The organism is Neptuniibacter sp. CAU 1671, from assembly GCF_029222905.1.
In the GTDB taxonomy this organism is placed as follows: Bacteria; Pseudomonadota; Gammaproteobacteria; order Pseudomonadales; family Balneatricaceae; genus Neptuniibacter.
Genome location: NZ_JARHUE010000002.1, coordinates 1 through 57,671 on the forward strand (window position 1 = coordinate 1; position 57,671 = coordinate 57,671).

General features: G+C 52.7%; 54 protein-coding genes, 2 tRNA genes and 1 rRNA gene (1 of these 57 running past the window's edge). 33 read left to right on the top strand and 24 right to left on the bottom strand.

The annotated features are described in order from the left end of the window. Together rrf and P2G53_RS03925 are read left to right on the top strand one after the other, a co-directional pair. Positions 1–116, top strand: a 5S ribosomal RNA gene (rrf, locus tag P2G53_RS03920). Between the two features lie 454 nt (positions 117–570). Next, entirely contained in the window at positions 571–984 is a 414-nt protein-coding gene (locus P2G53_RS03925; RefSeq protein ID WP_275814106.1) for a thioesterase family protein, read from the top strand. Between the two features lie 5 nt (positions 985–989). On the opposite strand, the gene P2G53_RS03930 is transcribed toward P2G53_RS03925, so the two are convergent. Then, on the bottom strand, positions 990–2,960 hold the full coding sequence (locus P2G53_RS03930) for a methyl-accepting chemotaxis protein (protein WP_275814109.1): 1,971 nt from the start codon (positions 2,958–2,960) through the stop codon (positions 990–992). A gap of 260 nt (positions 2,961–3,220) precedes the next feature. Between P2G53_RS03930 and carA the strand changes: the two genes are divergently transcribed. From carA to greA, 3 genes are all read left to right on the top strand, one after another. Continuing rightward, the gene (gene carA, locus P2G53_RS03935; RefSeq protein WP_275814112.1) at positions 3,221–4,357 is read left to right on the top strand and encodes a glutamine-hydrolyzing carbamoyl-phosphate synthase small subunit; all 1,137 of its coding nucleotides are present in this window, start codon (positions 3,221–3,223) and stop codon (positions 4,355–4,357) included. 78 nt (positions 4,358–4,435) lie between these two features. Next, positions 4,436–7,645 (top strand): carbamoyl-phosphate synthase large subunit, encoded by a 3,210-nt coding sequence (carB, locus tag P2G53_RS03940; protein WP_275814115.1) that lies wholly within the window; start codon positions 4,436–4,438, stop codon positions 7,643–7,645. A 1-nt stretch (position 7,646) separates the two neighbouring features. After that, a complete protein-coding gene (gene greA / locus P2G53_RS03945) occupies positions 7,647–8,123 on the top strand; it encodes a transcription elongation factor GreA (RefSeq protein ID WP_275814117.1) in 477 nt (158 codons plus the stop codon). A 54-nt stretch (positions 8,124–8,177) separates the two neighbouring features. Here greA and P2G53_RS03950 read toward each other — a convergent pair whose 3' ends face one another. Further along, positions 8,178–8,486 carry a YhbY family RNA-binding protein gene (locus tag P2G53_RS03950; RefSeq protein ID WP_275814119.1) on the bottom strand — a complete coding sequence of 103 codons (309 nt, stop codon included), beginning with the start codon at positions 8,484–8,486 and terminating at the stop codon, positions 8,178–8,180. 115 nt (positions 8,487–8,601) lie between these two features. On the opposite strand from P2G53_RS03950, the gene rlmE reads away from it, so the two are divergent. The 15 genes from rlmE (at position 8,602) to pnp (ending at position 23,762) form a co-directional block, all read left to right on the top strand. After that, positions 8,602–9,222 carry a 23S rRNA (uridine(2552)-2'-O)-methyltransferase RlmE gene (gene rlmE / locus P2G53_RS03955; protein WP_275814122.1) on the top strand — a complete coding sequence of 207 codons (621 nt, stop codon included), beginning with the start codon at positions 8,602–8,604 and terminating at the stop codon, positions 9,220–9,222. Positions 9,223–9,322: 100 nt separating this feature from the next. Beyond that, on the top strand, positions 9,323–11,269 hold the full coding sequence (gene ftsH, locus P2G53_RS03960; RefSeq protein ID WP_275814125.1) for an ATP-dependent zinc metalloprotease FtsH: 1,947 nt from the start codon (positions 9,323–9,325) through the stop codon (positions 11,267–11,269). Between the two features lie 123 nt (positions 11,270–11,392). Further along, positions 11,393–12,202, top strand: coding sequence for a dihydropteroate synthase (gene folP / locus P2G53_RS03965; RefSeq protein ID WP_275814128.1), 810 nt, complete (start codon positions 11,393–11,395; stop codon positions 12,200–12,202). Further along, on the top strand, positions 12,199–13,548 hold the full coding sequence (glmM, locus tag P2G53_RS03970; protein WP_275814131.1) for a phosphoglucosamine mutase: 1,350 nt from the start codon (positions 12,199–12,201) through the stop codon (positions 13,546–13,548). Before folP ends, glmM begins: the two co-directional genes overlap by 4 nt. Before the next feature lie 41 nt (positions 13,549–13,589). Then, complete coding sequence (gene tpiA, locus P2G53_RS03975; protein WP_275814134.1) at positions 13,590–14,354, top strand: triose-phosphate isomerase; 765 nt, start codon at positions 13,590–13,592, stop codon at positions 14,352–14,354. A 1-nt stretch (position 14,355) separates the two neighbouring features. Beyond that, entirely contained in the window at positions 14,356–14,745 is a 390-nt protein-coding gene (gene secG / locus P2G53_RS03980) for a preprotein translocase subunit SecG (protein WP_275814138.1), read from the top strand. A gap of 13 nt (positions 14,746–14,758) precedes the next feature. Further along, positions 14,759–14,844 (top strand) — tRNA-Leu (locus tag P2G53_RS03985). A 75-nt stretch (positions 14,845–14,919) separates the two neighbouring features. Further along, positions 14,920–14,996 (top strand) — tRNA-Met (locus P2G53_RS03990). A 144-nt stretch (positions 14,997–15,140) separates the two neighbouring features. Further along, on the top strand, positions 15,141–15,599 hold the full coding sequence (rimP, locus tag P2G53_RS03995; RefSeq protein WP_275814141.1) for a ribosome maturation factor RimP: 459 nt from the start codon (positions 15,141–15,143) through the stop codon (positions 15,597–15,599). Positions 15,600–15,630: 31 nt separating this feature from the next. Further along, entirely contained in the window at positions 15,631–17,118 is a 1,488-nt protein-coding gene (gene nusA / locus P2G53_RS04000; RefSeq protein WP_275814144.1) for a transcription termination factor NusA, read from the top strand. A 25-nt stretch (positions 17,119–17,143) separates the two neighbouring features. After that, positions 17,144–19,708, top strand: coding sequence for a translation initiation factor IF-2 (gene infB, locus P2G53_RS04005; RefSeq protein WP_275814148.1), 2,565 nt, complete (start codon positions 17,144–17,146; stop codon positions 19,706–19,708). Positions 19,709–19,726: 18 nt separating this feature from the next. Then, a complete protein-coding gene (rbfA, locus tag P2G53_RS04010; protein WP_275814151.1) occupies positions 19,727–20,122 on the top strand; it encodes a 30S ribosome-binding factor RbfA in 396 nt (131 codons plus the stop codon). A gap of 3 nt (positions 20,123–20,125) precedes the next feature. Further along, positions 20,126–21,106, top strand: a complete 981-nt coding sequence (gene truB, locus P2G53_RS04015; RefSeq protein WP_275814154.1) for a tRNA pseudouridine(55) synthase TruB — start codon at positions 20,126–20,128, stop codon at positions 21,104–21,106. Positions 21,107–21,193: 87 nt separating this feature from the next. Continuing rightward, positions 21,194–21,463 carry a 30S ribosomal protein S15 gene (gene rpsO / locus P2G53_RS04020; protein WP_275814157.1) on the top strand — a complete coding sequence of 90 codons (270 nt, stop codon included), beginning with the start codon at positions 21,194–21,196 and terminating at the stop codon, positions 21,461–21,463. Positions 21,464–21,683: 220 nt separating this feature from the next. Continuing rightward, positions 21,684–23,762 (top strand): polyribonucleotide nucleotidyltransferase, encoded by a 2,079-nt coding sequence (gene pnp, locus P2G53_RS04025; RefSeq protein WP_275815238.1) that lies wholly within the window; start codon positions 21,684–21,686, stop codon positions 23,760–23,762. Between the two features lie 58 nt (positions 23,763–23,820). On the opposite strand, the gene bfr (P2G53_RS04030) is transcribed toward pnp, so the two are convergent. Next, positions 23,821–24,291, bottom strand: a complete 471-nt coding sequence (bfr, locus tag P2G53_RS04030) for a bacterioferritin (protein ID WP_275814160.1) — start codon at positions 24,289–24,291, stop codon at positions 23,821–23,823. 10 nt (positions 24,292–24,301) lie between these two features. After that, positions 24,302–24,766, bottom strand: coding sequence for a bacterioferritin (gene bfr, locus P2G53_RS04035; RefSeq protein ID WP_275814165.1), 465 nt, complete (start codon positions 24,764–24,766; stop codon positions 24,302–24,304). 221 nt (positions 24,767–24,987) lie between these two features. Between bfr (P2G53_RS04035) and P2G53_RS04040 the strand changes: the two genes are divergently transcribed. After that, complete coding sequence (locus tag P2G53_RS04040) at positions 24,988–25,182, top strand: (2Fe-2S)-binding protein (protein ID WP_275814168.1); 195 nt, start codon at positions 24,988–24,990, stop codon at positions 25,180–25,182. A 70-nt stretch (positions 25,183–25,252) separates the two neighbouring features. Here the strand turns inward: P2G53_RS04040 and P2G53_RS04045 are convergent, their stop codons facing one another. From P2G53_RS04045 to P2G53_RS04070, 6 genes are all read right to left on the bottom strand, one after another. Then, positions 25,253–25,969 carry a hypothetical protein gene (locus P2G53_RS04045; RefSeq protein WP_275814171.1) on the bottom strand — a complete coding sequence of 239 codons (717 nt, stop codon included), beginning with the start codon at positions 25,967–25,969 and terminating at the stop codon, positions 25,253–25,255. Positions 25,970–25,971: 2 nt separating this feature from the next. After that, positions 25,972–26,487: a hypothetical protein gene (locus P2G53_RS04050; protein WP_275814174.1), complete on the bottom strand. Its 516-nt coding sequence runs from the start codon at positions 26,485–26,487 to the stop codon at positions 25,972–25,974. Continuing rightward, positions 26,484–27,092: a hypothetical protein gene (locus tag P2G53_RS04055; RefSeq protein WP_275814176.1), complete on the bottom strand. Its 609-nt coding sequence runs from the start codon at positions 27,090–27,092 to the stop codon at positions 26,484–26,486. Before P2G53_RS04055 ends, P2G53_RS04050 begins: the two co-directional genes overlap by 4 nt. A 4-nt stretch (positions 27,093–27,096) precedes the next feature. Further along, positions 27,097–27,801 carry a MotA/TolQ/ExbB proton channel family protein gene (locus P2G53_RS04060; protein ID WP_275814179.1) on the bottom strand — a complete coding sequence of 235 codons (705 nt, stop codon included), beginning with the start codon at positions 27,799–27,801 and terminating at the stop codon, positions 27,097–27,099. 99 nt (positions 27,802–27,900) lie between these two features. Further along, complete coding sequence (locus tag P2G53_RS04065) at positions 27,901–29,661, bottom strand: PQQ-binding-like beta-propeller repeat protein (RefSeq protein WP_275814182.1); 1,761 nt, start codon at positions 29,659–29,661, stop codon at positions 27,901–27,903. A gap of 27 nt (positions 29,662–29,688) precedes the next feature. Continuing rightward, positions 29,689–30,150: a hypothetical protein gene (locus P2G53_RS04070; RefSeq protein WP_275814185.1), complete on the bottom strand. Its 462-nt coding sequence runs from the start codon at positions 30,148–30,150 to the stop codon at positions 29,689–29,691. Positions 30,151–30,324: 174 nt separating this feature from the next. On the opposite strand from P2G53_RS04070, the gene P2G53_RS04075 reads away from it, so the two are divergent. Beyond that, entirely contained in the window at positions 30,325–31,689 is a 1,365-nt protein-coding gene (locus P2G53_RS04075; RefSeq protein WP_275814188.1) for a sensor histidine kinase, read from the top strand. After that, on the top strand, positions 31,686–32,336 hold the full coding sequence (locus P2G53_RS04080; protein ID WP_275814191.1) for a response regulator transcription factor: 651 nt from the start codon (positions 31,686–31,688) through the stop codon (positions 32,334–32,336). The genes P2G53_RS04075 and P2G53_RS04080 overlap by 4 nt, the downstream gene beginning before the upstream one ends. Positions 32,337–32,338: 2 nt before the next feature. Here the strand turns inward: P2G53_RS04080 and P2G53_RS04085 are convergent, their stop codons facing one another. Both P2G53_RS04085 and P2G53_RS04090 read right to left on the bottom strand, forming a co-directional pair. Then, entirely contained in the window at positions 32,339–33,166 is an 828-nt protein-coding gene (locus P2G53_RS04085; RefSeq protein ID WP_275814194.1) for an NAD-dependent protein deacetylase, read from the bottom strand. A gap of 20 nt (positions 33,167–33,186) precedes the next feature. Continuing rightward, positions 33,187–33,741, bottom strand: coding sequence for an MOSC domain-containing protein (locus tag P2G53_RS04090; RefSeq protein ID WP_275814197.1), 555 nt, complete (start codon positions 33,739–33,741; stop codon positions 33,187–33,189). 153 nt (positions 33,742–33,894) lie between these two features. On the opposite strand from P2G53_RS04090, the gene P2G53_RS04095 reads away from it, so the two are divergent. After that, a complete protein-coding gene (locus tag P2G53_RS04095; RefSeq protein ID WP_275814200.1) occupies positions 33,895–35,163 on the top strand; it encodes a GGDEF domain-containing protein in 1,269 nt (422 codons plus the stop codon). Between the two features lie 11 nt (positions 35,164–35,174). Here the strand turns inward: P2G53_RS04095 and P2G53_RS04100 are convergent, their stop codons facing one another. Both P2G53_RS04100 and P2G53_RS04105 read right to left on the bottom strand, forming a co-directional pair. Next, positions 35,175–35,642, bottom strand: coding sequence for an SRPBCC family protein (locus P2G53_RS04100; RefSeq protein ID WP_275814203.1), 468 nt, complete (start codon positions 35,640–35,642; stop codon positions 35,175–35,177). A gap of 169 nt (positions 35,643–35,811) precedes the next feature. Further along, positions 35,812–37,989 carry a malate synthase G gene (locus tag P2G53_RS04105; protein WP_275814206.1) on the bottom strand — a complete coding sequence of 726 codons (2,178 nt, stop codon included), beginning with the start codon at positions 37,987–37,989 and terminating at the stop codon, positions 35,812–35,814. Positions 37,990–38,326: 337 nt separating this feature from the next. Between P2G53_RS04105 and P2G53_RS04110 the strand changes: the two genes are divergently transcribed. Further along, the gene (locus P2G53_RS04110; RefSeq protein ID WP_275814209.1) at positions 38,327–39,280 is read left to right on the top strand and encodes an alpha/beta hydrolase; all 954 of its coding nucleotides are present in this window, start codon (positions 38,327–38,329) and stop codon (positions 39,278–39,280) included. On the opposite strand, the gene P2G53_RS04115 is transcribed toward P2G53_RS04110, so the two are convergent. The 3 genes from P2G53_RS04115 to P2G53_RS04125 form a co-directional block, all read right to left on the bottom strand. Next, a complete protein-coding gene (locus tag P2G53_RS04115; protein WP_275814211.1) occupies positions 39,263–39,640 on the bottom strand; it encodes a hypothetical protein in 378 nt (125 codons plus the stop codon). The genes P2G53_RS04110 and P2G53_RS04115 overlap by 18 nt on opposite strands. 914 nt (positions 39,641–40,554) lie before the next feature. Beyond that, complete coding sequence (locus P2G53_RS04120; protein WP_275814214.1) at positions 40,555–40,881, bottom strand: hypothetical protein; 327 nt, start codon at positions 40,879–40,881, stop codon at positions 40,555–40,557. Further along, positions 40,835–41,515 (bottom strand): acyltransferase family protein, encoded by a 681-nt coding sequence (locus P2G53_RS04125; protein WP_275814217.1) that lies wholly within the window; start codon positions 41,513–41,515, stop codon positions 40,835–40,837. Before P2G53_RS04125 ends, P2G53_RS04120 begins: the two co-directional genes overlap by 47 nt. Positions 41,516–41,905: 390 nt before the next feature. On the opposite strand from P2G53_RS04125, the gene P2G53_RS04130 reads away from it, so the two are divergent. Both P2G53_RS04130 and P2G53_RS04135 read left to right on the top strand, forming a co-directional pair. Beyond that, complete coding sequence (locus P2G53_RS04130) at positions 41,906–42,544, top strand: DUF3800 domain-containing protein (protein WP_275814219.1); 639 nt, start codon at positions 41,906–41,908, stop codon at positions 42,542–42,544. A gap of 199 nt (positions 42,545–42,743) precedes the next feature. Further along, positions 42,744–43,352, top strand: coding sequence for a MarC family protein (locus P2G53_RS04135; protein ID WP_275814222.1), 609 nt, complete (start codon positions 42,744–42,746; stop codon positions 43,350–43,352). A 22-nt stretch (positions 43,353–43,374) separates the two neighbouring features. Here the strand turns inward: P2G53_RS04135 and P2G53_RS04140 are convergent, their stop codons facing one another. From P2G53_RS04140 to P2G53_RS04150, 3 genes are all read right to left on the bottom strand, one after another. After that, positions 43,375–43,767: a response regulator gene (locus tag P2G53_RS04140; RefSeq protein WP_275814225.1), complete on the bottom strand. Its 393-nt coding sequence runs from the start codon at positions 43,765–43,767 to the stop codon at positions 43,375–43,377. Positions 43,768–43,944: 177 nt separating this feature from the next. Next, entirely contained in the window at positions 43,945–45,426 is a 1,482-nt protein-coding gene (locus P2G53_RS04145; RefSeq protein WP_275814228.1) for an aldehyde dehydrogenase family protein, read from the bottom strand. 252 nt (positions 45,427–45,678) lie between these two features. Next, positions 45,679–46,554: an AraC family transcriptional regulator gene (locus tag P2G53_RS04150; RefSeq protein WP_275814231.1), complete on the bottom strand. Its 876-nt coding sequence runs from the start codon at positions 46,552–46,554 to the stop codon at positions 45,679–45,681. 157 nt (positions 46,555–46,711) lie between these two features. On the opposite strand from P2G53_RS04150, the gene P2G53_RS04155 reads away from it, so the two are divergent. Beyond that, positions 46,712–47,590: a hypothetical protein gene (locus tag P2G53_RS04155; RefSeq protein ID WP_275814234.1), complete on the top strand. Its 879-nt coding sequence runs from the start codon at positions 46,712–46,714 to the stop codon at positions 47,588–47,590. Between the two features lie 47 nt (positions 47,591–47,637). On the opposite strand, the gene P2G53_RS04160 is transcribed toward P2G53_RS04155, so the two are convergent. From P2G53_RS04160 to P2G53_RS04170, 3 genes are read right to left on the bottom strand one after another with little or no spacing between them, the layout of a single operon-like run. Further along, entirely contained in the window at positions 47,638–48,516 is an 879-nt protein-coding gene (locus tag P2G53_RS04160) for a hypothetical protein (RefSeq protein ID WP_275814237.1), read from the bottom strand. Between the two features lie 4 nt (positions 48,517–48,520). Continuing rightward, positions 48,521–49,000, bottom strand: a complete 480-nt coding sequence (locus P2G53_RS04165) for a hypothetical protein (protein ID WP_275814240.1) — start codon at positions 48,998–49,000, stop codon at positions 48,521–48,523. Between the two features lie 25 nt (positions 49,001–49,025). Then, a complete protein-coding gene (locus P2G53_RS04170) occupies positions 49,026–49,928 on the bottom strand; it encodes a hypothetical protein (RefSeq protein ID WP_275814243.1) in 903 nt (300 codons plus the stop codon). A 511-nt stretch (positions 49,929–50,439) separates the two neighbouring features. Here P2G53_RS04170 and P2G53_RS04175 point away from each other — a divergent pair. The 5 genes from P2G53_RS04175 (at position 50,440) to P2G53_RS04195 (ending at position 56,111) form a co-directional block, all read left to right on the top strand. Beyond that, entirely contained in the window at positions 50,440–51,003 is a 564-nt protein-coding gene (locus tag P2G53_RS04175; protein ID WP_275814246.1) for a Rieske (2Fe-2S) protein, read from the top strand. 68 nt (positions 51,004–51,071) lie between these two features. Further along, complete coding sequence (locus tag P2G53_RS04180; protein ID WP_275814249.1) at positions 51,072–52,862, top strand: PQQ-dependent dehydrogenase, methanol/ethanol family; 1,791 nt, start codon at positions 51,072–51,074, stop codon at positions 52,860–52,862. Positions 52,863–52,933: 71 nt separating this feature from the next. Beyond that, positions 52,934–54,373, top strand: coding sequence for an aldehyde dehydrogenase (gene aldA, locus P2G53_RS04185; RefSeq protein ID WP_275814252.1), 1,440 nt, complete (start codon positions 52,934–52,936; stop codon positions 54,371–54,373). A gap of 77 nt (positions 54,374–54,450) precedes the next feature. Next, positions 54,451–55,314: a hypothetical protein gene (locus tag P2G53_RS04190; RefSeq protein WP_275814255.1), complete on the top strand. Its 864-nt coding sequence runs from the start codon at positions 54,451–54,453 to the stop codon at positions 55,312–55,314. Positions 55,315–55,589: 275 nt separating this feature from the next. Beyond that, the gene (locus P2G53_RS04195; RefSeq protein ID WP_275814258.1) at positions 55,590–56,111 is read left to right on the top strand and encodes a DUF1097 family protein; all 522 of its coding nucleotides are present in this window, start codon (positions 55,590–55,592) and stop codon (positions 56,109–56,111) included. A 511-nt stretch (positions 56,112–56,622) separates the two neighbouring features. Here P2G53_RS04195 and P2G53_RS04200 read toward each other — a convergent pair. Further along, positions 56,623–57,671, bottom strand: the 3' portion of a protein-coding gene (locus tag P2G53_RS04200) for a hypothetical protein (RefSeq protein WP_275814261.1). It continues 166 nt past the right edge of the window; 1,049 of the gene's 1,215 nt are visible here — the last part of the coding sequence; the start codon falls outside the window, past its right edge; its stop codon occupies positions 56,623–56,625.

Genomic DNA, 57,671 nt, shown 5'->3' on the forward strand with positions numbered 1-57,671 from the left:
CTTGGCGACCATAGAGTTGTGGAACCACCTGAATCCATCCCGAACTCAGACGTGAAACGCAACATCGCCGATGGTAGTGTGGGGCTTCCCCATGTGAGAGTAGGTCATCGCCAAGCACCTAATATAAAAGAAAGGGTCATCCTAAGGGATGGCCCTTTTTTTATATTCGGCGTGATGATCTGCTGTTACTGCAAAGGGTCATGTGACCACGCCTGCACCGTAGGTGCGGCAGGGGAGGGGCCGCAGGGCTCCCGAAGGGACTGAAAGCGCTGCTTTCAGCCTATTGTAGGTCATCGCCATACCCATAGGGCATAAATACCCATAGGGCATAAATACCCATAGGGCATAAATACCCATAGGGCATAAATACCCATAGGGCACCTAGAGCACTAATAGTAAAAAACCCCACTCGCTCACGCGGTTGGGGTTTTTTATTGCCCGCTCATTAGCTTTTCTCTGTCTTTTTGCTGTAACTGTGTCTTGATTGGCTAATTATTTGACCTCAAGCGCTATTCACACATGTGCATATGACGCCTATTGTTTTAACGATATTGAATAGGCGAGTTGATTATGACGAGTGAAAAAGGAAAGCTGGTATATTCCTGTGAGCTAGCTGTGCGCTGGGGTGATATGGATGCCTATGGTCATGTAAATAACGCGCTTTATATGCGTTATCTTGAGGAGGCCCGGGTGCAGTTGATTGCCGCGATGGGTGTGGCCATGGACCCGGAAGGATTGGCGCCGGTTGTGATCAATGTTGGCTGTACTTTCCTTAAGGCAATTGTGTATCCGGATACGCTAAGGATTGACTGCTATGTGGAAGAACCCGGGCGTTCAAGCTTTATGACACGCTATAAGGTGTTCAGTAGCAAAGATAAAGTGGAACCGGTGGCTGAAGGGTACGCCAAAGTTGTCTGGATCGATCATCGAACTGAAAAATCGGTCCCTCTGCCGGATAAGGTGCGAGCCTTTATTTTGGCGTAGTTGCTTTAATGTAATTGTTTTATAAGGTCAGTTAAACGATCACTGGATACTGCCAGCTGGTTCGCATGACTTTGGTTAGTTGTTGCGGCTGTTGTAATTTGTTCAGTTCCGCTGAGGTTGTATTCAATCGCCTTTGAGATGTCCGCAGTCACCATCGCTTGTTCTTCTGTTGAACTGGCGATCAGCGTATTCATATCATTTACTTCACTGACAGCTTTTTTAATCTCTTCAATTGTTGTCATCGCCTGTTGTGCAAGTTCTGCACTCTGCCCGGCGCTCTTTTCCTGTTGTTGCATGGTCTTCATCGCCGTAGTTGTTGTCGCTGCAAGACTGCGGATGATCTGTTGAATTTCAGTGGCTGAATGGGTAGTTTTTGCTGCCAGATTACGTACTTCATCTGCAACAACAGCAAAACCTCTGCCGCTTTCACCGGCGCGGGCTGCTTCGATGGCGGCATTGAGTGCAAGCAGATTGGTTTGTTCGGCAAATTCCTGAATAATTTCAAGCACATTCTGTATTGCGTTTGAATCATGTTGAAGTGCCGTCATGGCCTGGCCAGTGGCGCCAATTTCATGATTCAGGGTATGTAATGCGTCACTGGTCGAAACCACGCAATCGAATCCCTGCTGGGCAAGTCTTAGTACATTTTCTGTCGCAATATGCGTGTCTGCGGCGCGGGCAGCCACTTCTTTAAAGGAAGCCGTTAACTGCACAATCTGGGTTGCAGTCGACGTGCTGAATTGTTCCTGTCGGGTGGCGTTTTCTGCCAGCGCGTTGGCTTCTTTTAAGCTGCTTTCTCTTAGTTCCGATAGGTGGGCTGTTTCGGTATTTATTTCAGCCAACAGGTTTGCGAAGAATGTCTGTAACTGGTCGATGGATGCATTCAGCTGGATGACTTCTTCAATGCTGGAGTTCAACTGCGGTTTTTCACTGAAATGGCCAGTGGCAAGGCGGTGAATAAATGCGCTGGTATCCATCAGAATGCGGGCGAGTTTTTGCTGCACTGCATTGACTGAAAGGCAGATAATAAGCACCAGGATCAGACATCCTGCCAGTTGATAGTAGATTGTATGTACTGTGTCCTGATAATGCTGCGAGATCATCTCAGACACGATGCTGATTGCCTGATGGATCTCTGCAACAGCAGTTTGCGTATTGGAACGGGTTTCGTTTTGTTGCTGGATAAGCTGACTGGCATTGCTCAGCTCTTTGGGGTAACGGTGGGCAAGACTGAGCATTTCGCTGATCAGATTATCGCCCTGTTCAGTTTGCTGTGTGGGTTGAGCATTTTCGCTGTCAAAACCTAATAGATCGGCCAGATCATTATCATCCTGATTTTTCAGGTAAATACTCAGTCGTGGCAGTGTGTTTAATGTCTGAATATGTACTTCCTGCGCCTTAAGCAGCGCCTGAATATCATCCAGCAGCGTAGGGTTCTGGGTCAGGAAATAGTCCTGGCGCTGGTGTGCAATCTGTAACTGAACCGCAAGAGCTTCGGAAATTGCCTGATTGTAATTGTTGAATAGCTCTACTCTGTCTGGCAGTGCGGCTTCCGTATATTCGCTCAGACTACGGAATAACGTATTCAGCTCCTTCTCGTTCTGAATCAGTAGCTGCTGTGGATTGGTCAGTTTGCCCACCGCTCTCAGTTTGGGTAGAAGTTCGCTCTGGAAGGCGGTGAGTAGTTCGGTTGTCTGTTGTATGGCTTTGTCGGGTAATGTCGTTGCCGTGAGCGCTTTCAGCCGTTGAATGTTCTGCTCCAGCGTAAGGAGTAAAGAGGCATCACCAGTTAGCAGATACTCGGCAACCGGATCAGAGAGCTGCTTTTCAACCTGGAGCAGGTAGTCATCATAGGCATCACGCAATTTGAAAGACTGATCAATTGTCTTTAATGAACTCACCAAGGCAATTGCAAGGATAAGGATAAGCAGAATAAAAGCGCCGGAGGTGAGTCGACTGATAGTGGTGATTTTCATGTACGGTCTGGCCTGCTGGAACTGATCAGATAATGGGATATTCCACTACAAAACAGTTACAGTTATGTTTCACTGATTATTGCGGATGCGTAATGGACAATAGAGGGCCATTAGCATAGAATGCAGCCGGTTTGTCTGCGGCAAATCAAAAGACAGAATTCTTAGACGAAAGAGCGAGGTGGAATCCCGGTTTTGCCTCGCTTTTTTGCACATATCGTACCGTAAAAATTAGTCGATTCGCGCACGCGGGGGAGGTTCAATTGACGAGGCCAGCCATTCTTGTACTTGAAGATGGCAGTATTTTCAGAGGCACTTCTATCGGTGCAGATGGTCTGTCCAGTGGCGAAGTGGTGTTTAACACCTCGATGACCGGTTATCAGGAAATTCTGACCGATCCTTCTTACTGCCAGCAGATTGTGACTCTGACATATCCGCACATCGGAAATGTAGGTACTAATAGTGAAGATGAAGAATCTTCCCGTACCTGGGTTGCCGGCTTGGTAATTCGAGACTTGCCCCTGACGGCAAGTAATTTCCGAAACGAGCAAAACCTCGATCAATACCTCAAAGCCAACAACATTGTCGGCATTGCTGATATCGATACCCGTAAACTGACCCGTATTCTGCGTGAAAAAGGTGCTCAGAACGGTTGTATCATGGCGGGTGAGATTGACGAAGCAAAAGCACTGGCTGCTGCTAAGGCGTTTCCGGGTCTGAAGGGTATGGACCTGGCGAAGGAAGTGACTACAGCTGAATCCTATAGCTGGAATTCCAGCACCTGGGAGTTGGGTGTCGGTCATGTTGACCTGGATGAAGCGGCTCAGCCATACCATGTTGTGGCCTATGACTTTGGCGTTAAACGCAACATTCTGCGGATGCTGGTTGAGCGCGGTTGTCGTCTTACCGTTGTGCCTGCACAGACGCCTGCTGCCGAGGTTCTTGCCCTTAATCCTGACGGTGTTTTCCTGTCTAACGGTCCTGGTGATCCAGAGCCTTGCGACTATGCGATTAACGCTATCCAGGAGATCTGCAACACTTCCGTTCCGGTATTTGGAATCTGCCTGGGGCATCAGCTGCTGGCACTGGCCTCTGGTGCGCAGACTGTGAAGATGAAGTTTGGTCACCACGGTGCCAACCATCCGGTTCAGGATCTGGACGGTAAGCAAGTCATGATTACCAGCCAGAACCACGGTTTTGCGGTGGATGAGTCTTCTCTGCCTGGAAATCTGAGAGCAACTCACAAATCCCTGTTTGATGGTTCATTGCAGGGTATTGAGCGCACTGACCGCGCGGCATTCAGCTTCCAGGGACACCCTGAAGCAAGCCCGGGCCCGCGTGATGTTGCCCCGCTGTTTGATCGCTTTATTCGCGATATGGCAGCCGCTAAGCGCGCGTAACTGCGCCTGAATACGAATTTGAATTGATTTAACTGCAACGTTTTGCGATTGCAGTAACTGATACGACTGGTTAACACGATGCCAAAACGTACGGACATTAAAAGCATACTGATTTTAGGAGCAGGACCAATTGTTATTGGTCAGGCGTGTGAATTCGACTATTCCGGTGCTCAGGCGTGTAAAGCGCTGCGCGAAGAAGGGTTCCGCGTCATTCTGGTGAATTCCAACCCCGCGACCATCATGACCGATCCGGCCATGGCTGATGCGACTTATATTGAGCCGATCAACTGGAAAACGGTGGCTAAAATCATCGAAAAAGAGCGTCCGGATGCGCTGCTGCCGACTATGGGCGGGCAGACGGCTCTGAACTGTGCGCTGGATCTGGAGCGCGAAGGTGTCCTGGAAAAATTTGGCGTTGAAATGATTGGTGCCAACGCGGATACCATCGACAAAGCCGAAGACCGCGACCGTTTTGATAAAGCGATGAAGTCCATAGGGCTGGCATGTCCACGCGCAGCGATTGCGCACAGTATGGAAGAAGCGTTGCAGGTGCTGGATTCAATCGGCTTCCCTGCGATCATTCGCCCATCCTTTACCATGGGTGGTTCTGGTGGCGGCATTGCGTACAACCGTGAAGAGTTTGTTGAGATCTGCGAGCGCGGTCTCGAACTGTCGCCAACCAACGAGCTGTTGATCGATGAATCGCTGATCGGCTGGAAAGAGTATGAGATGGAAGTTGTGCGTGATAAAAACGACAACTGCATCATCGTCTGCGCGATTGAAAACTTTGATGCCATGGGTGTGCATACTGGAGACTCAATCACGGTTGCGCCCGCTCAGACTCTGACCGACAAAGAATATCAGATCATGCGTGACGCCTCTCTGGCGGTACTGCGTGAGATCGGTGTTGAAACCGGCGGTTCTAACGTGCAGTTCGGTGTAAACCCCGAAGATGGACGCATGGTTGTTATCGAGATGAACCCGCGTGTATCCCGTTCATCTGCCCTGGCGTCTAAAGCAACCGGTTTCCCGATTGCCAAAGTCGCAGCGAAACTGGCGGTGGGTTACACCCTGGATGAGCTGCAGAATGACATTACCGGTGGTCGTACTCCGGCGTCTTTCGAGCCGGCAATCGACTATGTGGTGACTAAAATCCCGCGTTTCACCTTTGAAAAATTCCCGCAGGCCAACGACCGTCTGACCACTCAGATGAAGTCCGTGGGTGAGGTGATGGCAATCGGCCGTACGCAGCAGGAATCTCTGCAGAAGGCTCTGCGCGGCCTGGAAGTTGGCGCTACCGGCTTTGACCCGATTGTGGATCTGGACAGCGATGATGCGCGTACGGATATTATCCGTGAGATGAAACAACCAGGTGCTGAGCGTATCTGGTATCTCGGCGATGCGTTCCGCATGGGTATGTCTGTAGAAGAGCTTTATGAGCTCTCCGGTATTGACCCATGGTTCCTGGTGCAGGTTGAAGACCTGATCAAGGAAGAGCAGCGTGTGTCTGAAATGGCACTGTCTGATATGGACCGTGACACTGTTTTCAAACTGAAGCGTAAAGGTTTCTCTGATGCGCGTCTGGCAACCCTGCTGGGTGTGACCGAGAAACAGTTCCGTAAACACCGCCACAGCCTGAATGTGCGTCCGGTTTATAAGCGCGTAGACACCTGTGCGGCTGAGTTTGCAACCGATACGGCGTACATGTACTCCACCTATGAGGAAGAGTGCGAAGCTAACCCGTCTGATCGTGAAAAAATCATGGTTATCGGCGGTGGTCCAAACCGTATTGGCCAGGGCATTGAGTTTGATTACTGCTGTGTTCATGCGGCGCTGGCTGCGCGTGAAGACGGTTATGAAACCATCATGGTGAACTGTAACCCTGAGACGGTTTCAACGGATTACGATACATCTGACCGACTGTTCTTTGAGCCGATTACGCTGGAAGATGTACTGGAAATCGTCCATGTCGAAAAGCCAAAAGGCGTCATTGTTCAATACGGTGGTCAGACGCCATTGAAACTTGCCGTAGCGCTGGATGAAGCCGGTGTGCCGATTATCGGTACCAGCCCTGAAGCGATTGACCGTGCCGAAGACCGGGAGCAGTTCCAGCAGATGCTGAAGCGCCTGGGTCTGAAACAGCCGGAAAACGCGACTGTACGCTCGCTCGAAGAAGCGGTGATTGAAGCCGGAAAGCTGGGCTACCCTCTGGTAGTGCGTCCATCCTACGTACTGGGTGGCCGTGCAATGGAGATCGTATATAAAGAAACTGAACTGCGTCGTTATATGAGCAGCGCAGTACAGGTGTCTAACGATGCGCCGGTATTGCTGGATCACTTCCTGAATGCCGCGGTAGAAGTCGATATTGATGCGGTTTGCGACGGTAAAACCGTGGTGATCGGTGCCATCATGCAGCACATTGAACAGGCCGGTGTTCACTCCGGTGACTCAGCTTGTTCGCTGCCGCCATACAGTCTGCCGCAGAATGTGCAGGATGAGATGCGCGAAATGGTGCGTAAGATGGCGCTGGAACTGGGCGTTGTCGGTCTGATGAACACCCAGTTGGCCTATCAGGACGGTGAGATCTATGTCATCGAAGTGAACCCGCGTGCTTCCCGAACTGTGCCGTTTGTGTCCAAGTGTATCGGTGTTTCGCTGGCCAAGATTGCAGCGCTGGTGATGACTGGCAAGTCGCTGGAAGAGCTTGGCTTTACTGAAGAGATTCTGCCTAAGCTCTACAACGTCAAAGAAGCGGTATTCCCGTTCAACAAGTTCCCGGGTGTAGACCCTATCCTGTCTCCGGAAATGAAATCCACCGGTGAAGTCATGGGCGTAGGTGAAACCTTTGGTGAAGCTTTCATGAAAGCACAGATCGGTGCTGGTGAAAAAATGCCGAAACCGGGTAAGGCGTTTATCTCTGTGCGTGAAGTGGATAAGCCTGCCGCGATCAAGCTGGCTACGGATCTGGTTGAACTGGGCTTTAGCCTGATTGCAACCAAAGGTACCGCGACGCTGCTGAAAGAAAATGGTTTCAAAGTTGATGTGGTCAATAAGGTGATGGAAGGTCGTCCGAACATTATTGATATGATCAAAAACGATGAAATCGCTTATGTGATAAACACCACCGAAGGCCGTAAAGCGATTGCGGATTCTTCTGAAATTCGCCGCAGCGCCCTGCAGCACAAAGTGCCTTACAGCACCACTATGGCGGGTGCTGAAGCTACGGCGATGGCGCTGCAGTTTGGTGAAGAGAAAGAGGTCCGTCGTTTACAGGATCTGGGAGTCTGATGTGAGTCGAGTACCCATGACTGTAGCTGGTGAGGCTGCATTAAGATCAGAACTTGATCGTTTGAAGTCACAAGATCGGCCGCGCGTAATCGCGGCCATCGCTGAAGCCCGTGAGCATGGTGATCTGAAGGAAAATGCGGAATACCATGCTGCGCGTGAGCAGCAGGGTTTTATTGAAGGCCGGATTCAGGAGCTGGAAAGTAAGCTGTCTAAGTGTTTGGTCATTGATGTGAAAACCATGCCGCACACCGGTAAGGTGATTTTTGGTACCACGGTTACCATCATCAATCTCGATACGGATGAAACCAAGGTCTATCAGATCGTGGGTGATGATGAAGCGGATATCAAAAAGAATAAAATTTCGGTGAACTCGCCTATTGCACGTGGTCTGGTGGGTAAAGAAGAGGGTGATGTGGTGTCGATACAGACGCCGGGTGGTACTGCTGAGTTTGAGATCGACTCAGTCGAACATCTGTAAGCCATCAGGATCGATTCTGATTATAAAAAAACCGGCTAAGCGCCGGTTTTTTTATCAGGAAGAGCGAAGCAGGTTGGACAGCTTGGGGTTAGGCTTGAGTGCCTTGCGGTAGATCAGCGCAATGTTGCCGATCTCCTGCACCAGTTCAGCTTCAACAATGCTGCACAGCTCGCGAATCATGGCTTTTTTGATTTCGCGGTCGCCCACGGCAAACTTCACCTTGATCAGCTCATGGTCTTCCAGAGCGCGATCGGTTTCCAGCTGAACGGCTTCGGTCAGGCCTTTGCTGGCAACGGTAATTACCGGGTTCAGATTATGGCCAATGGTACGATAGTGCTTCTTTTGCTCGGGGTTCAAGCTCATATTAAAATAGTGCCTCAGTTACAGGGGCGCATCGAGTTGCGCGTAATGGCGCGATTCTACCTGACTTGGCTTTGGCTGAGTAGTTTTCATCCTATTTTCAAACTCTGGAGTTCCAGTGGCAAAATCGGTAAGCAGTGAGCGGTGGTTAAAGGAACATTTTGACGATCAGTACGTCAAAAAGTCGAAACAGCTTGGCTATCGCTCAAGGGCCAGCTTTAAGCTGCTGGAAATGGATGAAAAAGACCATCTGTTCCGTCCCGGAATGACGGTGGTTGATCTGGGCGCTGCCCCCGGGGGCTGGTCACAGATTGCGGCGGAAAAAGTCGGTGACAAAGGACGCGTTGTGGCGTCAGATATCCTGCCGATGGATGCCATGGCCGGTGTTGAATTCGTTCAGGGGGATTTTACGGAAGAGCAGGTTCTGGAACGTATTCTTGCTGCATTGGGAGATGCGCCTGCGGACCTTGTAATTTCCGATATGGCCCCCAATATGAGTGGTATGTCTGCCATTGATCAGCCTGCGGCGATGTATCTGGTGGAACTCGCGCTGGATATGGCGCGGCAAGTGTTAAAACCCGGTGGTACTTTCCTGGCGAAAGTATTTCAGGGCGAAGGATTTGATAACTACCATGCTGATCTGAAGCAGTCTTTCAGCAAGGTAGTCACCCGAAAGCCGGATGCATCCCGGGCACGTTCCCGGGAAGTCTATCTGTTAGCGAAAGGGTTTAAAGGCTAAGCTGTAGATATGTCTGCTACAGGCAGTCCGCCACTGGTGGATGATTTTTCCGTTGGTATCCAGCGGAAATTTTATATTTGAGGGTATCCCATTGAATGACATGGCAAAAAATCTGGTGTTGTGGTTGGTGATTGCAGCGGTGCTGCTCACGGTGTTCAACAACTTCAATGAAAATACGGATACACAGCGTCTCAGTTATTCTGATTTTGTCTCGGAAGTACAGGCAGACCAGATTAGCAAGGTGGTTGTGGATGGTTATGTGATTCGGGGTCAGCGCGCCAACGGTGATCCGTTTGAGACAATTCGTCCGGCCCTGCAGGATCCCAAGCTGGTTGATGACCTGATCAACCACAATGTGGTGATCGAAGGGAAACAGCCGGAACAGCAGAGTATCTGGACCCAACTGTTAGTTGCGTCATTCCCGATTCTGGTCATTATCGCCGTGTTCATGTTCTTTATGCGCCAGATGCAGGGCGGTGGCGGCAAAGGCGGTCCAATGTCCTTTGGTAAATCCAAAGCACGCATGATGTCTGAAGACCAGATTAAAACCACCTTTGACGATGTGGCCGGTGTCGAAGAAGCCAAGGAAGACGTACGCGAACTGGTGGATTTCCTGCGTGATCCGGGCAAATTCCAGCGTTTGGGTGGTCATATTCCCCGTGGTGTATTGATGGCGGGCAGTCCGGGTACCGGTAAAACGCTGCTGGCAAAAGCGATTGCTGGCGAAGCCAAAGTGCCTTTCTTCAGTATTTCCGGTTCCGACTTTGTGGAAATGTTCGTTGGTGTGGGCGCATCCCGTGTGCGTGACATGTTTGATCAGGCGAAAAAGAACGCCCCATGCATCATCTTTATCGACGAGATCGATGCTGTGGGTCGGCACCGTGGTGTAGGCCTCGGTGGGGGTAATGATGAGCGTGAGCAGACCCTGAACCAGTTGCTGGTTGAGATGGATGGTTTTGAGGGTACGGAAGGCATCATCGTGATCGCCGCCACCAACCGTCCTGATGTTCTGGACCCGGCTCTACTGCGTCCTGGACGTTTCGACCGTCAGGTGCATGTGGGTCTGCCTGATATTCGAGGCCGTGAACAGATTCTTAAAGTTCATATGCGTAAGGTGCCACTGGCGGATGATGTTAAGCCTGAACTGATTGCCCGTGGTACGCCCGGTTTCTCCGGTGCTGATCTGGCTAATCTGGTGAACGAAGCGGCGTTGTTCGCTGCGCGTGATAACCGACGCCTGGTAGCTATGGAACAGTTTGAAAAAGCAAAAGACAAAATCATGATGGGCGCTGAGCGTAAATCCATGGTGATGTCTTATAAAGAACGTCTGAATACCGCATACCACGAAGCAGGTCACGCGATCGTTGGACGTTTGATGCCTGAACATGATCCGGTGTACAAGGTCTCTATCATTCCGCGCGGTCGTGCGTTGGGTGTGACTATGTTCCTGCCGGAAGAGGATCGCTACAGCCACAGCCGTCAGTCGATTCTTTCCAATATTTGTTCACTCTATGGTGGTCGTATTGCGGAAGAGATGACGCTGGGTAAAGACGGTGTAACCACCGGTGCGTCCAATGATATTCAGCGTGCCACTTCGTATGCGCGCAATATGGTTGCCAAGTGGGGCCTGAGCGAGGAGTTGGGGCCACTACTTTACGACGAAGAAGAAAGTGATCCGTTCAATCGTGGTTATGGCCAGGGCGCCAAGCCGTTGTCTGAAGAGACGCATCGTCGAATTGATGGTGAAACCCGCAAGATCATTGATAGCTGCTACGCCAAAGCCCAAAAACTGCTGGAAGATAACCGCGATATCCTTGAGGCCATGTGCGAAGCGTTGATGAAGTATGAAACCATCGACAGCAAGCAGATTGATCAGCTGATGGCCCGTGAACCGGTTTCTGATCCGGAAGGCTGGAGTGATGATAACGATAAAGGTGGCGATCACGGCGTTAAGGCAGAAGCTGAACCTGCGCAAGCCACAGACGTACCTGAAGCTCCTGCTCAGGACGACGATATTCAGGGTGCGTCTGATCGACCTGCACATTAAGTCTGTACTCTATACAGGGCTGGCCTTCGGCCAGCCTTTCTTTTTGCGGTCTCAACATTGATGAATTTATCCCCCGAACTACGTTGTGGTTCTAGAACCCTGTCTTTGCACCGGCCTCATGTTATGGGCATTTTGAATGTCACACCGGACTCCTTTTCCGATGGCGGTCAGTTTTATTCTGCGTCAGATCTGCGAGTGGATCAGGCATTAAAACATGCTGAAGCAATGGTTTCGGCGGGCGCTACACTGGTGGATATCGGTGGTGAATCTACCCGCCCTGGGGCAGCTGCGGTGTCAACTCAGGAAGAGCTGGACCGGGTGATTCCCGTGGTCGAAAAAATAGCCGCTTCTTTGGATGTGGTCATCTCTGTAGATACCAGCACTCCGGAAGTGATGACGGCTTCTGCGGCGGCTGGCGCAGGGCTTATTAATGATGTGCGTGCGCTGGCGCGTGATGGTGCGCTGGCGGCTGCCGCCTCAACCGGGTTGCCCATCTGTTTAATGCATATGCAGGGTGCGCCGCAAACTATGCAAGATAATCCCCACTATCAGGATGTTGTGGAGGAAGTAGAGGGTTTCCTGGCAGCGCAGATTGCTCGTTGTGAAGCGGCGGGCATTTCACGTGAACAGTTATTACTGGACCCTGGTTTTGGATTTGGTAAAACGCTGGAGCATAATCTGACCCTGCTCAATCAGATGGAGCGGTTACATCACTGGGGTTTGCCCCTGTTGGTGGGTACCTCCCGGAAAACGATGATTGGACAGGTGTTGAATAAACCGGTCGATGAGCGACTGTTTGGTAGTGTTGCTACGGCGGTAATGGCGGTGATGAAAGGTGCCTGGATTGTCCGGGTGCATGATGTGGCAGAAACGGTTGATGCGATACGCATGACGTGGGCGGTGATGCAGGAAAAGGTTGAGGATAACGTATGAGCAAGCGCTATTTCGGTACGGATGGAATTCGTGGACGGGTGGGTCAATACCCCGTAACACCGGATTTTATGCTTAAGCTCGGTTGGGCCGCGGGCCGGGTTTTTGCACGTGAAGGGCAGAGTAAAATTCTGATTGGCAAGGACACGCGCATTTCCGGTTACATGTTCGAGTCTGCACTTGAAGCGGGTCTCTCTGCTGCGGGAGTGGATGTGCTGCTGACCGGGCCAATGCCAACGCCCGCTGTGGCCTATCTTGCCCGTACATTCCGGGCAGATGCGGGCATTGTGATCAGTGCTTCCCATAACCCGTTTGATGATAACGGCATCAAGTTTTTCTCCGCGCAGGGTACCAAGTTACCGGATGAAATTGAGCATGCAATAGAAGCGCAGCTCGATCTGGCGATGACGACAGTCGATCCGGCTAAATTGGGTAAGGCGCGTCGCATTACAGATGCGGCAGGACGTTACATTGAATTCTGTAAAGCTACGGCAAGTGGATTGAACCTGAAGGGCCTTAAGATCGTGGTTGATTGTGCCAATGGTGCAACCTATCACGTGGCGCCATCCGTATTCAGAGAGCTGGGTGCACAGATTGTTGAAATCGCCTCGTCACCAGACGGTTTAAATATCAACGAGCAATGCGGTGCCACCTCAACGGCGTTGCTGCAGGCGGGGGTACTGGCAGAAAAAGCGGATCTGGGGATTGCACTGGATGGCGATGGCGATCGGGTCATTATGGTCGATCATGCCGGTCAAGAGGTAGACGGTGATGAGCTGCTCTACATTATCGTTTGCCAGCTGAAGCGTGAGGGTAGTTTTCAGGGCGGTGTAGTTGGAACACTGATGTCGAACTTCGGTCTTGAGCAAGCGCTGCGTCGGGAAGAGATTCCGTTTTTACGCGCCAAGGTGGGCGACCGTTATGTCATGGAAACCCTGTCTGAGCAGGGCTGGATGCTGGGTGGTGAAAGCTCGGGGCATCTGGTGTGCCGTCATCTGACAACCACTGGCGATGGCATTGTTGCCGCATTGCAGGTGCTTAAAGGGATGCGAGAAACCGGGCAAAGTCTGGCGGAGCTGCGCTCCGGTATGACCAAGCTGCCTCAGAAAATGATCAACGTAAGGTTGAAGACCCGGGTTTCAATCGAAGGCGTTTCGGCCATTGATGAGGCGGTTGCCGCGGTGGAACAGCAGCTGGGTCAGCGAGGCCGGGTTCTGCTGCGTCCTTCTGGCACAGAACCAGTGGTGCGCGTCATGGTGGAAGGAGAGGATGAAACCGAAGTTTCAGGCCTCTGTGAACAGTTGGCGGCAACGGTGGAAAAAGCCCTGCAACAGCTTGAAACTTGTTGATAACGCAGTTACTATTTGCGCCTCTTTGCGAGGGGGTCTCAATGCGTAGAGCACTGGTTGCCGGTAATTGGAAAATGAATGGCAGCAGCGAATCGATCCGGACGTTGTTGTCAGGTCTGGTGAGTGGTTGTCAAGCAACTGTCGCTGAAGTGCTGGTGTGTCCGCCGTCGGTGTATCTGGCCCAGGTGACACAAACGCTGCAAGAATCCCCGATTGCCGTAGGCGCGCAGAACGTATCGGAGCACTCAGCGGGTGCTTATACGGGAGAAGTAGCCCCTGGCATGTTGATCGATCTGGGTTGTCAGTATGTGATTTTAGGTCACTCTGAACGCCGTGCGCTTTACGGTGAGACAGATCAGCAGGTGGCAGCTAAGTTCAGCGCCGCACTGGAAGCAGGATTAAAGCCGATTCTATGTGTGGGTGAGACGCTGGAACAGCGTGAGCAGGGCGTGACTCTGCAGGTAATTGGTACGCAGCTGCAGGCGGTGATTGATCACTGCGGTATTGCGGCCTTTGCTGATGCCGTGATTGCTTATGAGCCTGTTTGGGCGATTGGTACCGGTAAAACGGCCACAGCTGAACAGGCGCAGGAAGTGCATCTGGCGATTCGCCAGCAGCTGTCGCAAGCCGACAAGTCTATCGCTGAGGGCTGTCGCATTCTGTATGGCGGCAGCGTAAATGCAGCGAATGCGGCAGAACTGTTTGCCAAACCCGACGTAGACGGTGGTCTGGTGGGCGGTGCTTCGCTGAAAGCCGATGAATTTATCACCATCTGCCAGGTGGCAGGTGAAGAAAAGACGGTCTGATATGGAAACTATAGTTCTGATCATTCATGTACTGCTTGCAGCGGCCGTAATCGGCCTGATTCTGCTGCAGCAGGGCAAAGGTGCTGAGGCAGGTGCTTCCTTTGGTGCGGGCGCATCTCAGACAGTATTTGGCAGTACCGGCAGTGGTAACTTCCTGTCACGCATGACTGCAGTGGTTGCTGCAGGCATCTTTGCGACCAGCTTCGTGCTGGCTGTGTATGCCAAAAATAAAGCGGATGCCGTGAACGATGCGGGCATCCCTTCTGCAGAATTGATTGAAAGTGCTGCTGAGGCGCCTGTTGTTGATACTGAACAGCTGCCTGCACTGGAAGAGAATCAGGCGCCTGCGGCTCCCGCAGCGTCCGAGTCTGATATTCCAAAAGCAGACTGATCAAGTGAGTTTGGCCCAAGTGGTGGAATTGGTAGACACGCTATCTTGAGGGGGTAGTGGCCGTAGGCCGTGCCGGTTCAAGTCCGGCCTTGGGCACCATTTTGCACAACAGCATTCGTACTGTTGTGTTGATAAAAGTAGGCTGTAAATATATAATTTGCGCCAGCTTTTTGTTGCGGGGTGGAGCAGTCTGGTAGCTCGTCGGGCTCATAACCCGAAGGTCGTCGGTTCAAATCCGGCCCCCGCTTCCAACCTTTTTCTTGGAGAAGCCCCTATTAAGGGGCTTTTTCGTAGGTCTCGTGTGGCGCCTGAGGGTGTAGCGCAACAGGAATGGGTCAATTGGACCCATTTTTTATTGGTTTAACAGATTACGTTCAAACGTAAGTGGAGACGCGGTGTCAGCTAAGATTGGTCAACTACAGACCCTGCTTGAACCGGCAGTAACAGCACTGGAATTTGAGCTTTGGGGGATCGAATTTCTCTCTCAGGGCCGCCACAGCACGTTGCGAGTTTATATCGATTCACCTGAGGGAGTGTCGGTGGACGACTGCGCACGTGTCAGTCACCAGATCAGCGGTATTTTGGATGTAGAAGATCCAATTACCGGAAACTACACCCTGGAAGTTTCTTCGCCAGGTATGGATCGACCCCTGTTTACTCTGGAACAGTTCGCGGCCTATGCCGGTGAACAGGTCCAGATTCGCTTGCGTCTGGCGTTTGAAGGACGTCGCAAGTTCAAGGGTGTGCTTAACGGCGTAGACGGCGACGATGTTTTGGTCGTTGTGGGTGATGAAGAGTATATGCTGCCGATCGACTATATCGATCGTGCGAACATTATTCCCCGGTTTGAGTGACCGGAATTAGGGTTTTTTGCGAGGCAAGGGCATGAACAAAGAGATTCTGTTGGTTGCGGAAGCCGTATCTAACGAAAAAGATGTTCCTAAAGAGGTGATCTTCGAAGCGATTGAAGTGGCGCTGGCGACAGCGACTAAAAAACGCTACGACGAAGAGGCCGATATCCGTGTCGTCATTGATCGTACCACCGGGGATTATGAAACTTTCCGTCGCTGGCTGGTGGTCAGCAATGATGAAGTACCTGCACTGGGTACAGAACTGACGCTGGAAGAAGCGCTGGAAATCGACACGGCTATGCAGCCGGGCGATATCCACGAAGAGCAGGTTGAGTCTGTTAAGTTCGGTCGCATCGCGGCGCAGACCGCGAAGCAGGTTATCGTACAGAAAGTACGTGAAGCCGAGCGTACCAAGGTTGTTGAGCAGTACCGCGACCGTCTGGGTGAGCTGATCTCCGGTACCGTTAAGAAAGTGACACGTGACAACATTATCGTTGACCTGGGTAACAACGCGGAAGCGCTGCTGCCACGTGATCAGCTGATTCAGCGTGAAGCGTTCCGTATGGGTGACCGCGTTCGCGCGGTGCTGCTGGAAGTGCGTGCTGAAGGCCGTGGCCCACAGCTGGTGCTGAGCCGTGCCTGCAACGAGATGCTGATCGAACTGTTCCGAATTGAAGTGCCTGAAATCTCCGAAGAAGTTATCGAGATTCGTGCAGCGGCCCGTGATCCGGGTTCTCGCGCTAAGATCGCGGTTAAAACCAACGACGGTCGTATCGATCCGGTGGGTGCCTGCGTAGGTATGCGTGGCAGCCGTGTACAGGCTGTATCCAATGAGCTGAGCGGTGAGCGTGTTGATATCGTGCTGTGGGATGATAACCCGGCGCAGCTGGTTATCAATGCAATGGCACCGGCTGAAGTGGCATCTATTGTCGTGGATGAAGAAACCCATTCCATGGATGTTGCGGTCGCTGAAGATGCACTGGCGCTGGCAATTGGCCGTAATGGTCAGAACGTTCGTCTGGCATCAGAACTGACCGGTTGGTCACTGAATGTGATGACCGAAGCTGAAGCGGTTGAAAAACATCAGTCTGAAGTGGGCTCGGTCATTGACCAGTTCATTCAGCATCTGGATGTGGATGAAGATGTGGCACAGGTGCTGGTGGATGAAGGTTTCACCACGCTTGAAGAAGTCGCCTATGTGCCGGTAGAAGAGATGCTCGAGATTGATGGCTTTGATGAAGACATCGTTGAAGAGCTGCGCAAACGCGCCAAAGATGCGTTGCTGACACTGGCAATCGCAAATGAAGAGAAATTGGATCAGGCTGAACCAGCCGAAGATCTTCTGCAGATGGACGGTATGGACCGTCATTTAGCTTTCCTGTTGGCCGCTCAGGGTATTGTTACGATGGAAGATCTGGCCGAACAGTCTGTTGATGACCTTCTGGACATCGAAGGTATCAACGAAGAACGTGCTGCGAGTCTGATTATGACCGCACGTGCGCCTTGGTTTGCAGAAGAATAACGAGAACGGAAGAGGAGCCTCCTTTATGGCAGAAGTCACAGTCAAGCAGCTTGCCGATATGGTGGGTGTTTCCGTTGAGCGTTTGCAGGAGCAGATGCTTGAAGCCGGTATTGATGGTAAAAATGCAGCTTCTTCGGTTTCCGAAGCAGAACGTCAATCCCTGTTGAATCACCTGAAACGCAGTCATGGCGAATCAGGTGATGCTGGTGAGCCCAAAAAAATCACCCTGAAGCGTAAAACGACCTCGCAGTTGAAGGTAGCTGGCGCATCTGGCAAGAAAAAAACAGTAAACGTTGAAGTACGCAAAAAGCGCACTTACATCAAACGCTCTGAGATTGAGCCTGATCAGGTAGACGATCAGGTCAATGAAGAAGCGATGGTCGACGTTCAGCAGGTAGAAGAGCAGCGTCAGCAGCAGGAAGCTGAGCAGGCGCGTCTGGCTCGCGAAGAAGCAGAAGCCAAAGCACAGGCTGAAGCCAAAGCAAAAGCAGAGGCTGAAGCAAAAGCGAAGGAAGAAGCTGAAGCAAAAGCCAAAGCAGAAGCTGAACTTAAGAAAAGCGAAGTCAGCGCCGCGCCCAAAAAAGCGCAGCCAGCCGCCGGTGCGGCTGATGCTGACCGGTCAGCGAAGCCAGGTTGGACCGAAGAGAAGAAAAAAGAAGCAGGTGGTCGCAGCGGTAAAACCCGCAAACGCGAAGATGGACGTTCACGTTTCGATGACGATGACCGTTCCGGTAACCGCCGCGGGGGTAAACTGACCCGTGTTCGTGACAAAAAAGGCAAGCTGGTTTCCAACAAGCCAAACAAACACGGCTTTAAAGAACCAACCGCGCCGCAGGTGATGGATGTAAGCATCCCGGAAAGCATTACCGTTGCTGACCTGGCCAAGAAGATGAATATCAAGGCTGCGGAAGTCATCAAAGTGATGTTTGGCATGGGTGCCATGGCCACCATCAACCAGGTGATCGATCAGGATACTGCTGTACTGGTGGTGGAAGAGATGGGTCACAAGCCGGTACCGCTGCAGGAAAATGCGGTGGAAGAGGCACTGATGGAAAGTATTCAGGCACAGCAGGGCGAAGCGGAAAGCCGCGCACCGGTTGTGACCGTTATGGGTCACGTTGACCACGGTAAAACCTCATTACTTGACTATATCCGTTCTACCCGCGTTGCATCAGGTGAGTCCGGTGGTATTACCCAGCATATCGGTGCCTACCATGTAGAAACTGAAAATGGCATGGTGACCTTCCTGGATACACCGGGCCACGCTGCGTTCACTGCAATGCGTGCTCGTGGTGCCTCTGTTACCGATATCGTAATTCTGGTGGTTGCTGCAGACGATGGCGTAATGCCGCAGACCGAGGAAGCGGTTCAGCACGCGAAAGCGGCGGGCGTACCTCTGGTGGTTGCGGTCAACAAGATTGATAAAGAACAGGCCGACCCAGACCGTGTTAAGAACGAGCTGTCCGCGCTGAATGTTATCCCTGAAGAGTGGGGCGGTGAAAACCAGTTTGTGAATGTTTCTGCCAAAACCGGTGAAGGCATTGATGATCTGCTGGACGCTGTGCTGCTGCAGGCTGAGATCCTTGAACTGACCGCTGTGCCGAATGCACCGGGTCAGGGTGTAGTGGTTGAGTCTCGTCTGGATAAGGGCCGTGGTCCTGTTGCTACAGTTCTGGTTCAGAACGGTACCCTGCGCAAGGGCGATATCGTGCTGGCGGGTCTGCATTATGGCCGTATTCGCGCCATGCTGGATGAGAACGGTAAGCCGGTCGATGAAGCCGGTCCGGCCATTCCTGTAGAAATTCAGGGTCTGGACGGAACGCCGGATGCCGGTGACGAGTTCACTATGGTGTCCAACGAGAAGAAAGCGCGTGAAGTGGCGCTGTTCCGTCAGGGTAAATACCGTGATGTGAAACTGGCTCGTCAGCAGAAATCCAAGCTGGAAAACCTGTTCGCCAATATGCAGGCAGGTGACGTGAAGACCTTTAACATCGTCCTCAAAACCGATGTGCGGGGTTCTCTGGAAGCACTGACTCATGCGCTGGAAGACCTGTCCACGGACGAAGTGAAAGTGAACATTGTCTCCGGTGGTGTAGGCGGTATTGCTGAAACCGACGCTAACCTGGCGGTAACGGCCTCTGCGTTGATGATCGGCTTTAACGTTCGTGCGGATGCTCAGGCGCGTCAGGTCCTGGAGCGTGAAGGTATCGAGCTGCGCTACTACAGCGTTATCTATGACATCATCGATGACGTAAAACAGGCGATGACCGGTCTGCTGTCACCTGAGTACAAAGAAGAGATCGTGGGTGTCGCGGAAGTACGTGATGTGTTCCGTTCGCCGAAGTTTGGCTCTGTAGCCGGCTGTATGGTGATCGAGGGTACCGTATACCGCAGCAAACGTATCCGTGTACTGCGTGACAACGTGGTGATCTATGAAGGCGAGCTGGAATCCCTGCGTCGCTTCAAAGATGCCGTTAACGAAGTCCGTCAGGGTATGGAATGTGGTATCGGTGTGAAGAACTACAACGATGTTAAAGTCGGTGACCAGATTGAGGTTTACGACACCATCGAAGTACAACGCACTCTATAAGGTTGAACTGAAAACAATATGGCGAGAGATTACAGCCGTACTCAACGGATCGGTGACCAGCTCCAGCGCGAGCTGGCTCAACTGATCCAGTTTCAAATCAAAGACCCCCGTCTGGGCATGGTCACAGTCAGCCACGCCAAGGTCAGCAAAGATCTTGGTTTCGCCGATGTGTATATCACTGTATTGCCTAAAGGCGATCAGGATGAAGCGGAAGCGATTGTGGTGGCCCTGAAGGTGCTCAACAACGCGGCGGGTTTTCTGCGCGGGGAACTGGCCCATGCGATCAAACTGCGGGTGATGCCGCAGTTGCGTTTTCATTTCGACGAAAGCATCGAACGAGGCCGTCACCTGCACAGTCTGATCGAGAGCGCTATCCGTCAGGAAAACGCATCGCAAAAATCAGACGAGGAGTAATCCTTGGGGGCTCAACGCAAACGCCGTGGCCGTCCGGTTAACGGCGTTCTCTTACTGCACAAGGCCGGAGGCATCTCCTCCAACGCCGCTCTGCAGCAGATCAAACGACTTTATCAGGCGCAGAAAGCGGGCCATACCGGTGCGCTGGATCCGCTTGCAACCGGCATGCTGCCGATCTGTCTGGGTGAAGCCACCAAGTTTTCTCAGTACCTTTTAGATGCTGACAAGGTGTATCAGACTACCGCCAAACTTGGCGTGCGTACCGATAGCAGCGATGCGGATGGCCAGGTGGTTGAAGAGAAACCGGTGCCTGAAAATCTCACCGCAGCACAGATTGAAGCCCTGCTGGTGGAACACTTCAGTGGTGAAATCGAGCAGGTACCGTCCATGTTCTCTGCGCTGAAGTTTCAGGGTCAGCCGCTGTACAAGCTGGCGCGCAAGGGGATTCAGGTTGAGGTTAAACCACGGCGTGTCACCATCCATTCGATTCGGTTGACCGGCTTTCGGGGTGATGAACTGGATCTTGAGGTGCACTGCTCCAAAGGCACCTATATCCGCTCGATTGTTGAGGACCTTGGTCTGTTGCTCGGCTGTGGTGCCCATGTGACCCGCCTGCACCGGCTGGATGTGGGCGCGTACCGTGCCGAACAGATGCTGACCCTGGCGGAAATTGAGGAAAAAATCGCCGATTTTGACCCCGAAACCGAGCTTGAAAGCATACAAAATACCCTGGATGCGCTATTATTGCCGCCCTGGGCAGCGGTTTCGGCGTTACCGGAATTTTCGCTTGATGCCCAGCAGAGTCTGCTGATGCAGCAGGGGCAGTCACTGCTCTGTGAAGAGTTGCCAGAGCTGACTCAGGTCCGATTATTTACCACAGATGGCCAGTTCCTAGGTGTGGCCATGGTGGAACAGGGGCGATTGAAACCCCAGCGTTTGATCAGTACTACTGATCTGCAGAACACCCCGGAGCACGGGTTGTGACGTTGTACTGGAAATATGCCCGGTACATCGTGTCTTTAATCCAGCGGTTGGCGTGCCACCGCGTGCATATTTAAGAGGAAATACAACATGGCATTGTCTGTTGAGAAAAAAGCGGAAATCGTAAAAGACTTCGCACGCGGCGAAGGTGACACCGGTTCTCCAGAAGTTCAGGTCGCGCTGCTGTCAGCTAACATTGACGGTCTGCAGGGTCACTTCCAGGCGAACAAACATGATCACCACTCTCGTCGCGGTCTGATCCGCATGGTAAACCAGCGTCGTAAACTGCTGGACTACCTGAAGCGTAAAGACGCGGATCGTTACCTGGAGCTGATCAAGCGTCTGGGTCTGCGTCGCTAACAGAGTCGTGTAACACTTCTGGGGCCATACAATGTATGGCCCCGGTTTTATTTAGGGTACTGCACAGATAACCTCTTCATCTCGCCCGTACTCAACTGCGCTTTTAACCAGAGTGCAGCTGAGTACAGGCAAGTCTCAGAGCATGATAGGTATCTGACCGTAGCGCCCGTTAACTTAAACAAAGGTGATTAACGTGTTTGATATCAAACAAAAAACCTTCATGTTCGGTAACCAGGAAGTCACTCTGGAAACCGGCCGTGTTGCCCGTCAGGCAACCGGTTCCGTTATGGTAACCATGGGTGGCAACCAGGTACTGTGTACTGTTGTAGGTGCCAAAGATGCCAAAGCGGGTCAGGACTTCTTCCCGCTGTCCGTACACTATCAGGAAAAATACTACGCCGTTGGCCGTATCCCTGGTGGTTTCTTCAAACGTGAAGCGCGTCCTTCCGAAAAAGAAACCCTGACTTCCCGTCTGATCGACCGTCCTATTCGTCCACTGTTCCCGAAAGGTTTCATGAACGAAGTACAGGTGATCTGTACTGTTGTGTCTGCAGACAAGAAAAATGATCCGGATATTGCAGCAATGCTGGGTACCTCTGCGGCGCTGGCGATCTCCGGTATCCCGTTCCAGGGGCCAATCGGTGGTGCGCGTGTTGGCTTCACTGAAGCTGACGGTTACATCCTGAACCCATCTTATGAGCAACTGTCTACGTCCGAGCTGGACATGGTTGTAGCCGGTACTGCTGATGCGGTACTGATGGTTGAGTCTGAAGCGAAAGAACTGTCTGAAGACGAAATGCTGGGTGCGGTACTGTTTGCGCACCAGGAAATGCAGATTGCTATCAACGCGATCAACGAACTGGTTGCTGAAGCCGGCAAGCCTGTTTGGGATTGGCAGCCAGCTGAGAAAAACGAAGCTCTGATCGCTCAGGTGCGCGAGGTTGTTGGCGCTGGTCTGGCCGATGCCTATCAGGTTGCAGACAAAATGCAGCGTCAGGCGGCTGTTGCCGAGCTGCGCGCTCAGGCGCTGGCTCAGATCGCTACCGGTGCCGAAGGCACTCCGGATGCGGGTGATGTTGAAGGCATCTTCAAGTCACTGGAAAAAGAAGTTGTTCGCGGACGCATTCTGGATGGCGCGCCACGTATCGACGGTCGTGACACCAAAACTGTCCGTCCAATCAACGTGGCAATCGACGTGCTGAAAGGTACTCACGGTTCTGCGCTGTTCACCCGTGGTGAAACTCAGGCTATCGCTACCTGTACTCTGGGTACCGCACGTGATCAGCAGATCATTGACGCGATCGAAGGCGAGCGTAAAGATCCGTTCATGCTGCACTACAACTTCCCTCCTTATTCTGTAGGTGAGTGTGGTCGTATGGGCGGTGCCGGTCGTCGTGAGATCGGTCACGGCCGTCTGGCGCGTCGTGGTGTGGCTGCGGTTCTGCCAACACAGGAAGAGTTCCCGTACACCATCCGTATCGTATCCGAGATCACTGAATCCAACGGTTCCAGCTCCATGGCATCTGTTTGTGGTGCGTCCCTGTCCATGATGGACGCGGGTGTACCGCTGAAAGCGCCAGTTGCCGGTATCGCGATGGGTCTGGTGAAAGAAGGCGACCGTTTTGCGGTACTGACCGACATCCTGGGCGACGAAGACCACCTGGGCGATATGGACTTTAAAGTAGCCGGTACTGAACACGGTGTTACTGCGCTGCAGATGGACATCAAGATCACCGGTATCACTGAAGAGATCATGGACATTGCGCTGGAGCAGGCATTTGATGCCCGTATCCACATCCTGAAAGAGATGGCGCAGGTCATCGGTTATGCGCGTCCTGAACTGCCGGACAATGCGCCTGCCATGACGCAGATTAAGATCAACCCAGAGAAGATCCGTGATGTTATCGGTAAAGGTGGCGCGACTATCCGTGCGCTGACCGAAGAAACCGGTGCCTCTATCGATATCGAAGAAGACGGTACCGTACGTATCTATGCAGAAGACCGTTCTGCGGCGAAACGAGCTACCGACAAGATTCTGGAGATCACCGCTGAAGCTGAAGTGGGCAAAATCTACCAGGGTAAAGTTGTGCGTATCGAAGACTTCGGTGCGTTTGTAAACATCCTGCCTGGCAAAGATGGTCTGGTTCACATCTCTCAAATCGACAACAAGCGTGTTGAGAAAGTGACTGACTACATCCAGATGGATCAGATGGTTACCGTTAAGGTACTGGACGTGGATCAGCGCGGCCGTATCAAGCTGTCCATGAAGGATCTGGAAGAAGATGAAGCAGTAAGCTGAGTCTGATACCGATAAAAAAACCGCCTTCTGGCGGTTTTTTTGTCTCTGTGCCCGGCTGTTATGAGAGCTGGGACTGCAGGTAGTTCTGGATACCGATGCGTTTGATCAGACCCAGTTGCTGTTCCAGCCAGTAGGCATGATCTTCCTCGGTGTCTTCCAGCAGTTTTTCCAGAATTTCACGGCTCTGGTAATCCTGCTCCTCTTCACAGATTTTGATCGCTTTTTTCAGCGCATCGCCCACATCATATTCCAGCTGCAGGTCGTAGGTGAGCATCTCCGGGACATCTTTGCCCACCTTAAAGCCGGTGCGCTTGGTCATGTCCGGCGTGCCTTCCAGCAGCAGCATACGTTCGATCAGCGCCGCCGCATGGCCTTTCTCATCATCAAATTCATGGTCGATGCGTTCGTAGAGTTTGGTCAGACCCCAGTCTTCATACATCCGGGAGTGGATGAAGTACTGGTCCATGGCGGCCAGCTCCATCGCCAGCAGTTCATTCAGGGCATTGATGACCCGTGTATTACCTTTCATTGTCCTGTCCTCAGATATTCGACTGCAGATAGTTTTCAATACCGGTGTGCTGAATCAGGTATTGCTGGGTTTCCAGCCAGTCGACATATTCCTCTTCATATTCGAGAATCTCTTCCAGAATATCCCGGCTCACGTAATCACTGGCCTGTTCACATCCGGCGATGGCCGTGCGCAGCAGGGCCAGCTCATCCATCTGAAAGTCCAGATCACACTGCAGCATCTCTTCGGTGTGTTCACCAATCCGCAGTCGGTCAAGGTGCTGCAGGTTGGGCAGTCCTTCCAGAAACAGAATACGTTCAATCAGCTCGTCTGCCTGCTTCATATCCTTGATCGATTTTTTGTAGGCTTTTTCGTTCAGCTCATTGAAGCCCCAGTTTTTGTAGATCCGCGCGTGCAGGAAAAACTGGTTAATGGAGGTCAATTCGCTGGTGAGGACTTTGTTTAACAATGCGATGACTTGTTTGTCGCCTTGCATGGGAAGTTCCTTATTGTTGTAACCGTGGTCTCAGAGCAGGTTTTCAGTTTAGCCCAAATTTTTGAGTGTCTCTGACAGCCTAACAAAATGAAGCCGGCGATGGCATCCCGAATCTATATAGAAAAATCTTCATACAAAGAGACAAGGTTAGCGTTGAAATAAAACCAAATGATAAGTATTATCATTTATATTAAATTAACAGTTTGCCGGTTTTATCTTGTATGTATATCTGCATTTGCAACAACGTTACGGATCGTCAGGTTAAAGAAGCGGTTGAGCAGGGCGCACGTAACCTGCGGGATCTTAATCAGTCACTCGATGTTGCCGGTACCTGTGGCAAATGCGCCTGTGCCGCCCGTAAACTGATGCAGCAGCATCTGAGTGAACAGGACTTCGAACTGGCAGTGCCAGCCTGATCTCTGGATTTTCGTCATAAAAAAGCCGGGCTCAAATGTCCGGCTTTTTTATGCTTTCAGAAACCCTGGTTCAGGGATCAAAACGGGTCAGCTCAAAGCTGATGGTGCCGCCTTTGAAGATTTCCAGATCCAGCGGTTCCTCCCGTACCAGTTTGACCAGCCCAACCCCCGGTGCATACCACTCGGTCTGGGTCAGCTTCACGTCCATATAGCCGATCTTGGGGTCTGCATAGAGGTTCACTTTGGCCAGCCCCTCTACTTTAATGCAGTTGGTGAAGGTGCCGGCTGGCACGGTCACGGTCTCTTTCAGTCCGACAATCTCAAACACCATATAGACCTGTCTTCCGCCCGGTTCTTCAACGGCGTATGAAGGCAGACTGTGCAGCGCGTAGGGGCGGGTGGTGGTGGACCAGTTACGCCCCAGATCAAGATCCTTGAAGTTCGGCAGGATCCGCACCTCTTCTTCCTCGTAGCGCGGACTGTATTCAATCAGGGTCCGCTTTCCGATCCGATAACTGCCGGTATCATCCTGCAGGATGTAATAATCGGTACCGTCGCTGGTGTGGCGAATACTGACCGGCTCATCGGCATAGCGGCCTTCAAGTTTTGCAGGGCCGCGGTTTTCGATGCTGAAGCTGCGTTCACTGCGACGGTCGGTGAGATCCTCCGTGACTTTATATTCCCAGCGCACGCCTTCCTGCAGTGGGAAATAATCAGTCTCAGGAATATCGGCACCACAGCCACCTAATATCAGCGCTGAGAGGCTCAGAAGCATTAATCTGCGCATGATTATTTCTCCGGCAGTGCCGGATCCGGCAGGTCGGAAAATTCAAGCAGATACTTATGTTCGCCAAAGGCCTTTTTACCCTCTACGCTTTCGGGTTTTTCCGGTTTGGGTGAACGCTGCCCCAACTGCACACTGCCGTTGCGGATATCTTTCATGGCAACCTGAATATTGGTATGGGTCGCCTGATCATAGGGGATGCGGTAGGCGCGTGGTTCCTCGGCCAGCTTCTGGCCTTTAAGGTCCGTCAGCCAGAGGAAGATGCTGCCTTCGATGCCTTTTTCTTTATCAGGCTCCTCCACGACGGCATAGTGCATCAGGAACTGTTCCGGTACATCCGCGTCGGTAGGCCAGCCCTGAGCCTGTTTCCAGCCCTGGTAACTGACCCAGTAAAACACCAGCGCCAGCAGTACCAGCGTCAGTTTGAATATCCAATGCAAGCGGCCAGAGATTACGGCCAGCATCAGCACCGCGGTGAGAAACACATAGGCCAGGATCAGGCCCAGCAGTACTTCATTCATTTCGCATCTGCCTCAATAATACTTTTTTGCAACTGATTGATATTAACTACCTCACCCCCGGGAGTGATGGTAAAGCGCAGGGCGGTGACTTCTTCGCCCTCTTTTTTCAGGGTGGTGGTGCTGTAATTGAGCACCTTCATTACCGGGTTCACCTCAGCCAGGTAGACGGTGACTGGCACCTCTTCCTGGTTTTCGCTTTTGAAATAATGCAGGTTTACGATGTACTCCCCTGGTGGGCGACCACGAATGGTCAGTACCTCCTGGTTCAGCGGATTGACGATCTCCTGTCCATTAATGACCTGAGTATCGTTAGCCATGCCGCGGTCATCCCGGTCCAGATGCATCAGCCCCTGTTGGGTGCGCATATACCAGACCTGTGAGTTATCGGGCCCCTGTGCCCAGACATCGATGTCGTTGGGGTTACGGTCCGGCCAGCTGACGGTGATCAGAAACTCCGCTTTGGGGTCGATGATGCCCGACTTAGCCGGCGGATTGAGCAACAGCAGCGCCACCAGAAACAAAAAAGTGAAGGTCAGCAACGCGTTGAACAGCAGATCCGTGAACGGGTCGATATCAAAGTCGCGTTTGTGGTTGAACAGCGCCATAGGCTTATCCGTTCACCCGGCTGCCATCACCGAAACGATGGCCAAGGTTGACGGTCTCTGCAATCAGGCGATCAGCCATACGATCCAGCATCAGATACTGCGCTCCCAAAAGCATGCTGCAGACCAGACCGATCATGGTGGTGTTCATGGCAATGCCCATGCCCTGCGTCATCTGCTGCATCAGCTCTTTGATATCGGACAGGTCTAGATTTTCCAGTCCGGAGATGGAACTGAGCATGATGACAAAACCCACAACAGTACCCAGCAGACCCAGTTTGACCATCAGGCCGGAGACAAACCAGCCCACCTGATGCGAACCCCGGGCGCCTTCTGCCAGTAGTTCGGCCAGCAGTGCATTTTCGTTTTCATGGTTGGCGCTGTGGCTTTTCTGCAGGCCGGAAAAATAGTCCTGCGACAGCGAGCGGCCTTCAGCATAGGGCTGGCTGATGCCCGGATGCTGGCCACGGGTGAACTGCTGGTGGAAATGATCAAACATCAAAAACTGACGGGCGATAAAGTAGCTACGACGGGCGCAGTGCACCGACATCACCAGCAGCATGATCAGAATCAGCAGGCTGAGACGGGTTTTGTCCTGATGCAGAATGGTTTGCAGCACCTGCAGATCCCAGCTGATATAGATGCCAAACAGCATCAGGCCAGCCATCAGAAGCCAGTAGAGCAGAGTTTTGTAGGCGATCGGCTGATACACGTGTTTCTTCCAGTTAAAGGTTCATAAGTTGTTGATACTACAACCCAGCGGCCGGTGAAAGGGCCGCCGGGTAAATTCCTACCCAAGTAGCAGCCCGGTTCATTGTGTTTTTTGCGGTAGGGCAAACACCAGAATCTGGTCGCCGGTAGGGTAACCTGCCAGCTTGTTGCCCCCAGCTGCGACAGCAATGTACTGGCGACCATCGATCTGATAACTGATCGGTGGCGCATTTACCCCATAGGGAGCCTGATAGGACCAGAGTTTGTTCCCGGTGGCCGCATCCACGGCAAAAAACTCACCGTCACCTTCGCCGCTGAAGACCAGTTGGCCCGCAGTGGCCAGCACGCCGCCGAGCATGGGCTGGCGGGTTTTCTGCTGCCAACGCAGTGAACCGTCGTTAAGATTGATTGCGGTCAGGGTGCCGTAAACCTCCTTATCCGGGAACTCAAAATAGCTGTAGGTCTGCCAGGGCAGGTTGCTATCCAGATTCAGCGGTTTGCGGAAGTAAGTGGCAGGGCGATGCACGGCTGCCACATAAACAGTTTTTTGCTGGTTATCGACGGAGACCGGCGACCAGTTGCTGCCACCGGCAATGCCCGGTGCCACGGTGACACCTTCTTCAGTGGGGTCTGCAAACAGATTGGTCTGGGGAACAAAGGGTTCGGACTTGAACAGCAGCTCACCGGTTTCACGGTCCAGTACGTAGTACCAGCCGGTTTTGCCAGCCTGCCCCACCGCTTTCACGGTTTCACCCTGAATGGTCACATCAAACAGTGCGGGTGGGCTGGATACATCATAGCCCCAGCGGTCATGGGGCACCTGCTGATAGGCCCACTTAAGCTGACCGGTTTTACTGTCAATGGCAACCAGACTGGAGGTGTGCAGGTTGTCACCGGGACGGGTGGAGTCATCCATATTGGGGGCGGGGTTACCGGTGCCGACAAACAGCCAGCCGGTTTCAGTGTCCACCGCCGGCGTGGTCCAGATGGAGCCACCGCCCAGTTTCCAGCTGTCACGGAAACGTTCAGATTTGCTGATTTCCTTGCTGATATCACGGTGCAGCGGCACACCATCAGAGGTGGTCTCAGACCAGTCGCCGACCCAGGTTTCGCCGGATACGCTGTACCAGCGCCAAAGCTCCTTGCCGGTGTTGACATCAAACGCCGCCAGAAAACCGCGCAGGCCGGTACGGCCATCACCCAGTCCGACCACTTTCAGGCCCTGTTCGGTATCCAGATGCAGACCATAACCGGCCCCGGTACTGCCGATGATGACCTGATCCTGATACACCTGAGGTGCCATATTGAAACTGTGACTGGTGCCCCCAATCAGAGTGGCTTTTTCGCCCAGCTCAGAGCCCTGCAGCAGGCTGCCCAGTGTTTCCTGTGTGGACAGGCTGATATCGCCTACCTGGGTATCCCAGACCAGTTGACCGCTGGTCTGATCCACGGCAATCAGATGTCCGTCAATCGTGGCCTGAAACACCTTGCCCTGCGCTACCGCGACACCGCGGTTGGCCGGTCCACAGCAGCTTTTTTTGCTTTTGAGCGGATGTTCATAGCGCCAGATCTCTTTTCCGGACACGGCATCTACTGCCACCACGTGGTTGAACGGGGTGCTGAAATACATCACCCGGCCTACCACAATCGGACTGGTCTGAAACGACGCCTTTATACCGGTCTCATATTTCCAGGCCAGTGCCAGACCGGCAACGTTGTCCCGGTTAATCTGGCTGATTGGGCTGAAACGCTGATTGTGCAGGCCGTTACCGTATAACGACCAGTCTTGCTGATCCTGTGCGGCAAAAGCGCTGCTGGCGCATAAGCTGAGGCCGAGTACCAGACCGGTTAAGGCGTTCATTAGAGTCTCCCGCTAAGTTGTAGTTGTTTACGCGTAAACTGTTTGTTCAGAGCTTGCCGTGACCGGAGGCTGATGCAGTGCCACCAGATCTGTCATGCTGAGGGTGGCAAGAATATTCTGTTGCTCATCCATCAGTTCATACAGTGGCAAGCCGCCATTATCAAAAATACTGAACAGCACCACCGCGCCCCCTTCGCCGCCACTTTCAGAATGGGGTGTCTCCAGCGCGGGGGTTATGGTGTAACTGCCGGTGGGGCGGATCTCTTCAACCTTACCGTCAGCGCCGTAGATAATATGTTCACCTTCCAGCACCAATGTTTTGTTCAGCGCGCAATGCCGGTGCAGAATGATCGGCTTATGCGCATCAAACCAGAACAGAACTTCTGCCCGTTGCTGCACTTCATCAATATGCACAATGTGGTATTTAAAGTGCTCAAGTCCTTCCAGCTGTTTCCAGGGGGTGACCACACCAATGGACGGTTTATACATGACACTGCTCCTTGTTGTTTATGGTGTGATCTACCTTAGGTTGCTCAGTTATCAGTGTAAGCTGAAAAAAGACCGACAGACTCGGGCAAATTGCCCGATCTTAAAACGTGCCTGTTCATGAGCCGGTGGGGTTTCTAAAATGGTGGGACTTAAAACTGTTGCGGAGTTGATCCTGTGCCTGTGTTGCGCCTGAACCTGTTGCTGATGATGCTGGTGATCCTGTCAGGCATTATTGCGCTGTTTTTTTCAGCGGCTTTCATCCTTCAGCAGGCGGATCAGGCGTCCAGAGATCGTACTGCCCGGTCTGCCGTGGTAGCGCAGCAACAGCTGCAACTGCAGCTGTACCGCATCGACAACCAGTTTGAATTTCTGAAACACTTCCCGGACTTTCACCTGTGGCAGAAGTCCGTTAACCACGCGGGACTGTGCGTGACCTACCGTAACCGGGAGGGCGATGTACTGCGTAGTCTGTGTCTGGGTGATGTAACCGAAGAGAACTGGCCGCAGTGGTTTCAGTCGCTCTACCTGAAACTGTTTACCCCCGCGCAGCCGGTGCAGCTGGATGTGACCTATAAAGAACAACTGCAGGGGCGGATCGAGGTTTCTTCCAGTGAAATGGTAGAAATCGGTCGGGCCTGGCAAACCCTCACTAACCTGATGGAACTGGTCAGCCTGATCGTGCTGACGCTCTGTATCATTCTCTATCTGATGATGCACTGGATATTGCGCCCGGTCCGCATAACGCAGCAGTGCCTGCAACGCATGGTGCAGGAAGACCTCTCTCTACGGGTACCTGAATTCAAAATTGCCGAATGGCAGGAGACTGGCGTGGCGATCAACCGGCTGGCTGAGAGCTTGCAATCAACACTGGTAGAGCGTCAGGCACTGGCGCTGAAACTGGTCAATGTGCAGGAGGAAGAGCGGCGTTTTCTCTGCCGGGAGCTGCATGATGAACTGGGCCAGTCATTGGCCGGGCTAAGCGCCGTGGCCAGTGCGATGGCAGAAGATGCCCGTCATTCCTACCCCCAGTTGCAGGAACCCGCCAACCAGATCACCCGGATCGCAAAACATATGCGGGATCTGGTGAAGGGGTTATTGCTGCGTTTACGGCCGGCTGATCTGGAGCAGTTGGGACTGGCGGAAAGTCTGCGGGGCCTGACCAATGAATGGAATAACAAACACCAGGCGATCCGCTGGAGCCTGTTTTTACAGGGCGATGTGGATGGCTTGCCGGCCTCGGTGTCGGTGAATCTGTTGCGCATTGTGCAGGAGTGTCTGACCAATATCAGCCGACATTCCGGGGCGACCAAAGCGGAAGTGGAACTTGTCTGCAGTGATAAAGCACCCCTGATTTTAGTGATTCGGGATAATGGTCAGGGTCTGTCTTCGGCTTTTGTGGAGTCGCCCGGACACGGACTGCTGGGCATCCGCGAGCGGGTCAGTGCGCTGGGGGGGACGTTGGCAATGACCAGTCTGCCTGAAGGGGGCTTGCGGGTGGTCATCGAAATTCCCGTTGTGGTGCTGGGGGATTCCGCATGAGTCAGATTCGTATTTTGTTGGTAGATGATCATGCCATCGTGCGCGAGGGTTACCGGGCGTTACTTAACCGGCAGCCCAATCTCGATCTGGTGGCGGAAGCCGGCTCCGGTGAACAGGCCTATGCCCTGTATCGCGAGCATCAGCCTGATCTGGTGGTGCTCGACCTGTCCCTGCCGGGCAAGGGCGGGCTGGCCACGCTGATCCAGATCCGCCAGTTTGACCCAAAAGCGCGGGTGCTGATCTTCAGCATGCATCAGAACCCGGCGATGGCGACCAAAGCGATAGAAGCCGGTGCCCGGGGCTATGTCACCAAAAGCAGTGAACCCAGTGTGTTGATTAAAGCGGTGACCGAGGTGATGCAGGGCAAAATCGCCCTCAGTGATGATATGTCTCATGCGCTGGCGCTGGAGAGGCTCGGTGGTGAAAAGGGGTTACTGGCCGACCTGACAACCCGGGAGTTTGAAATTCTGCGCATGCTGGTGGAGGGCAAAAGCAAAACAGAAATAGCCGACACCCTGCATATCAGCGCCAAAACCGTGGCCAACTGTCACTACATCATCAAACGTAAACTCAATGTGCAGTCGGATATTGAATTGTTGCGGGTAGCGATGCAGCAGCAATTGGTGACACGAACGGAGCTGGGATAGGTTTATTCAGCACCCAGATAGCTGAGCGTGTGCTCTAGGGTTTCGGTAATGCCTGCATCCAGTTTTAGCTGCAGCAGATGGTCGGCACGGGTGATGCCCCGTGTCAGCGATACGATCGGCAGGTTCCAGTCTCTGGCCCGCAGACAGTAGCGATAACCGGAGTAGACCATCAGTGAGGTGCCAATGGTCAGCAGGGCATTACTGTTCTGCAGTATCTCCAGACTGTGAAACACCTTCTCTTTCGGCACATTATCACCAAAAAACACGACGTCCGGTTTCAGAATCCCGCCACACTGCTCGCAGTCCGGCACCCGGAACTGGTGAAAATCGATGTTTTCCAGATCCGCATCGCCATCCGGCCGGGCTGTAGCTTCAAAGCCACAGAAATCCGGGTTTTCTGCGCCGGAGCGGTGGTGGATATCGTCCCGGCTGTAGTCTGCGCCACAACTCATGCACTTTACCCGGTCGGCCCGGCCGTGCAGGTCAATCACAGTTTCACTGCCAGCTTTCTGGTGCAGCCGGTCCACATTCTGGGTAATGATCTGCTGGATATGTCCTTTTGTCTGTAGGTCCGTCAGTGCATGGTGAGCCGCCGAGGGTTGCGCGTTGGAGATCCGTGGCCAGCCGATCAGACTGCGTGCCCAGTAACGCTGGCGGGCGTAATGGTCCTGCAGAAACACCTTATGCTGCACCGGTGGCTTGTGTTGCCAGACACCGGCTTCGTCGCGATAGGCCGGAATACCGCTGTCGGTACTGATACCGGCTCCGGTCAGCACCGTAAGGCGAGGGTGTTTTTGAATAAATTCAGCCAGCAATTCAGCCTGATGCATAACAGCTTCTCTGCAACTTTTTAGCCTTTACGTAAATGGGGTGCATTGGGATGAGGTGTAAACAGGCTCATCTGGGCTTTTGTCTCACTTAATACGAGTAACTGATCCCCCCGCTGAATCAGTCCGCCCTGAATGATTTTGCAGCACAATCCGCCGTAACCGAGCATTGCGGCAACTCCGCCGGGTCCCAGTGCCGTTTCCATCCGGGAGCAGGGGTGACAGAGCGCAGTCGCTTCCAGAATCGCTTCCCCCAGTTGAAAACGCTGATAGCGCAGGGCGTTCAGGTTGATACCGCTGACTACCAGGTTACGGCGCAGCCGGGCCGGATCGATCCGCTCATAGCCGCAGTGTTGCGCAATCTGCTGGATAAACTCCCGGGAGATGAGTGTGACCTGTCGCGCCGAGCCGGGGGTTTTTGTACAGCGATGATCGCCTTCAAGTCCGAGTCCCGCCAACGCCTGAGTCGACTCAAGGCTCTGCATCGGTTCGCGCCGGGAAGGACGCACGCCGATCCACTCCAGCGTGCCCGCGGGCAGGGTGGCGGCGTAGCGGGCATACAGCTCGTTCAGACTCATAGGGTTAACCTTAAATATTCTTTCGGCAGCGTAAATTCTGCGTTTGTTTTCTAAAGACCATGGCTTAAACGAACAGTTGTTTAAATTTAATAAAATATTTTGCTCAAGCAGCCGATAGCAGTAGAGATTGATTGTTTATCGAAGGCGTTTCAAGTGGCATTACGTCGTCTCAGTCTGCTGCTGCCCATGCTGTTGCTGCTACCGGCAGCCTATTTTTCCCTGAGTCCGGTGGCACTGCTGCCGGATACACAGCAGGTTATTATCGCGCAACTGCCCTATGTGCTGGGCCTGACCGTGGCGTTGCTGGCGATTGGTTTTCGCCGCAGCCGCATAATGCTGGCTGCCCTGAATCTCTGTGTTGCTTACTCCCTGATTCGTTTTGGTCTGCAGACCAGTCTGGATAACCCGGACGCTTATGTGATGTTCAGTGGTTTGTCGGTACTGCTACCGCTCAATACCGCTCTGATTGCGATGTTCAGCGAAAAGGGTGCGTTTACCGCGACCGGCTTTCGACAACTGGCCCTGCTGGCTCCCGGTTATCTGTTTCTGGTGCTGCTGGATGCGGTCAACTGGCTCGGTTACCTGCTGCCCTGGTTGCCGATGTCGATGCTGGAGATGTTGTTTCTTGAGACCTACCTGAGTCAGGCCTCGGCCTGGGTGTTTGGGCTGTCTCTGATCCCGGTGCTGTTTTCACTCTACATGCGTCGTACCCCGGCGGATGCTGCACTGCTCGCCAGTCTGGTGGCGGCACTGGTGATGATTCTCTGGTTTGACCGGCCGCTGATCTCGGCGCTGTTTGTTTCTGCCGCTTTGCTGGTGCTGGCGGTGGCGGTGATTCAGAGCTCCTACAGCATGGCGTTTATTGATGAACTGACTGAGATTCCGGGTCGCCGTGCCCTCTACAGCAAACTGAATACCCTGGGTCGAACCTACACGGTGGCGATGGTCGATATCGATCACTTCAAGCAGTTTAACGACCGCTACGGCCACGATGTGGGTGATCAGGTGCTGCGTATGGTGGCGGCCAAGATTGCTCAGGTGAACGGCGGAGGCAAAGCCTATCGTTATGGGGGAGAGGAGTTCACCATCCTGTTCCCGGGTAAAACCGAACTTCAGGCCAGACCCTATCTTGAGGAAGTGCGCGAAGTGATTGCTGCCTATCCAATGCGTATCCGCAGTGAAAAACGGCCTGACGATGCCAAACAGGGCCGTGAGCAGCGCAGTCGACAGGGTGCTGGTGAGATCGTCAAGGTGTCTATCAGTATCGGTTTCTGCGAAAAAGCGGAACGCCATCAGGAACCGGATGAAGTGATCAAAGATGCCGATCAGGCGCTGTACGCTGCCAAAAAAGCGGGACGCAACTGTTCCCGCAGTGCTGGGGAGAAAAACAGTCGGGGCCAGGCCAGTTATAAACGCGGCTGACCTCCAAGGGATTAGTTGTAAAACGCGCTCAGTTGATTCAGTCCTGCCTTATAAATACCCCGGATCACATCGGCCGCTTCCTGATCGGTGGCGCCCGCCGCATCAAATGAAGATGACCAGGTCACCAACGTTCCATCGTCTTGCGCCGTAAGTTTGATCATCGATTCATAGTCAGCCACCGGCAGCGGTGAGGCATCAATCCGGTAGCTGTATCTGAGTTGTTCATTGTCTTCGCTGAGCTGGGTTTCGGTAATGGTGGCGCCATTGCCCAGTGTCAGCACCCGCACATCTGGTGCGGTAAGGCTGCTGCCCACCACGGCGGGGTGCCAGCGGTGCAGCCCGTTAAAGTTACCTACCAGTGCCCAGACTGCAGCGGGTTTTGCCTTAAGCGTGATGGATTCCTCTACCTGAATACCACCGGCGAGAACCTGCGTGCTGATCAGGCCGCCCAGAACAGCGGCCATAGTGACTGCTTTCATTGCCTTAACTCCTTATTTTTATTGGTCTAAGGCACGGTAGCATGGGGTTTTTTGTGACGGGAATTGGCAAAGCACCCGAGAAATTCGGGAAATTTGCCCGACGTGTCTGAATTACAGGCAACAAAAAAGGCCGCTAATCAGCGGCCTTTTTCAGATCAGGGATAATCCCTTACGCGCCAAACTTGGCTTTGGCTTCGATACGACGACGGTGCAGGACCGGCTCGGTGTAGCCGTTTGGCTGAACCGTACCTTCAAACACCAGTTCGCAGGCTGCAGCAAACGCAACGCTGTCATCGAAGTTTGGTGCCATTGGGCGGTACAGTGGGTCGTTGCCGTTCTGACGGTCAACTACCGCCGCCATGCGCTGCATGGTTTCCAGTACCTGCTCTTTGGAGCAGATGCCGTGGTGCAGCCAGTTGGCGATGTGCTGGCTGGAGATACGCAGCGTTGCACGGTCTTCCATCAGGCCTACATCGTTGATGTCAGGCACTTTGGAACAACCGACACCGGAGTCGATCCAGCGTACTACGTAACCCAGGATACCCTGTGCGTTGTTGTCCAGTTCCTGCTGAATCTCTTCGGCAGACCAGCTTGGGTTCTGCGCGACAGGGATGGTCAGAATGTCATCCAGAGACGCACGGGCACGGGATTTCAGCTCTTCCTGACGGGCAAAGACGTCTACCTTGTGGTAGTGCAGTGCGTGCAGGGTGGCTGCGGTTGGGGATGGAACCCATGCGGTGTTGGCACCAGACAGCGGATGGCCGATCTTGGCATCCAGCATGTTGGCCATCTGATCCGGAATCGGCCACATGCCTTTACCGATCTGGGCGCGACCGCTCAGGCCACAGGCCAGACCGTTGTCGACGTTCCAGTTTTCGTAAGAGCTGATCCAGGCAGCCTGTTTCATGTCGCCTTTACGGATCATCGGGCCCGCTTCCATCGAGGTGTGGATCTCGTCACCGGTACGGTCAAGGAAGCCAGTGTTGATGAAGACCACACGCTCTTTAGCCGCGCGGATACACTCTTTCAGGTTAACGGTGGTGCGACGCTCTTCGTCCATGATACCCATCTTCATGGTGAAACGGTCCAGACCCAGTGCGTCTTCGATACGACCAAACAGTTCGTTAGCAAACGCCACTTCTTCAGGACCGTGCATCTTCGGTTTAACGATGTACATGGAACCAGTGGTGGTGTTGCTGAATTTGCCGTTGCCCTTGATATCGTGGATAGAGATCAGGGTGGTGACCATACCGTCGATGATACCTTCCGGTACTTCGTTGCCATCCTTGTCCAGGATCGCTTCGTTGGTCATCAGGTGACCTACGTTACGGACGAACATCAGGCTGCGGCCTTTCAGGGTCACAGTGTCGCCGTTCAGACCGGTGTATGAGCGGTCGCCGTTGATGGTACGGGTGAAGGTTTTTCCGCCTTTGCTGACTTCTTCAGTCAGGTCGCCTTTCATCAGGCCCAGCCAGTTGCGGTACACCACAACCTTGTCAGCACTGTCTACGGCAGCTACGGAGTCTTCACAGTCCATGATGGTAGTCAGAGCAGACTCCATCACGATGTCTTTAATGCCAGCCGCATCGTCTTTACCGATCAGGCTGTCACGGTCGATCTGTACTTCAAAGTGCAGGCCGTTGTTTACCAGCAGCAGGGAATCCGGTGCAGCGGTGTCACCCAGGTAACCTACCAGTTTCTCTGGCTGAGCCAGACCGGTTTCGCTGCCGTCAGTCATGCTGACAACCAGCTTGCCATCCTTGATGGTGTAGCCGGTAGAATCCTTGTGAGAGCCAGTCGCCAGTGGCGCAGCGTCATCCAGGAAGTTACGGGCAAAGGCGATAACCTTGGCACCACGGGCCGGGTTGTATTCAGCGGTTTTCTCAGCGCCGTCTGCTTCAGACACAGCGTCAGTACCGTACAGTGCATCGTACAGGCTGCCCCAACGCGCATTCGCCGCGTTCAGTGCAAAACGTGCATTCATCACAGGTACTACCAGCTGAGGGCCAGCCATAGTCGCCATTTCCGGATCAACGTTGGCGGTGGTGGCGGTGAAGTCTTCACCTTCCGGCAACAGGTAACCGATCTCGGTCAGGAAAGATTTGTACGCTGCCAGATCGAAAGCCTGACCCTTGCGGGCACGGTGCCATTCATCGATCTGTGCCTGGATAGCATCACGCTTGGCCAGCAGTTCACGGTTACGTGGTGCCAGATCATGCACGATGGCATCAAAACCGGCCCAGAACTGTTCGCTGGTGACGCCAGTGCCTGGCAGTGCTTCGTTATTTACGAAATCATACAGAGCCTGTGCGACCTGCAGGCCACCGCTCGTTACCCTTTGACTCATAGTGATATTGCCCCAGTTGTAGTACGCGGCTCTGGTCCGAGGCGACCATGAGCCGTGTGAAAGTAGAGAAAAGATTCGCCGGAATGTCTCGAAGCTCTTGCCCTGTTTGGATGCGAAAGTCAGTTGCGTCGGGATAATGACAGTAGTTCTGACTCAGAGCGAAACGTACGGCTATATGCGACGCAACATTACCGGAAATTGAGCAAAAAGTCGCCCCTAATCTCATGTATACCCGGTATTCAGCTGGGTTATGTTGCCCATATGCGGCTATTCTTTATGAAAAACAAGCTATTCCCGGGTGAGTCAGTTTTCACCCGTCTGCCGAGGGATTTACGGCATGTCTGCATTTGATCGTGCTGAATTGCTGCAACAGCTGCCCGCATGGACGCTGGCTGATTCGACCGCCCACTCCCCCGAGGTGGCCGCCTACCTGAAACATTATGGCCTGCATGGGCTGGCCTGTGACTATGCTCTGCAGTTTGGCCTGCTGGAGTGCGCAGGCATCAACACCGCGGTGCAGTACTACCGACAACCCGACAATGGCCGGGGCACCGCACTGGTGGTACATGGCTATATGGACCATATGGGTCTGTACCGGCACCTGTTCCGCGCGTTGCTGGAGCAGGGCTATTACGTCGTGGCGTTCGACCTGACCGGGCATGGTTTGTCGGGTGGTGAGGTACTGCATATTCACGACTTCAGCCACTATGCCCAGCAACTGACCGACCTGATCAACCAGCTACAGTCCCAGCTTAAAACGCCGCTGACCCTGATCGGCCAGAGCACCGGCTGTGCGGTGATCATGGCGCAGCAGATGCTGCACCCTGCACTGGCGTTGCCGATTGCATCCCGCATCCTGCTGGCACCACTGGTGCGCCCGGCCCTGTGGCGCAGCATCCAACGCCGTTACCCAATTCTGAAACGCCTTATGAAACAGGTACCACGCAAATTCACCGCCTGCAGCCACGACCTGGCGTTTCTGCAGTTCCTGCAAAACGACGACCCCCTGCAATACCGCAATATTCCTATGAGCTGGGTCGGGGCAATGCTGAATTTTGGCGACGCACTGGAACAGCAGGCACCGATGGCGGGTGCCGTCAGGGTGATTCAGGGGGATGAGGATAAAACGGTGGACTGGGAATATAACCTGCCGGTGTTAAAGCGTGTGTTTGTTGGTCTTGAGGTGTGTATGGTGCCGGGGGGGAGGCATCATTTGGTGAATGAGAGTGAGGAATATAGAGGGAGGGTGTTTGAGTTGTTGTTAGGTTTTTTATCAAATCCATTTATTTAAAAAAATTCCAAAGATAGTGAATGTTCCTGCAGTTATAGAAACAATTATAGGAATATAAGTTTTCCAGTTTTGATCTCTACTAAGTTGCCTATCATGTAATTCGATAGCAGTTTCTAGTAGCTTTCCAATAAAATCAGGGGAGAGTTTTTCCCTTATGTTTTCGTCATCTTTAAGCACATGCCTAGCAATCATAGATACTCTGTGCTTCCCTGTTCCCCTAACTCGAAAAAATTCTGGATGTTCTTTAGCTATTGCGATCCAAGAGGTTGCAGATTTTGGAGCGCCTTGTAATTCTTCTACTAACCCTTCTTCGCTTCTATGGCTATTTTTAGATAAAGATAGGACTTGTATTAGCGCCATAACGTCTGCAAGCCTATCAATCTGAAGATATAGGTGCGGATTTGTCTTTGTTCTGCAAAACATACTTTGATTACCGGCTTTCTTTTTTTATGTGATTAATTATTTATTTTTCTATTGAGATTAAAGCCTTGCACTCATGGCTTGAGCCGCACGAAAATTTTCCTTCCCTTACTAAATCGGTGCAATATGATGCTGAAGAATATTTTGATGCGCCTTTTTGTTCTTCCCTTACTTTGCATTCGTTATATGAGGAATATTGTTTTTCACAACTAGTTATGAGCATAACTAGAGTAAGAATCCAAAAGGTTTTGAAATATTGCATTTACATTTCCTTTGTATTTTTAGATATCTATAAATCATGCTTATTGCCGCAATGAATGGTTACATTATTTGCAGTACTCTTGTTTGCAGTCAAACTTTTCAATTTTCCGCCTTGAGGCGGGTTAAGGGGATTGGCGGCAATCCCCTTAACAATCCCCATCCGCCCCTGCTGCTGGGTTGGCTACGCCAACTTCCCTGCGCGTTTCAGTGACCAGCGCGGGCGAAAAACTCGGCCTGCGGCCTCAGACAGTTCCGCCCTTTTTTCGCTGCTCACTTCCAATGCTCGGCTGCGCAGAAGGGGAAGAGGGGTGCCACATTTAAATTAGTTTGTTCACCGATATTTTGGTGTGGCACGGATAAATGCCCCTTTGCCGCAGCCGAGCAACGCAGCTTAAAGCGGATCAGATGGCCAGCATGTTTGAGCGAAGCGAGTTCTGGCCGTCCCGCTTTCAGCGAGTAGCGCAGGGAACCCGCGTAGCGGGCAAGGCGTGGGGCTGTGGAGAGATTGTTAAGAGAGGGCGCAGCGGTTCTCTCTTAACTCCACGTCAGTGGACAAAGAGATTACGTCAGTAAAAAACACTAGAAGCAAACACCTATAACCGCGCAATAACCCGTTTGCGGGGAACCCGCATATCCAGCCGGTTAATCCAGTACGCCATCACCAGCAACAACCCCATATACACACTGATCGCCAGCACCACAGGCAGGCCGAGGTCGATCAGCGCGGTGACCAGAAACAGAAACGGGTAGTGCACCAGAAACAGCGGGAACGCCAGATCACTCAGCCAGCGGAGCGCCTTACTGAAGGGAAGTCTAAACCGGTTCCAGAGAGTTTTGGGCAGGCGCAGGGCCAGATAGATACCTAGGCCAAATTCAAATATCCGACAGGGTGGGAACCAGTCGCCGGGGCGGCCGGGCATAAAGCCGTACTGGCGGTAAACCCAGCCCTGCATCTGATCGAGCCATGAGCTTTCGATAAAAGGGAATCCCCCACTGGCCCACGTAATACCGTGATCCGAGGCTGATGCCAAACAGGATCAGCAGCGTGAAATGCGGCTTGCGTTTGAAAGCGAAATACAGCAGCGGGAACAGGGCATAGAGCGACATGATCAGGGCGATAAACCAGCTTGGCGGGTTGTAGGGGCCGCCCCAGAGTCCGGCCCAGGCGTAAAACCCGGTCAGGCTGCCGATCAGATCGGTGGTGATGCCATTGGGGAACATATCCGGCAGATCACCCTGCAGCAGGCCGCCACCCAGTGCATAACCGAGCATGGCCAGCGGTACTGACAGCAGGTAGAGCGGGTAGATGCGCAGGATTTTCTTCAGCAGGTAACGGATATAGCCCTCGTCTTTGGGTCCGTCGCTCAGTCCGGCCAGCAGACCTGACAGGATCAGAAACAGGCTCACACCCACGCCACTCAGACTGACATAGTAGATATTTTTAAAGCCAAAAAAATCGCCGCTGACATGCCCCAGCAACTGTCCGATGTGTGCCACAAACACCAGTGTGATGGCAAAGATGCGCAGGCTGTCGAGCAGAGTAGAGCGTTCCATAATGGTCCGGATAATGATCGGTGGATGGGCTTTTGTTTATAGTATCGATCTGTGACAAAGGCTTTAAAAGGCACTTGCCTGCGGCATGGTGTGGGAACCGCTGGTGCGAGGCATATTTAGGCTCAGGGAGAGCTTTTGGCTAGCGAAGACATCAGGTGATATTCCAGCGTTTTTTGATGATGGATATCCTTCTAGCGTAATGGTTAATAGCTCATTTTTGTTATGTTTTTACTTGAAATGACGGATATGTCTGACTATAGTGCGCATGCGTGAGTAAATCCTAAGGTACCCGCGACGCACTTTGTGTATCGTAAGCGTTTTGTAAAAACGTCGGACTTAGGGGTCACGCTTTTTTTTGTCTGAAACTCAGTGAGTTGCATGATAATTTACTTGGATGAAAGTGGCGACCTAGGATGGACGTTTACATCGCCATACCGTTTCGGCGGTTCAAGTAGATATTTGACAATTGCCAGTCTGGCTGTGTCTCCTGCCAAGAAACACCTTCCGAAACGTCTGATCAGAAAACTCTATAAGAAGTTTAATTGGCCCACGGCAATAGAAAAGAAGTGGTCTGATATGAGCGTTGATGAACGCATATGGTTTGCTCAACAAGCATGTGCCCTCAGGGAAAAATATCCCGACGACATTCGATATATTTCGATTACCGTTAAAAAAGAAAATGTAAAATTGCATATACGAAGTGATGCCAACAAACTGTATAACTACATGATTGGTATTTCATTAATAAATGAAATGGCTCGGCATCAAGCTATAACGTTTGTACCAGACCCTCGTAGTATCAAAGTGGAAAGTGGTAATAGTCTACATGATTATTTGCAGACACAACTTTGGTTTGAAAAGCAAGTCAGTACGATATTAACGACGAAGCCGTGTGATAGTGCTGCAAGCTTGAATGTTCAATTTTCAGATATGTTGTCGGGTGTCGTGCAAGGTCATTTTGAGGATGGAAATTCAAAACCGTGGGCGGCACTGCGTAATCAAATCAGCTACAAAACGTTATTCTTCTAGCGCTGAGCTTACACCAAGTTGTATTAAAAAACGGTATTCAACGCCCTAGTAGATTGTCACTATTTTCTGGTTTCTTGGTTTTGTCTTGCTGGATGGCACGTGTTGTCAGGTTTGAGCATACGCATTTTTAATGCACGTCACTCTCTTGTTCCGACAGCCCCGTTACATCACCTAAAATACCCCCGAGTTAGGGACGCTCATGATCGATTTTATCGCCATATTTATCTATTTTTTCGCGGTGATTGATCCTATAGGCACCGTACCGGTCTTTATCGCCGTAACACGCCATCACAGTGTGCAGGAAAAACGCAAAATTGCGCTGATGGCGTTTCTGATGTCGGCCGCCATTCTGGTGTTTTTTATTGTGGCCGGTGAGTTGATTCTGTCGGCAATGAATATTCCGCTGTCAGCGTTTCAGGTGGCGGGCGGTATCGTCCTGTTCCTGTTTGCAATGCAGATGATTTTTGGGGAAAGCAAACCCGATCAGGAAGTGAAACTGATTAAAAGCGAGCAGGAGACGGCCATCTATCCGCTGGCGGTGCCCTCCATCGCAAGCCCGGGTGCCATGCTGGCAGCCGTACTGTTGACAGAAAACGCGCGTTATCATGTCTGGGAACAGGTGCAGACGGGTCTGACGATGCTGGCGGTGTTGCTGGTTGTTCTGGTGTTAATGCTGGCTGCCAGCTCAGTGCATCGTCTGATTGGCAACAGCGGCGCCAGTATTATCAGTCGGGTAATGGGGTTGATTCTGGCGTCGGTGGCGACCGCCAATACTATGGCCGGGATTAAAGAGTATTTTGTCCTGTAGACCCTGATGATCGGCGCAGAAACTAATATCTGCCCAAATGAGTCAGGTGTTTTTCCAGGGTTTTGATCAGGTGATAACCGAAGATCGGCTTGTTGCAGAGGTCGGTGAAACCCTGTTCGATCAGTTGCAGCCGGTTCTCCATCTGTGAGGCAGTAATGGCAATGATGGGCCCGGCAAAACCTTGATTACGAATCAGCTTGGCAACTGTTTGGCCATCAATCTCCGGCATTTTCAGATCCAGCAGAACCGCATCAAAGGTATCTGTAGTGTAGGCCGCAATGGCTTCCATACCGTTGGTCACAGCATGGACGTCAAACTGTTTGGATTTCAGAATGCCTGAGAGGGTTTCGCGACAGACAATGGCATCGTCCGCCAGGAGCACTTTTGGTCGTCTGGCTTCGTTGACATGTTCCATAAAAACCCCCTGCTACATCTGATGTGTTAATCCTGAACTTATTTAAAATTTTAAGTAACTGTTTTCTGCTGAACTGACTCAAAACTTGATTTGGATCAATTTTCAGGATGCCTCACAAGCAACCCAATGCCTAATGTGAAATGCAGCCCGGCACGGAGGCCGGGCTGTCTGGGTGGATCAACCCAATGGTCGGGCAATGGTCAGGTCACGCAGGTAATCGTAGAACGTCTCGGGACAGTTCACGCCGCCGCCGACACCACTTTTGTTGATTCCGCCGTAGGGCAGGCCGTAGGCAAACACGTTGTGAGCATTGATCCAGCTGTTGCCGGCGATCATTTTCTCCGCCACGCGCTGACAGCGGGTCAGGTCTTCACTGAACACGCTGTTGGCCAGACCGTAATCCAGACTGTTAACCAGCTCCAGTGCTTCGGTCTCGGTTTTGAATTTCACCAGATAGGCTGCCGGGCCGAAGATCTCTTCACGGAAGCAGATGTTGTCGGCCGAACCACCCAGCAGATAGGGCGATACATAGAACCCGCCTTCGCTGCCGGATATGCTCAGAGCGCCACCATTCAGAATGGCTTCGGCACCTTCTGACAGGCCCTTATCCAGATACTGAAGTACCGTATCCTGCTGCGCCTGACTGACCAGGGGGCCCATCTGGGTGTCCGGATCCAGACCGGGACCAATTTTGGTAGCTTTCAGGGTGGCGGTGACCTTCTCGACAAACTGATCATAGATTGACTCATGGATCAGCCAGCGGGTAGCGGTACAGCACACCTGTCCGGTGTTCAGGGTGATGGCACCGGCGAGTTGGGTGGCCGCTTTATCCAGGTCTGCGTCTTCAAACACCACGGCTGCGCCTTTACCGCCGAGTTCCAGCTTACAGGGTATGGGACGTTCTCCACACATAGCTGCGATCTGTTTACCGACACCGGAGGAGCCGGTGAAGGATATACGACGGATTTTAGGGTGTTGTACCAGCGGAGTGCCGACTTTGCGGCCCGCACCCACTACGACGTTGATGACCCCGGCAGGGATACCCACCTCTTCGGCAATTTTGCAGAAGTAGAGGGTAGTCAGTGGCGTCAGTTCAGCTGGTTTGATCACCACGGTGTTGCCCGCCGCCAACGCTGGCATGACATTCCACATCAGCAGATCGAAGGGGAAGTTCCAGGGGAAGATAAAGCCGCAAACACCGTAAGGCACGCGGTGTACCCGGGCATCAATGTCCTGCAGGTGCAGCGGTTTTTCATATTCAGCCTGAGTGGCCAGATCAGCGTAGTAACGAACGCAGTCGATGCCGAAAGGAATATCAAAACCCTTGGCATTGACATAGGCCTTGCCCACATCCAAAGCTTCGAGCTGTGCTAGGACATCGATTTTGTCTTCCAGTGCATTTGCCAGTTTGTTAAGCATGGCGGCACGGGATTCCGGCGTACGTTTGGACCATTCCTGAAAGGCCAGATCGGCCACTTCCACCGCGACATTTACATCGGCTTCATCGCCGGAGGCAACTTTGGCGACGGTCTGTCCATTGGATGGGTTGATGACATCGGTATTGCCACCGTTTTTGCTGGCCTGCCAGCCGCCATTGATAAACAGCTGCAGGGGCTGACTTAAAAAGGCCTTGGCTTCTGAAGAGAGGATATCTGACATTTCTGTCTCCGTTTTATTATTGTTGAACACATGTTGAATCTTGGAGATGGCATTTTGCGTGCCAGATTTCTGTGGCTGAAAATGTCAGATGATTTGTTTTTAACTATCTGAAAAATAATAGTTTTGTTTTTTGTTTCTGTGCGAATAGCGCGATAAAACGTGGGGAATGTTGTCCGGGCGCAACAACCGTATAGCTGAACTGCGACAGGTGTTGAACCCGGATTGGCAGGGGTGCTGAGCCTGAAGTGATGCTCAGGCTGAACGGTCCGCGCGGGGGGAAAGGCCAAACTGACGGCTGTATTCACGGCTGAACTGCGAGGGGCTTTCATAACCCACCTCATAGGCGGCGGCAGAGACAGAAAGGCCCTTGGCGAACATCAGTTTGCGGGCCTCGCTGAGGCGCAGGCGTTTGATGTATTGCAGCGGGCTGTGGCGGGTGACTTTTTTAAAATTCATATGAAAGGCAGACACACTCATGTTGGCCATGGATGCCAGCTGAGTAACACAGATATCATCGCTGAGGTTCTGCTGGATATAGTCAGTGGCCTGGTGGATTCGCTGGGAGGTGTTGTCCTCGCGCAGAAACTGGAACAGCAGACTGACCGGCATTTTGCGCAGCAGGCGGATGTAAATCTCCTGCAAACGCAGGTTCTGCAGATCTTCCAGTTCATCCGGATGTTCAATCAGTGTCAGGTAGTTCTCGATGCTGCTGAGCAGACCGGTGTCCAGATCCAGTGTCTGCAGGCAAAACAGGTCTGAGCCACGACAGTTACCCACATCCATTGCCAGCTGTTCCGCGGTCAGATTCAGCAGTTCAAAATCCAGCGCAATCTGTAAGCCCAGAAACACCTGACTTTCCGGGTCGGTCTCAATGGCCGTGGTGGCCGGCAGGTTAGTTGATGCAATCAGGGCATCGCCGGGCGAATAGCTGACGGTACGGCCGTTGATCTCGGCGGTTTTGCTGCCTTCAATCACCATGCACAGGGAGGGTGTATAAAAAGCGGGGCAGCTCTCTCCCTTGCCCTCCAGCCGGACAAAGCTGCAGTGAGAGAGTGGGGTGGCCAACTGGCCGGTTTCCTGACTGAAGCCATGCATGAGGGCACGGGTGCGTCGATAGAAGTTTTCCATTGTTATTTTTCCTGTATCAACGAAGCAGTGTTACAGGGTTAAGCAAGTGTGGGGCCAGATTTGGAGAAATGGGCAAATCTGCTGGAGCTATTGCGCAGCTGAAAACGAGGATGCGATGTATTGTTAAGGTGTGGAAGATCAGAATAAAGGAGTGATCATGACATTGCTTAAACATTCTCTCGGTGCCGCCGTTGCGCTGGCACTGACCGTTACTGCTCAGGCTGAAACCCTTGCGCTGACTGAGGTCTGGAAAACGCCAGCGGTGTTCGAACACCCCGAATCCGTGGCCTATGATGCCGCTTCAGACGCTCTCTACCTGTCCAATATCAAAGGCGATTTTGGTGCCGCGGATGGCGATGGTTACATTGCAAAACTCGGCACTGACGGTGAGCTGATCAAGGCCGACTGGGTCTCTGGACTGGATGCGCCCAAGGGTATCGCGATCAAATCAGGTCTACTCTATGTTGCAGACCTGACGCAACTTGTCGTAGTGGATTTGAACAAGGCTGAAGTGGTTCAGCGCCACAAAGCAGCGGACAATAGCTTTCTGAATGATGTGGCCATCACCGATGAGGGTGAAGTCTACATCACCGACACCGCCACCAATCGCATCTATGTGCTGAAAGATGATGGCCTGCATGTCTGGCTGGAAAACCCGAAACTGGAAAGTCCAAATGGTTTGTTTGCGGATGGTGACAACCTGATTGTGGCCAGCTGGGGTGTGCCTACAGAGGGCTGGAGTACCAAGGTGCCGGGGCACTTGCTGAGGGTATCCCTGCGGGATCGTCAGATTACCGATGTGGGATCAGACAAACCCATTGGCAATCTGGATGGTCTGCACCGTCTGGATGAGAGCCAGTATCTGGCTACCGACTGGATGGCCGGGGTGCTGATGACCATTGATCAGTCCGGTGAGGTAGTAAAACTGGTTGAACTTAGCCAGGGCACTGCGGATCTGACCTACCTGCCTGAGCAGGGCCGGGTTATTCTGCCGGTCATGATCGAAGGCACATTGATCGCGTTTGATATCAAGTAATACACGGGTGCGCAGCGGCTTAGCCGCTGCGCACTTTTCTCTTGCGGCTATTTCACTTTCAGGGCTACCAGTCGACCCTCCATCATCTGCGGAATCAACATCATCTTCTTACTGCGCAAATAGAGCAGATCCGCGGCGCCCTGACCCAGTTCAGCCAGCGTAGACTGTTCACCTTCCCGGCTTAGCTGTAGCAACTTGCCACTCATCCAGTCAGTGACCAGCAGGTTGTTTTCATCAATTTTGGCTACGCCATCCAGATTGCCAATGGGCTTTTCTGAAGCGAAATCTTCCACTGTTTTATCCTGTAGTGAGACCTGTAACAGGTGCCCCGGTACCTTGGTACTCCAGCCTTCTGTAGGCACCCCCCAGCTGGCGATAAAGATATGATGGTTGCCAACATAGATGCCGTTGGGGTTTTCAAGTCTCGGATCCTCCAGCCAGATTTCAAATTTGCCTCTGTAGAGTCGGTAAATCCGGTTGTTCATAGTGTCCGTGACATACACGATGCCTTCTTCGTTAATGCCGATATCGTTAAGGAAACTGCTTTGCTCGGTCTTGAAACGTTGCAGAATCTCTGCCTTCTCAACATCAATCACCACCAATGTATCCAGGTCAGCGACAAACAGCTTTTTGCCAAACATCGCCATACCCTTGGGGGCATTGAGACCGTCGACCCAGTGCAGTTTGCTGATCGTCCCCGCTTCATCCAGCAGTGAAACAAAGCCGTTACCGTCAGCCTCACCGGGCTCACCGTTTACGTTTGAGACATAAAGTGAGCGGCGCAGAATGTCATACACAACCGATTCGGGTTGCAGCAGCTGTGCCTCGCTTTCCCAGGCTTTTTCGACGGTGAGAGGTGCGGCCAGTACTGCGGAACTGAGCAGCCAGCCAGCCAGACTCAGGCTGAATGTGGTTTTAAGTTTCATATGATTATTCCTGACGTACTGATTTGATGACCCGGGCCGATTCGATGGCGTGTTGCTCCTGCTGCTGGCAGAACTGCGCTTTGGCGTTGGGTGTGGAAAAGGCAAGGGTGAGGCCCTGATTCAGGCCCTCCAGATAGCGGTCCAGATCACTGTTCATGGCATGGCTGAAAAGATCCCAGCGATCATCCGGCATTTTGCGGGCGATTTCAGTCGCGGCGACGTTTTGGGTGCCTGCCACGACAAAGGCCTGAAACAGTTCGCGTTTGCGGGCGTCAGGTGGCAGCGCAAACTCACTGGCAAGTTCTGGATTACCGCACCACTGCAACACCGTCGCCGTTTTCATCTGCTCGCCATTAAAGCGAAGCATCTCGGCAAAAATATCTTTCTGTAGCTGCATGAGCAAAGGCGCCTCTGCCTGTGCAGCAACCTGAGTGGCACCGAACAGCAGGCCCAAGCTGAGCAGCCCCGGGGTAAACTTTTTCATAGTGAATTCTCCGAATGCTGACGGGTTACATCTCATTGACGATGGCCTGCACGCGCTGCTTGTAGACATCGTCCGGAATCATGCCCTGTTTATACAGGGCCTTGAGTTTGCGCAGGCGGGATTCGAAACCCTCACCAGCAGCAGGCGGGGTATCCTGCTTTTGCTCAAGCCGCTGAATACGCGCTTCCAGCGCTGCGTCATGTTCCTGCTCGGCCGCTGCGACGTATTTCAGGGTTTTCTGGGGTTCGCTTTGTTCCAGTTGGTAGCTGTATGTGCGATTCAGATCGACGGCCAGCCAGTCACTGCGATCGGCAACAGCGCTGGCGCCGCTGAAACTCAGCAGGTGCCAGTCATGGGAAACGACCTGTTGCTGGTCACCTGTCGGCAGCCTGAAACGGGCCAGTTCTACCTTGGAGGCAAAACGACTGTTACTGACCGATTGGCCGGAGCGGACATATTTCTTCTGCAGATCTACATGGATCTCGCCAAATAACAGATTCAGCTTGTTGTCGCGAACGAAGGCAGTGCCACTGACGGTCAGGCTTTTTTCACCAAAGTAAGCTGCCCTCAGATCCGATACAGAAAACACCACGACTTCATCCCTGGCCGCCTGATTCAGACCGCTGCTCAGCTGGTGGGCCAGCAGGTCAATTTCACGGTCACTGAACACCCGGTGGTGACGTTCTCCCTCCCGGTTACCCAGCAGGCTGGTGTTTTCAGCCACAGCCACCTGAACCTGACTTAACAGCGGGGCCAGAGCATCCGCTTTCAGCGGGTAGGGGTGCTGGTTAGGGGGTGTGTCAGGACTGGCTTTGATGGCTACGTAGTCTGCTGCATTCTGCCAGAGCTGAGTCGGTGCTGCCCATGTGATGGGACTTATCACCAGAGAATTGATCAGGGCGAGTTTGATTAATGTTGTACGTTTCACAGAGGTTATCCTTTTTTATTGTTGTATCCAGCCGGGGTTTTGCAAAATGCCTGCCACCCCCTGTATCCCCTTTCATGTGCCGGTTTTACGGCGTTTTGTCTGAATTTTTCCGTTAATGGCGAAGACATCTGTTGCGTCTTTTCGACAGGTGTTGCGCTGCTGAAGGGGCGGCTGCAACAGCGCATTTCTGGCACCGCTGAGTCGTGTTGTTCAGGTCGTATGTTCTTCCTCCGGTTGTGAGTGACTGTCCTGGCGCTGTGGGTGTGGCGTTGTTGCAACGTCACCTGCAACACCTGTTGTGTTTTAAAACCTTTGTGGCAGCTGTTGCTGATGTATTGGGCTAGCGCTTTCAATGGGTTTTTTCTTTATTTTTTTAATAAATACAAGTAATTAAAAATCATCACCCGTTTCTTGATCGGATTTTGGCATAGCGTTTGCCATAGGGGTATCAAGCGGTCTGTTTGAATCTGACAGTCCCGAAACCATAACGATAAGAACGGTGATAGTAATCGTGGAACGTAGAAACTTTCTTAAATCATGTGCCTGTGTCGCCGCCATCGGCACCACGGCGGGTCTTGCCTCTAAAGCAGACGCGGCCAGCAAAAAACCGGATAGCCAGCGCCCTAAGCCAGGTGATCTGCTGGTGATCGAAGATGGACATGGCAATGCCCGTCCCATTTCAGCCTCGGAGCTGGTGCTTGAAGCCCAGCAGGTGATGGCTTTTCCGCAGGACCCGGAAAGCGGTGTGATCCGCAGCGGTTCGCGTTTCAACAAAGTCATGGTGATGCGCCTTGATCCGGCACTGATGGACGAGACCACCAAAAACAACTCAGAAGATGGTGTGGTGGCGTACTCGGCAATCTGCACCCATCAGGGCTGTGATGTGAATTCCTTTGTGGCGGATAAAAAAGAGTTTTTCTGCTTCTGTCACTACTCCCGCTTTAACCCTTATGCCGCTGGTGACGTGACCAACGGCCCGGCGACCCGTCGACTGGCGATGCTGCCAATCAAGATCGTCGATGACCTGATTGTGGTGAAAGAAGAGTTCACCCGATCCCCCGGTTACAAGAAATAACTATCTGATGTCTCAACTCCCCGGGTGGGGATTCCTCTGAAGACAATAAAAAAACAGGAGTGAGCAATATGTCATTTGCAAAACGATTTGGGGCCCTGACCGTTGCGGTCGCGATTGCACCGGCTGCATTTGCAGTGGGTGGCGCGGCAGCAGCCAAGTCTAACCCGCTGGATAAATATAGCCCGGTGACCGACAGCCGTCTGGCGAATCCGGAGCCGGAAAACTGGCTGCAGTGGCGGGGTAACTATCAGGGCTGGACCTACAGTCCCCTGGATCAGATTAATGCGGATAACGTCGATGAATTGGTACCGGTATGGTCCTACTCAACCGGCGAACTGGAAGGACATCAGGCGCCCCCAATCGTCAATGACGGTGTGATGTTCATCTCGACCCCTAACAATCAGGTCATCGCTCTGAATGCAGAAACCGGGAAAGAGCTATGGCGTTACAAAAAGGAGATCCCGGAAGAGCTGTTCCAGCTGCACCCGACGAACCGTGGGGTTGGCTTGTATGGCGATAAAGTCTACCTAGCAGCAACGGATGCCTGCCTGGTGGCTCTGGATGCAAAAACCGGTGAAGAGGCGTGGGAAACCTGTGTCGCTGACTGGCAGGACGGCTACTACATGACCCTGTCACCACTGATTGCCAAAGGCAATGTGATGGTGGGTGTCTCCGGTGGTGAGTACGGTATTCGTGGCCATATCTCGGCGGTGGATGCTGAAACCGGTGAGATCAAGTGGAAAACCCACACCATTCCGGCACCGGGTGAGCCGGGCAGTGAAACCTGGAAAGGGGATGCCTGGAAAACCGGTGGTGCGTCTGTCTGGATTGCCGGTACCTATGATCCGGATATGGGTATCGCGTTCTACGGTACCGGTAACGGTGGTCCGTGGATGCCGGATACCCGTCCTGGCGATAACCTCTACGCCAACTCTGTGGTGGCACTTGATGTCAAAACCGGTGAGCTGAAGGGTTACCACCAGTACCACTGGAACGATGCCTGGGACTGGGATGAAGTATCCCCACCAGTGATCATCGATTACGAACACAAAGGCAAGAAAATCAAAGGCCTGGTACACGCCGGTCGTAATGGTTACCTGTGGACACTGGAGCGCAAAAAAGACGGCTCTATCCAGTTTGTGGATGCTGAAAAATACGTGAAACAGAACGTATTCAAGAGCATTGATCCAAAAACCGGTCGTCCAACCTATGACCCTGCACATACCCCGGGCACTGGCAAAACCGTGACCTTCTGTCCGTCTCTGTGGGGCGGTAAAGACTGGCCACCAGAAGCTTACAACCCGAAAACCGGTCTGTTCTACATTCCTGCCCACGAAAACCTCTGTTCAGAAATGGGCGGCGTTGAGCTGGGTCCACGTAAATCCGGCGAGCTGTATATCGGGGTACCGATTGCAGACATCCTGACCAACATCCGTCTGGCTGAAGGTGCTGAGGATCACATTGGTGAAATCCAGGCATGGGATCTGAAAGCCGGTAAAAAAGTATGGCAGTTCAACATCAAAGAGATGAACTGGGGTCCGATCCTGACCACTGGCGGTAACCTGCTGTTCTCCGGCGGCTCCAATGACCGTGTGTTCCGTGCACTGGATGCCCGTACCGGCAAGAAACTGTGGCAGTTCCGTGCTAACTCCGGCATCACTGCGGTGCCTTCAAGCTGGAGCGTAAACGGTACGCAGTTCATCGGTGTACAGGCAGGCTGGGGTGTTGACGCTCAGCGTATGCAGGGTGCCTTTGACGCTGTGATGGACCACACCACTGTGGTGCCACAGGGCGGTGTACTGCACGTGTTCGCACTTAAATCCAAAGCGGATAAGTTGATCGACGCCGCAACACGCTAAGTAGTCCTTACAAGCCGGGTCATCGCCACAAAGGGTGGCCCGGCTTTTTACCATAAGAAGAGAGTTAAGCCATGACTGACGTGTGTATCTATCAGAATTACATCAACGGCGAATTCAGTGGATTGCCAAAAAATACTATTGATGTGCACAACCCTGCCACGGGGGCTTTGTTATCCCGGGTACCGGAGTCGGAAACCGGTGAGGTTGAACGCGCCATCGCGGCTGCACGCTCTGCGCAAAGGGCCTGGGCGGCCAAACCTGCGGTTGAACGGGGTGCGCATCTGAGAAAAATAGCCAGCAAAATTCGTGAAAATGCCGATTCACTGGCGCGGGTGATTACCCTTGAGCAGGGCAAAGTACTGAGCCTGGCTCGGGTTGAAGTGGATTTTACCGCCGACTATCTGGACTACATGGCAGAGTGGGCGCGACGCATTGAAGGCGAGATCATTACCAGTGACCGGCCGGGCGAAAATATCTTCTTGTTCCGCAAACCCATCGGTGTGGTGGCAGGCATTCTGCCCTGGAATTTCCCGTTCTTCCTGATTGCCCGCAAGATGGCACCGGCGTTAATTACCGGCAATACCATTGTGATCAAACCCAGTGAAGAAACCCCGAATAACTGTTTTGAATTTACCAAGCTGGTGGCTGAAACCGATCTGCCTGCCGGTGTGTTTAACGTGGTCTGTGGCTCCGGTTTTAATGTGGGCCAGACCCTGACCTCAAATGCCGGTGTTGATCTGATCAGCTTTACCGGCAGTGTGGAAACCGGCTCTCGCATCATGGCGGCGGCTGCAACCAACATCACCAAGCTGAATCTGGAGCTGGGTGGTAAAGCACCGGCCATCGTACTGGCGGATGCCGATCTGGATCTGGCAGTGAATGCGATTAAAAACTCCCGTGTAATCAACTCCGGTCAGGTATGTAACTGTGCCGAGCGTGTTTATGTGCAGGCTGCAGTGGCAGATGAATTTATCGACAAGATCACCCGTGCCATGTCCATGACCACCTACGGCGATCCGATTGCACGGCCGGATGTGGATATGGGTCCGCTGGTGAATCGTGTGGGGCTGGATAAGGTCGCCGCGATGGTGGATACCGCCATTGCACAGGGCGGCTCAGTTACCACCGGTGGCAAGATTGCCGATCTGGGACAGGGTTTCCATTATCAGCCGACCGTCATCGCAGGATGTCGCTCAGATATGGAGATCATGCGCAAAGAGGTGTTTGGTGCGGTGCTGCCGATTCAGGTGGTGTCGGATCTGGATGAAGCGATTGCTTGCGCTAATGCCTCCGATTACGGCCTCACCTCGTCGGTGTATACCAAGGACCTCAGTCAGGCGATGAAAGCGGTTGCTCAGCTGGATTTTGGTGAAACCTACGTTAACCGCGAAAACTTCGAAGCGATGCAGGGTTTCCATGCCGGCGTGCGCAAGTCAGGTATTGGCGGTGCAGATGGCAAGCATGGCCTCTATGAATACACCCACACCCATGTGGCGTATATCCAGACCTGAGTCGTTTGAGCCGGTAGTTAGTCGTGCTGACATCTGCGGATGTCAGCCGATCCAGTCAGTTATAAGAGGGCACGGTTGTGCAGAACCCATGTGATACCGCCCATGCCAGTGACGCTCCCTGCAAGGTTCTGCATCGGTCCCGGTGGTTGTTAAGCCTGAGCTTGCTGCTTTGTCTGAGCCTCTCCGCCTTCTTTCTGATACCGCTAAAACCCGCTAAAAGTGGATTGTTGTTTGTCGCTCAGGCCGACAGTGATCTGATCAATGTCTACGATGCCAACCAGCTCTGGCTGTTGTCGCAGATCAAAACCGGTATCCAGCCGGAACAGCTCTACATTCACCCATTTCGTCAGCGACTGTTGGCTGTGTCCATGAAAGAAGGGCAGGCCGTTCAGATTGATCTTGAAACTCTGCGGGTTGAGCATGGGCTGTCTATTCCAGCGGCCAGTCGCTGGTTGTGCCTGTCAGCCGGGCAATCGATTTTTTATGCCGCAGATGGTGAGGGTTTACCTGTACAACTGTCGCGTAACCCTGCAACAACCGCTTCTGCCAAAGCGCTGTTTTCAACACAGCCGAAGGGTTGTGACTCTCAGTTAATCTCTGAACGTGCGAAACCTTCAGCAAACGGTTGGGTTAAGTATGAAGGCCAGAAACCACTGCCAAACCGGGTGTATGCAGCGGGATTTTCTGCAGGGATGAAGCAACCGGCCATTGAGGCTAACGGGTCGGAAACAGGGAGTTTCGGCTTTCTGAAGGGGGCTGATCCGGTGTTGTGGGTCAACCTGACAGAACCGACTAATTACCGCACCAGTGCAGACCAGAACTGGGCCTATGTCTCCAACCGGATGGAAAAGAAGCTCGTTATTCTGCATGCGCAGGACCCGAATAAAAACCGGGAGTTAATCCTCGATTTTATTCCGCAATCTATCGCGCTGGACAGATAAGTCCACGCGATTAATCAGCTGTCGCATTCACGAGACAGCCGTTTCTATAACTGCTTGTGCTGTACAAACTCCGATCTCTTTATTTATCGCTAATTCGGTCTGATTAAAGATCCTGAATTAATAAAATCCTTTTTAAAACATTAATTTAAATCTAAATGGCCGTTTTGTTTTATGGCTTTGTTGTGTTGGCACTGAACCTGCAAAAGGTAGAAGGGTTGTGTCCTTAAAAAGAGGACCTTTTTAAAAATCTTAAAATAAATACAGGAATAAGATTTATGAAACCTTTGACAGCAACTTCTTTAAGCATTGCCATTTTTGGTGCAATTGCGACCTGGCTGGCGCTAAGCCCGCTTTCCGGATTTGTCCTGATCTGGGCGATTTTTATTGCCTGGGCGGCCTTTGCTGCGCTGGGCGCTGATAACGGTGCTTTTAAAAGCACAGTGATCTGTGGCGTGTTTGGTGTGGTAGTCGGCTGGGTAGGCGCGTACCTGTTTCTGGCGCTGCCGTTTGCTGATGCTTTGGGTGTGCCGTTGTGGGCCGCCATTGTTGTCGCCGTGACCGCCTTTATTGTGGTGTTTGCTGCCAACATCGCTGTGCTGGGTGCGGTGCCTGCATCCGTGCTGGCCTATGCCGCCACCTTTGCGTACCTGCTGCAGACCGAAGGCAAAATGAGCCTGACCACACTGCAGACGGTTTCATTTGATAACCCGCTGTTGATCATCTCCCTGTCTGTGGTGCTGGGTGCTGTATTTGGCAAGCTCTCTACGACCGCGGCCAGTCGGGTTTCAGTTTCTTAAGCGTTTAAACACCTTGTACGGTTCGCTCTCAGTATCGCCCCCTCTACGGCGATACTAAATCCCGCTTGAGTCATGGCGGTTTTGCCCTGCAACTGCAGGGTTTTTTTTTTGCCCCGTAGAACCGTCGGATATGGGCTAGGGTTTGTTTCTGTCTCGGTCTCTGTGGCTCAACTCTGCTGTGAATATGAGATGCCGGAGAGGGCTACGCTGGGGGACGATTATCAGCTTACAGACGTGCTCCCGACAGGGGATTACCTCGGTGTTTTATTGCGCTCTTTGTGCCTGTTGATCAGCTGAATCAGCAATAGTCGGAATAAGAGTAGTGGAGGGAAGGGTTAATGCAATCTTGGATTGGCGGCTGATGTAACTATGTAGTGATGTTCAATTTATGGATAGTAAGTGTTTACAATACTGGCATATTGCAGGCATAAAAAAGGACATCCCGAAGGATGCCCAAGCTCGCCAAAGGGTGCGAAGATGAAGGCTAAGAAAGGCTTAGCCAGGCCAAGAATCAGAAGGTAACAGAGGCTTCCACGATAAAGCCGTCCCAGTCGCTACCACCGGCAACGGTACGGTCAGTCGCACCACCACCAGAGAACTGGTCTTCTTCCTGTTTCACGTATTCTGCTTTGAACAGCGTGGCGTCATTCAGCCAGAAGCCTGCGCCCACCTGCAGACGGGTAGCTTCGTTAGGACCAGATACGCCTTCGCTTTTGTTTTGGGACTCGGCATAACGTGCCGCCAGATAGAACTTGTTGCTCAGGTCCACCTTGCCCTCAACAGACCAGAACTCCATTTTGGACGTCTGTTTGATGTAGCTGGTTTCAAGTACACCCTGACCGCCAGCCCAGCTGTAGTCGTCTTCGGCTTCACCGAACAGACCGTGCAGCAGGAAGTTGCCAGCTTTGTACTGAATGTCAGCCTGCCATACAAAGGCATCGACACCCGGTACGATCAATGGGTGAGTCGCACGTGCGCTTGGTGCTGTGTTGGCAAACTGATAGTTATCACCGTCACCGATAGCAATCAGAGAGCCAAATGGCTTGCCATCAACGCCGCTCAGGTCGTGGTTGGTCTGGAATGCACCGGCACCGAAGGACAGGCCGTTAGTCAGGTTAACCGTACCGCGCAGACCCAGGTTGTAACCGTGGCCGGGAGAGAAGTCGGTAAAGAAATCCGGGGTAGACAGCACAGCATCCCAGGTCAGGTTGGTGCCGCTTTCCAGAGAGTGTGAACCGTATGCCCACAGACCTTCTTCAGCGGTGATCATATCCACCAGACCGTTACCAACGAAGGGGTTGCTCTGTACCGCAGCACCGTCCGAATAACGGATAAAGTTCATGGTGGTTGAGATCACATTACCCAGACGGATGCCAACGTTGTTGGGCAGGTCAAACTGAATCCACGCCAGGTCCTGACTGATTGCAGCACTGCCGTTGTTCCAGTCATTAGGTTCTTCTGCCAGCTCTGCAAAAACGGACACATTTTCTGCGACCTGAGCGTTGATGTTCAAAGCAAAACGCATACGCTGGAATGCAGAGTCCGCATCGGCATCCGCCG

Coding starts and splice junctions, on each gene's coding strand:
- P2G53_RS03925 (WP_275814106.1), top strand. CDS start 571: ATGACGAGTGAAAAAGGAAAGCTGGTATATTCCTGTGAGCTAGCTGTG.
- P2G53_RS03930 (WP_275814109.1), bottom strand. CDS start 2,960: ATGAAAATCACCACTATCAGTCGACTCACCTCCGGCGCTTTTATTCTG.
- carB (WP_275814115.1), top strand. CDS start 4,436: ATGCCAAAACGTACGGACATTAAAAGCATACTGATTTTAGGAGCAGGA.
- P2G53_RS03950 (WP_275814119.1), bottom strand. CDS start 8,486: ATGAGCTTGAACCCCGAGCAAAAGAAGCACTATCGTACCATTGGCCAT.
- ftsH (WP_275814125.1), top strand. CDS start 9,323: ATGGCAAAAAATCTGGTGTTGTGGTTGGTGATTGCAGCGGTGCTGCTC.
- folP (WP_275814128.1), top strand. CDS start 11,393: ATGGGCATTTTGAATGTCACACCGGACTCCTTTTCCGATGGCGGTCAG.
- glmM (WP_275814131.1), top strand. CDS start 12,199: ATGAGCAAGCGCTATTTCGGTACGGATGGAATTCGTGGACGGGTGGGT.
- tpiA (WP_275814134.1), top strand. CDS start 13,590: ATGCGTAGAGCACTGGTTGCCGGTAATTGGAAAATGAATGGCAGCAGC.
- secG (WP_275814138.1), top strand. CDS start 14,356: ATGGAAACTATAGTTCTGATCATTCATGTACTGCTTGCAGCGGCCGTA.
- nusA (WP_275814144.1), top strand. CDS start 15,631: ATGAACAAAGAGATTCTGTTGGTTGCGGAAGCCGTATCTAACGAAAAA.
- infB (WP_275814148.1), top strand. CDS start 17,144: ATGGCAGAAGTCACAGTCAAGCAGCTTGCCGATATGGTGGGTGTTTCC.
- rbfA (WP_275814151.1), top strand. CDS start 19,727: ATGGCGAGAGATTACAGCCGTACTCAACGGATCGGTGACCAGCTCCAG.
- rpsO (WP_275814157.1), top strand. CDS start 21,194: ATGGCATTGTCTGTTGAGAAAAAAGCGGAAATCGTAAAAGACTTCGCA.
- pnp (WP_275815238.1), top strand. CDS start 21,684: ATGTTCGGTAACCAGGAAGTCACTCTGGAAACCGGCCGTGTTGCCCGT.
- bfr (WP_275814160.1), bottom strand. CDS start 24,291: ATGAAAGGTAATACACGGGTCATCAATGCCCTGAATGAACTGCTGGCG.
- bfr (WP_275814165.1), bottom strand. CDS start 24,766: ATGCAAGGCGACAAACAAGTCATCGCATTGTTAAACAAAGTCCTCACC.
- P2G53_RS04040 (WP_275814168.1), top strand. CDS start 24,988: ATGTATATCTGCATTTGCAACAACGTTACGGATCGTCAGGTTAAAGAA.
- P2G53_RS04045 (WP_275814171.1), bottom strand. CDS start 25,969: ATGCGCAGATTAATGCTTCTGAGCCTCTCAGCGCTGATATTAGGTGGC.
- P2G53_RS04050 (WP_275814174.1), bottom strand. CDS start 26,487: ATGAATGAAGTACTGCTGGGCCTGATCCTGGCCTATGTGTTTCTCACC.
- P2G53_RS04055 (WP_275814176.1), bottom strand. CDS start 27,092: ATGGCGCTGTTCAACCACAAACGCGACTTTGATATCGACCCGTTCACG.
- P2G53_RS04065 (WP_275814182.1), bottom strand. CDS start 29,661: ATGAACGCCTTAACCGGTCTGGTACTCGGCCTCAGCTTATGCGCCAGC.
- P2G53_RS04070 (WP_275814185.1), bottom strand. CDS start 30,150: ATGTATAAACCGTCCATTGGTGTGGTCACCCCCTGGAAACAGCTGGAA.
- P2G53_RS04080 (WP_275814191.1), top strand. CDS start 31,686: ATGAGTCAGATTCGTATTTTGTTGGTAGATGATCATGCCATCGTGCGC.
- P2G53_RS04085 (WP_275814194.1), bottom strand. CDS start 33,166: ATGCATCAGGCTGAATTGCTGGCTGAATTTATTCAAAAACACCCTCGC.
- P2G53_RS04090 (WP_275814197.1), bottom strand. CDS start 33,741: ATGAGTCTGAACGAGCTGTATGCCCGCTACGCCGCCACCCTGCCCGCG.
- P2G53_RS04100 (WP_275814203.1), bottom strand. CDS start 35,642: ATGAAAGCAGTCACTATGGCCGCTGTTCTGGGCGGCCTGATCAGCACG.
- P2G53_RS04105 (WP_275814206.1), bottom strand. CDS start 37,989: ATGAGTCAAAGGGTAACGAGCGGTGGCCTGCAGGTCGCACAGGCTCTG.
- P2G53_RS04110 (WP_275814209.1), top strand. CDS start 38,327: ATGTCTGCATTTGATCGTGCTGAATTGCTGCAACAGCTGCCCGCATGG.
- P2G53_RS04115 (WP_275814211.1), bottom strand. CDS start 39,640: ATGGCGCTAATACAAGTCCTATCTTTATCTAAAAATAGCCATAGAAGC.
- P2G53_RS04120 (WP_275814214.1), bottom strand. CDS start 40,881: ATGCCCGGCCGCCCCGGCGACTGGTTCCCACCCTGTCGGATATTTGAA.
- P2G53_RS04125 (WP_275814217.1), bottom strand. CDS start 41,515: ATGGAACGCTCTACTCTGCTCGACAGCCTGCGCATCTTTGCCATCACA.
- P2G53_RS04135 (WP_275814222.1), top strand. CDS start 42,744: ATGATCGATTTTATCGCCATATTTATCTATTTTTTCGCGGTGATTGAT.
- P2G53_RS04140 (WP_275814225.1), bottom strand. CDS start 43,767: ATGGAACATGTCAACGAAGCCAGACGACCAAAAGTGCTCCTGGCGGAC.
- P2G53_RS04145 (WP_275814228.1), bottom strand. CDS start 45,426: ATGTCAGATATCCTCTCTTCAGAAGCCAAGGCCTTTTTAAGTCAGCCC.
- P2G53_RS04150 (WP_275814231.1), bottom strand. CDS start 46,554: ATGGAAAACTTCTATCGACGCACCCGTGCCCTCATGCATGGCTTCAGT.
- P2G53_RS04155 (WP_275814234.1), top strand. CDS start 46,712: ATGACATTGCTTAAACATTCTCTCGGTGCCGCCGTTGCGCTGGCACTG.
- P2G53_RS04160 (WP_275814237.1), bottom strand. CDS start 48,516: ATGAAACTTAAAACCACATTCAGCCTGAGTCTGGCTGGCTGGCTGCTC.
- P2G53_RS04165 (WP_275814240.1), bottom strand. CDS start 49,000: ATGAAAAAGTTTACCCCGGGGCTGCTCAGCTTGGGCCTGCTGTTCGGT.
- P2G53_RS04180 (WP_275814249.1), top strand. CDS start 51,072: ATGTCATTTGCAAAACGATTTGGGGCCCTGACCGTTGCGGTCGCGATT.
- aldA (WP_275814252.1), top strand. CDS start 52,934: ATGACTGACGTGTGTATCTATCAGAATTACATCAACGGCGAATTCAGT.
- P2G53_RS04195 (WP_275814258.1), top strand. CDS start 55,590: ATGAAACCTTTGACAGCAACTTCTTTAAGCATTGCCATTTTTGGTGCA.